Annotated in this window: 56 protein-coding genes and 1 pseudogene (2 of these 57 only partly in view); 30 read left to right on the top strand and 27 right to left on the bottom strand. The window is 73.8% G+C overall.

The window, feature by feature from the left end; all coding sequences use genetic code 11:
* Positions 1–1569 carry the 3' portion of a glycerol-3-phosphate dehydrogenase/oxidase gene (locus ACU436_RS29030; RefSeq protein WP_459030152.1) on the top strand. Its footprint begins 105 nt before the window's first position, so only the last 1569 of its 1674 coding nucleotides appear in the window; its start codon lies off the left edge, out of view; its stop codon occupies positions 1567–1569.
* A gap of 8 nt (positions 1570–1577) precedes the next feature.
* Here the strand turns inward: ACU436_RS29030 and ACU436_RS29025 are convergent, their stop codons facing one another.
* Together ACU436_RS29025 and ACU436_RS29020 are read right to left on the bottom strand one after the other, a co-directional pair.
* Positions 1578–2450, bottom strand: coding sequence for a hypothetical protein (locus tag ACU436_RS29025; protein WP_459030151.1), 873 nt, complete (start codon positions 2448–2450; stop codon positions 1578–1580).
* Positions 2451–2475: 25 nt separating this feature from the next.
* Entirely contained in the window at positions 2476–3462 is a 987-nt protein-coding gene (locus tag ACU436_RS29020; protein WP_459030150.1) for a hypothetical protein, read from the bottom strand.
* Between the two features lie 412 nt (positions 3463–3874).
* On the opposite strand from ACU436_RS29020, the gene ACU436_RS29015 reads away from it, so the two are divergent.
* Both ACU436_RS29015 and ACU436_RS29010 read left to right on the top strand, forming a co-directional pair.
* On the top strand, positions 3875–4297 hold the full coding sequence (locus ACU436_RS29015) for a DUF6069 family protein (protein ID WP_459030149.1): 423 nt from the start codon (positions 3875–3877) through the stop codon (positions 4295–4297).
* Between the two features lie 153 nt (positions 4298–4450).
* Positions 4451–4726: pseudogene (locus ACU436_RS29010) on the top strand (GNAT family N-acetyltransferase); the annotation flags it as partial.
* Between the two features lie 16 nt (positions 4727–4742).
* Here the strand turns inward: ACU436_RS29010 and ligD are convergent.
* Positions 4743–5783 (bottom strand): non-homologous end-joining DNA ligase, encoded by a 1041-nt coding sequence (ligD, locus tag ACU436_RS29005; RefSeq protein WP_459030148.1) that lies wholly within the window; start codon positions 5781–5783, stop codon positions 4743–4745.
* A gap of 32 nt (positions 5784–5815) precedes the next feature.
* On the opposite strand from ligD, the gene ACU436_RS29000 reads away from it, so the two are divergent.
* Positions 5816–6121 (top strand): hypothetical protein, encoded by a 306-nt coding sequence (locus tag ACU436_RS29000; RefSeq protein WP_459030147.1) that lies wholly within the window; start codon positions 5816–5818, stop codon positions 6119–6121.
* Positions 6122–6175: 54 nt separating this feature from the next.
* Complete coding sequence (gene msrB, locus ACU436_RS28995) at positions 6176–6598, top strand: peptide-methionine (R)-S-oxide reductase MsrB (protein WP_459030146.1); 423 nt, start codon at positions 6176–6178, stop codon at positions 6596–6598.
* Here the strand turns inward: msrB and ACU436_RS28990 are convergent.
* The 3 genes from ACU436_RS28990 to hemQ are packed head-to-tail and all read right to left on the bottom strand — an operon-like array spanning position 6591 to position 7966.
* The gene (locus ACU436_RS28990) at positions 6591–6989 is read right to left on the bottom strand and encodes a type II toxin-antitoxin system VapC family toxin (RefSeq protein WP_459030145.1); all 399 of its coding nucleotides are present in this window, start codon (positions 6987–6989) and stop codon (positions 6591–6593) included. The genes msrB and ACU436_RS28990 overlap by 8 nt on opposite strands.
* Positions 6986–7228 carry a FitA-like ribbon-helix-helix domain-containing protein gene (locus tag ACU436_RS28985; protein WP_459030144.1) on the bottom strand — a complete coding sequence of 81 codons (243 nt, stop codon included), beginning with the start codon at positions 7226–7228 and terminating at the stop codon, positions 6986–6988. The genes ACU436_RS28990 and ACU436_RS28985 overlap by 4 nt, the downstream gene beginning before the upstream one ends.
* Before the next feature lie 42 nt (positions 7229–7270).
* Complete coding sequence (hemQ, locus tag ACU436_RS28980) at positions 7271–7966, bottom strand: hydrogen peroxide-dependent heme synthase (protein ID WP_459030143.1); 696 nt, start codon at positions 7964–7966, stop codon at positions 7271–7273.
* Positions 7967–8094: 128 nt separating this feature from the next.
* On the opposite strand from hemQ, the gene ACU436_RS28975 reads away from it, so the two are divergent.
* From ACU436_RS28975 to ACU436_RS28965, 3 genes are all read left to right on the top strand, one after another.
* On the top strand, positions 8095–8307 hold the full coding sequence (locus ACU436_RS28975) for an NAD(P)H-binding protein (protein ID WP_459030142.1): 213 nt from the start codon (positions 8095–8097) through the stop codon (positions 8305–8307).
* Between the two features lie 71 nt (positions 8308–8378).
* The gene (locus tag ACU436_RS28970) at positions 8379–9620 is read left to right on the top strand and encodes a S8 family serine peptidase (RefSeq protein ID WP_459030141.1); all 1242 of its coding nucleotides are present in this window, start codon (positions 8379–8381) and stop codon (positions 9618–9620) included.
* Positions 9621–9631: 11 nt separating this feature from the next.
* Positions 9632–9868: a hypothetical protein gene (locus tag ACU436_RS28965; protein ID WP_459030140.1), complete on the top strand. Its 237-nt coding sequence runs from the start codon at positions 9632–9634 to the stop codon at positions 9866–9868.
* A gap of 72 nt (positions 9869–9940) precedes the next feature.
* Here the strand turns inward: ACU436_RS28965 and ACU436_RS28960 are convergent, their stop codons facing one another.
* Together ACU436_RS28960 and hemE are read right to left on the bottom strand one after the other, a co-directional pair.
* Complete coding sequence (locus tag ACU436_RS28960) at positions 9941–11350, bottom strand: protoporphyrinogen oxidase (RefSeq protein ID WP_459030139.1); 1410 nt, start codon at positions 11348–11350, stop codon at positions 9941–9943.
* The gene (gene hemE / locus ACU436_RS28955) at positions 11347–12411 is read right to left on the bottom strand and encodes a uroporphyrinogen decarboxylase (RefSeq protein WP_459030138.1); all 1065 of its coding nucleotides are present in this window, start codon (positions 12409–12411) and stop codon (positions 11347–11349) included. The genes ACU436_RS28960 and hemE overlap by 4 nt, the downstream gene beginning before the upstream one ends.
* Before the next feature lie 127 nt (positions 12412–12538).
* Here hemE and ACU436_RS28950 point away from each other — a divergent pair, with 127 nt between their 5' ends.
* From ACU436_RS28950 to ACU436_RS28940, 3 genes are all read left to right on the top strand, one after another.
* Positions 12539–13111: a DUF3000 domain-containing protein gene (locus ACU436_RS28950; protein WP_459030137.1), complete on the top strand. Its 573-nt coding sequence runs from the start codon at positions 12539–12541 to the stop codon at positions 13109–13111.
* Between the two features lie 270 nt (positions 13112–13381).
* Positions 13382–14113, top strand: a complete 732-nt coding sequence (locus tag ACU436_RS28945; RefSeq protein WP_379590190.1) for a LuxR C-terminal-related transcriptional regulator — start codon at positions 13382–13384, stop codon at positions 14111–14113.
* Positions 14110–15339 carry an HRDC domain-containing protein gene (locus ACU436_RS28940; protein WP_459030357.1) on the top strand — a complete coding sequence of 410 codons (1230 nt, stop codon included), beginning with the start codon at positions 14110–14112 and terminating at the stop codon, positions 15337–15339. Before ACU436_RS28945 ends, ACU436_RS28940 begins: the two co-directional genes overlap by 4 nt.
* A 6-nt stretch (positions 15340–15345) precedes the next feature.
* Here the strand turns inward: ACU436_RS28940 and ACU436_RS28935 are convergent, their stop codons facing one another.
* The 10 genes from ACU436_RS28935 to ACU436_RS28890 form a co-directional block, all read right to left on the bottom strand.
* Positions 15346–16473, bottom strand: a complete 1128-nt coding sequence (locus tag ACU436_RS28935) for a sensor histidine kinase (protein WP_459030356.1) — start codon at positions 16471–16473, stop codon at positions 15346–15348.
* 103 nt (positions 16474–16576) lie between these two features.
* Positions 16577–17242 carry a response regulator transcription factor gene (locus ACU436_RS28930; RefSeq protein ID WP_459030136.1) on the bottom strand — a complete coding sequence of 222 codons (666 nt, stop codon included), beginning with the start codon at positions 17240–17242 and terminating at the stop codon, positions 16577–16579.
* Entirely contained in the window at positions 17242–19170 is a 1929-nt protein-coding gene (gene dxs / locus ACU436_RS28925) for a 1-deoxy-D-xylulose-5-phosphate synthase (RefSeq protein WP_459030135.1), read from the bottom strand. The genes ACU436_RS28930 and dxs overlap by 1 nt, the downstream gene beginning before the upstream one ends.
* A gap of 226 nt (positions 19171–19396) precedes the next feature.
* Positions 19397–20731 (bottom strand): sensor domain-containing diguanylate cyclase, encoded by a 1335-nt coding sequence (locus ACU436_RS28920; RefSeq protein WP_459030134.1) that lies wholly within the window; start codon positions 20729–20731, stop codon positions 19397–19399.
* A 118-nt stretch (positions 20732–20849) separates the two neighbouring features.
* The gene (locus ACU436_RS28915; RefSeq protein ID WP_459030133.1) at positions 20850–22214 is read right to left on the bottom strand and encodes a GGDEF domain-containing protein; all 1365 of its coding nucleotides are present in this window, start codon (positions 22212–22214) and stop codon (positions 20850–20852) included.
* Between the two features lie 369 nt (positions 22215–22583).
* Entirely contained in the window at positions 22584–23942 is a 1359-nt protein-coding gene (locus tag ACU436_RS28910) for a GGDEF domain-containing protein (protein WP_459030132.1), read from the bottom strand.
* A gap of 52 nt (positions 23943–23994) precedes the next feature.
* The gene (locus ACU436_RS28905) at positions 23995–25395 is read right to left on the bottom strand and encodes a GGDEF domain-containing protein (RefSeq protein WP_459030131.1); all 1401 of its coding nucleotides are present in this window, start codon (positions 25393–25395) and stop codon (positions 23995–23997) included.
* A gap of 458 nt (positions 25396–25853) precedes the next feature.
* The gene (locus tag ACU436_RS28900; protein WP_459030130.1) at positions 25854–27101 is read right to left on the bottom strand and encodes an MFS transporter; all 1248 of its coding nucleotides are present in this window, start codon (positions 27099–27101) and stop codon (positions 25854–25856) included.
* A 202-nt stretch (positions 27102–27303) separates the two neighbouring features.
* A complete protein-coding gene (locus tag ACU436_RS28895; RefSeq protein WP_459030129.1) occupies positions 27304–27975 on the bottom strand; it encodes a histidine phosphatase family protein in 672 nt (223 codons plus the stop codon).
* 19 nt (positions 27976–27994) lie between these two features.
* Positions 27995–28420, bottom strand: coding sequence for an HIT family protein (locus ACU436_RS28890; protein ID WP_459030128.1), 426 nt, complete (start codon positions 28418–28420; stop codon positions 27995–27997).
* A gap of 41 nt (positions 28421–28461) precedes the next feature.
* Between ACU436_RS28890 and ACU436_RS28885 the strand changes: the two genes are divergently transcribed.
* The 3 genes from ACU436_RS28885 to treY all read left to right on the top strand — a co-directional run bounded on the left by ACU436_RS28885 (position 28462) and on the right by treY (position 33550).
* On the top strand, positions 28462–28923 hold the full coding sequence (locus ACU436_RS28885; protein ID WP_459030127.1) for a PPOX class F420-dependent oxidoreductase: 462 nt from the start codon (positions 28462–28464) through the stop codon (positions 28921–28923).
* Between the two features lie 89 nt (positions 28924–29012).
* On the top strand, positions 29013–31172 hold the full coding sequence (glgX, locus tag ACU436_RS28880) for a glycogen debranching protein GlgX (protein ID WP_459030126.1): 2160 nt from the start codon (positions 29013–29015) through the stop codon (positions 31170–31172).
* Positions 31169–33550, top strand: a complete 2382-nt coding sequence (gene treY / locus ACU436_RS28875; RefSeq protein ID WP_459030125.1) for a malto-oligosyltrehalose synthase — start codon at positions 31169–31171, stop codon at positions 33548–33550. Before glgX ends, treY begins: the two co-directional genes overlap by 4 nt.
* A gap of 109 nt (positions 33551–33659) precedes the next feature.
* On the opposite strand, the gene ACU436_RS28870 is transcribed toward treY, so the two are convergent.
* Positions 33660–34223 carry a DJ-1/PfpI family protein gene (locus tag ACU436_RS28870; protein ID WP_459030124.1) on the bottom strand — a complete coding sequence of 188 codons (564 nt, stop codon included), beginning with the start codon at positions 34221–34223 and terminating at the stop codon, positions 33660–33662.
* Between the two features lie 130 nt (positions 34224–34353).
* Between ACU436_RS28870 and treZ the strand changes: the two genes are divergently transcribed.
* Both treZ and ACU436_RS28860 read left to right on the top strand, forming a co-directional pair.
* Positions 34354–36093 carry a malto-oligosyltrehalose trehalohydrolase gene (gene treZ, locus ACU436_RS28865; protein WP_459030123.1) on the top strand — a complete coding sequence of 580 codons (1740 nt, stop codon included), beginning with the start codon at positions 34354–34356 and terminating at the stop codon, positions 36091–36093.
* Between the two features lie 60 nt (positions 36094–36153).
* Positions 36154–36789, top strand: coding sequence for a LysE family translocator (locus ACU436_RS28860; RefSeq protein WP_459030122.1), 636 nt, complete (start codon positions 36154–36156; stop codon positions 36787–36789).
* A 12-nt stretch (positions 36790–36801) separates the two neighbouring features.
* Here ACU436_RS28860 and ACU436_RS28855 read toward each other — a convergent pair whose 3' ends face one another.
* Entirely contained in the window at positions 36802–37704 is a 903-nt protein-coding gene (locus tag ACU436_RS28855) for a helix-turn-helix domain-containing protein (protein ID WP_459030121.1), read from the bottom strand.
* 71 nt (positions 37705–37775) lie between these two features.
* Between ACU436_RS28855 and ACU436_RS28850 the strand changes: the two genes are divergently transcribed.
* From ACU436_RS28850 to pyk, 4 genes are all read left to right on the top strand, one after another.
* Positions 37776–38492 carry a M50 family metallopeptidase gene (locus tag ACU436_RS28850; protein ID WP_459030120.1) on the top strand — a complete coding sequence of 239 codons (717 nt, stop codon included), beginning with the start codon at positions 37776–37778 and terminating at the stop codon, positions 38490–38492.
* Positions 38489–38899 (top strand): nitroreductase family deazaflavin-dependent oxidoreductase, encoded by a 411-nt coding sequence (locus ACU436_RS28845; protein ID WP_459030119.1) that lies wholly within the window; start codon positions 38489–38491, stop codon positions 38897–38899. Before ACU436_RS28850 ends, ACU436_RS28845 begins: the two co-directional genes overlap by 4 nt.
* Before the next feature lie 14 nt (positions 38900–38913).
* Complete coding sequence (locus tag ACU436_RS28840; RefSeq protein WP_459030118.1) at positions 38914–39351, top strand: GlcG/HbpS family heme-binding protein; 438 nt, start codon at positions 38914–38916, stop codon at positions 39349–39351.
* A 76-nt stretch (positions 39352–39427) separates the two neighbouring features.
* Positions 39428–40849: a pyruvate kinase gene (gene pyk / locus ACU436_RS28835; protein ID WP_459030117.1), complete on the top strand. Its 1422-nt coding sequence runs from the start codon at positions 39428–39430 to the stop codon at positions 40847–40849.
* A gap of 3 nt (positions 40850–40852) precedes the next feature.
* Here pyk and ACU436_RS28830 read toward each other — a convergent pair whose 3' ends face one another.
* The gene (locus tag ACU436_RS28830; protein ID WP_459030366.1) at positions 40853–41314 is read right to left on the bottom strand and encodes a hypothetical protein; all 462 of its coding nucleotides are present in this window, start codon (positions 41312–41314) and stop codon (positions 40853–40855) included.
* Between ACU436_RS28830 and ACU436_RS28825 the strand changes: the two genes are divergently transcribed.
* Positions 41225–41506, top strand: a complete 282-nt coding sequence (locus tag ACU436_RS28825) for a MarR family transcriptional regulator (protein WP_459030355.1) — start codon at positions 41225–41227, stop codon at positions 41504–41506. The two genes, ACU436_RS28830 and ACU436_RS28825, sit on opposite strands and share 90 nt — an antisense overlap.
* Before the next feature lie 379 nt (positions 41507–41885).
* Here the strand turns inward: ACU436_RS28825 and ACU436_RS28820 are convergent, their stop codons facing one another.
* The gene (locus tag ACU436_RS28820; protein WP_459030116.1) at positions 41886–42524 is read right to left on the bottom strand and encodes a hypothetical protein; all 639 of its coding nucleotides are present in this window, start codon (positions 42522–42524) and stop codon (positions 41886–41888) included.
* A gap of 30 nt (positions 42525–42554) precedes the next feature.
* Between ACU436_RS28820 and ACU436_RS28815 the strand changes: the two genes are divergently transcribed.
* The 6 genes from ACU436_RS28815 to ACU436_RS28790 all read left to right on the top strand — a co-directional run bounded on the left by ACU436_RS28815 (position 42555) and on the right by ACU436_RS28790 (position 47726).
* Entirely contained in the window at positions 42555–43475 is a 921-nt protein-coding gene (locus tag ACU436_RS28815) for an acyl-CoA thioesterase (protein WP_459030115.1), read from the top strand.
* Positions 43476–43496: 21 nt separating this feature from the next.
* Positions 43497–44066 carry a DUF3558 domain-containing protein gene (locus tag ACU436_RS28810; RefSeq protein WP_459030114.1) on the top strand — a complete coding sequence of 190 codons (570 nt, stop codon included), beginning with the start codon at positions 43497–43499 and terminating at the stop codon, positions 44064–44066.
* Positions 44067–44174: 108 nt separating this feature from the next.
* A complete protein-coding gene (locus tag ACU436_RS28805; RefSeq protein WP_459030113.1) occupies positions 44175–44513 on the top strand; it encodes a hypothetical protein in 339 nt (112 codons plus the stop codon).
* On the top strand, positions 44510–45835 hold the full coding sequence (locus ACU436_RS28800; RefSeq protein ID WP_459030112.1) for a PPE domain-containing protein: 1326 nt from the start codon (positions 44510–44512) through the stop codon (positions 45833–45835). Before ACU436_RS28805 ends, ACU436_RS28800 begins: the two co-directional genes overlap by 4 nt.
* Positions 45836–45945: 110 nt before the next feature.
* Positions 45946–47247, top strand: a complete 1302-nt coding sequence (locus ACU436_RS28795; RefSeq protein ID WP_459030111.1) for an O-acetylhomoserine aminocarboxypropyltransferase/cysteine synthase family protein — start codon at positions 45946–45948, stop codon at positions 47245–47247.
* Positions 47244–47726 carry a CoA-binding protein gene (locus ACU436_RS28790; protein WP_459030110.1) on the top strand — a complete coding sequence of 161 codons (483 nt, stop codon included), beginning with the start codon at positions 47244–47246 and terminating at the stop codon, positions 47724–47726. Before ACU436_RS28795 ends, ACU436_RS28790 begins: the two co-directional genes overlap by 4 nt.
* On the opposite strand, the gene ACU436_RS28785 is transcribed toward ACU436_RS28790, so the two are convergent.
* On the bottom strand, positions 47698–48549 hold the full coding sequence (locus ACU436_RS28785; protein WP_459030109.1) for an alpha/beta fold hydrolase: 852 nt from the start codon (positions 48547–48549) through the stop codon (positions 47698–47700). The genes ACU436_RS28790 and ACU436_RS28785 overlap by 29 nt on opposite strands.
* 79 nt (positions 48550–48628) lie before the next feature.
* Here ACU436_RS28785 and ACU436_RS28780 point away from each other — a divergent pair, with 79 nt between their 5' ends.
* The gene (locus tag ACU436_RS28780; RefSeq protein ID WP_459030108.1) at positions 48629–49222 is read left to right on the top strand and encodes a TetR/AcrR family transcriptional regulator; all 594 of its coding nucleotides are present in this window, start codon (positions 48629–48631) and stop codon (positions 49220–49222) included.
* Here the strand turns inward: ACU436_RS28780 and ACU436_RS28775 are convergent.
* Positions 49200–49634, bottom strand: coding sequence for a hypothetical protein (locus ACU436_RS28775; RefSeq protein WP_459030107.1), 435 nt, complete (start codon positions 49632–49634; stop codon positions 49200–49202). The genes ACU436_RS28780 and ACU436_RS28775 overlap by 23 nt on opposite strands.
* Before the next feature lie 35 nt (positions 49635–49669).
* The gene (locus ACU436_RS28770) at positions 49670–50872 is read right to left on the bottom strand and encodes a DUF418 domain-containing protein (protein WP_459030106.1); all 1203 of its coding nucleotides are present in this window, start codon (positions 50870–50872) and stop codon (positions 49670–49672) included.
* A 107-nt stretch (positions 50873–50979) separates the two neighbouring features.
* Here ACU436_RS28770 and ACU436_RS28765 point away from each other — a divergent pair, with 107 nt between their 5' ends.
* On the top strand, positions 50980–51975 hold the full coding sequence (locus ACU436_RS28765) for a malate dehydrogenase (protein ID WP_459030105.1): 996 nt from the start codon (positions 50980–50982) through the stop codon (positions 51973–51975).
* Between the two features lies 1 nt (position 51976).
* On the opposite strand, the gene ACU436_RS28760 is transcribed toward ACU436_RS28765, so the two are convergent.
* Both ACU436_RS28760 and ACU436_RS28755 read right to left on the bottom strand, forming a co-directional pair.
* Positions 51977–54934, bottom strand: a complete 2958-nt coding sequence (locus tag ACU436_RS28760) for a bifunctional [glutamine synthetase] adenylyltransferase/[glutamine synthetase]-adenylyl-L-tyrosine phosphorylase (protein WP_459030104.1) — start codon at positions 54932–54934, stop codon at positions 51977–51979.
* A 141-nt stretch (positions 54935–55075) separates the two neighbouring features.
* Positions 55076–56506, bottom strand: a complete 1431-nt coding sequence (locus tag ACU436_RS28755; RefSeq protein ID WP_459030103.1) for an FAD-dependent monooxygenase — start codon at positions 56504–56506, stop codon at positions 55076–55078.
* A 90-nt stretch (positions 56507–56596) separates the two neighbouring features.
* Between ACU436_RS28755 and ACU436_RS28750 the strand changes: the two genes are divergently transcribed.
* On the top strand, positions 56597–56779 hold the 5' portion of the coding sequence (locus ACU436_RS28750) for a TetR/AcrR family transcriptional regulator (RefSeq protein ID WP_459030102.1). 375 nt of this gene lie beyond the right edge of the window; only the first 183 of its 558 coding nucleotides appear in the window; it begins with the start codon at positions 56597–56599; the stop codon falls past the right edge of the window.

Raw genomic sequence — 56779 nt, 5'->3', positions numbered from 1 at the left:
GGTGTGGCGCTCGACGCCGCGGCCCGCGGCCTGTCCGTCGTGCTGGTCGAGGCCGGTGACCTGGCGTCCGGCACGTCGTCCCGCTCCGGCAAGACGGTGCACGGCGGGCTGCGCTACCTCGAGCAGCTGAACTTCACGCTCGTCGCCGAGGCGCTGCACGAACGCGACCTGATGGTCCGCACGCTCGCCCCGCACCTCGTCACGCCCGAGCCGTTCCTGTTCCCGCTGACGAGGCGCTGGCAGCGGCCCTACATCGGCGCCGGTGTGCTGCTCTACGACCTGATGGCCGCGGCCGGGCGCACCGGCGGGCGCGGCGGCGTGCCACACCACCGCCACCTGAGCCGCCGCGGCACGATCCGCGAGGCGCCCGGCCTCGACCTGCGCGTCGTCACCGGGGCGCTCCAGTACTACGACGGGCGCATGGACGACGCCCGGCACACGCTCGCCGTCGCCCGCACGGCCGCCGCGAACGGGGCCGTCGTGCTCGGCCACGCCCCCGTGGTGGAGGTGCTCCGCGACGGCCCGCGGGTCACCGGCGTCACCGTCGAGGACACGGCGTCCGGCAGCCGGTTCGACGTCACCGCGTCGGTCGTGGTCAACGCGGCCGGGGTGTGGGCTGCCGACATCCAGGCGATGGCCGGCCCGGCCACGTTCGCGGTGCGCCCCGCCAAGGGGGTGCACCTGCTCGTCGACCAGGGAGCGTTCGACTCGCGGACCGGCATCCTCGCCCGCGCCGAGGACTCGGTGATCATCCTGCGGAAGTGGTTCGGGCACTGGCTGCTCGGCACCACCGACACCGCCTACGACGGCGACCGCCGCGCACCCACCGTCGAGCGGGAGGACGTCGACTACCTGCTGCGCAACGTCAACCGCTACCTCGCCCGCCCGCTGACCCGCGACGACGTGCTCGGCACGTTCGCCGGGCTGCGCCCGCTGCTCGCACCGGTCGCGCGGGATGCCGCCACCACGTCGGCGCTGTCCCGCGACCACACCGTGGTCGAGGAGCCCGCCGGGATGGTCACGGTCGTCGGGGGCAAGTACACGACCTACCGGCGGATGGCGCGCGACGCCGTCGACGCCGCCGGCCGCGCCCTGGGCGCCGATCTCCCACCGTCCCCGACCGCGGGCCTCCCGCTCGTCGGGGCCGCCGGGTGGCAGGCCGTCGGCAACCGGGTGGCGCGGCTCGCCGAGGAGCACGGGGTGCCCGTGGAGCACGTCCGCCGGATGCTGCACCGCTACGGCGACGAGCTGCCCGACGTCCTCGCGCCGATCCGGGCCGACCCCGCCCTGGGCCGCCCGCTTCCCGGAGCCGATGGCTACCTGCCGGTCGAGCTCCGGCGGGCCGTCACGCACGAGGGCGCGCTCACGCTCTCCGACGTGCTGCACCGCCGCACCCACCTCGCGATCGAGCGCACGGACGCCGGGCTGCCGGCGGCCCCGGCCGTCGCCGCCCTGCTCGCCCCGCTGCTCGGGTGGGACGCCGATCGGCAGGCGCGGGAGGTGGCGGGGTACCGGAACGAGGTCGAGCGCGACCGGGCCGGCCTCGCCGTCGCGTCCGGAGCGCGGTGACCACACCGCTACCGGGGCACGCCCGGCAGGTCCCGGGTCTGCAGCGCCTCGAGCAGCATCCCGATCGACGTCCCTGGCGCGTTGCCGGCGACGAGCCGGACGACGCCCCCGTCCAGCTCCTCGACCTGCGGCTCCCGCAGGTAGTCGACCCACGGCCGGTCCGCGCCCCGCGGCGAGGTGGTCTCGACGGCCTCGGTGACCTGCGCCGCGGTGGTCCCGGTGACGCAGAGGGTGCTCGTCGCCGCGGCCTCGTCCCCCGGCACGCGGCGCAGGCCTACCGCACGGAGTGGCCCGAGCTCGCCGCCCGCGACCACCGCCACCGCGACGTCCCCGAGGCAGCCGCCGATCTGCTGGACTGCAGGGTCCTCGGCGAGGCCGGGATCTGGTCCGTCGACGCGCGCAAGCGGTGCCGCCGGGCCGCCGAACGCGACGTCCTCGCCGAGCGGGCGCACCGTCGCGGCGCTGATGCTCAGCGGTAGGGCCGGCGTGAGGTCGGTCTGCAGCTCCTCCTCGCCCGTCCAGCCTGCGGCCGTGGCGCTCGAGCGGATCCGCGCCTCGTCCTGGCCACCCACGACGAGCGTGACCCGCTGGGACGGCTGCCCCGCAACGAGGAGCGCCTCGGCGGCGTCGGGGTCGACGCCGAGCACCGTGGCGAGCTCGCCCGGGAGCGAGCCGGACGCCAGCGCGGTCCAGGCCTGCGGTGCACCCTCGAGCGCGGTGCGGTCCACGAACTCCAGGTAGCCGCCGAACGGCCCGTCGATCCGGGCCAGCGTCTGCTCGAACACGGCTCCGCCCGCGTCCGACACTCCGGCCGAGCAGGCCGCCGTCAGCGAGACGACCGAGCCGACGACCAGGGCGCGCCACGATGTGGCTGCGAACATGCGGTTCTCCCGTCCATCAAGGGGATCACGGGGCAGGCACCGGCTCGGCGATGCCGTCGCGCACGAGGTAGGCGAACGACGGGACGGCCGGGCGGGGGGAGCCGTACGCGACGGTCACCTCCACCCGGGCACCGTCGGCCGCGGTGGTGACGAGCAACGTCGTGGGCTGCACGGAGCGGTCGAGGGCGGCGAGGAACCGGGGGTCGTCCGGCAGCAGGGGCAGCACCGGCGCGATGCGGCGCAGGATCGCGTCGTCGACCGCGGCCTCGCCGTCGACGGCCAGCGCGATCGTCGGACGGTGTACCGGCCCGCCGGCCGGCGCAGGCACGACCGGCACCATCGCGGCCCGCGGGTCCTGCGACCCGCCCCGATCCAGCACGACGACGGCCGGGACGTCCTCGCCCTGGGTCGCAGGGGCGAGCGTGCGGTCGGTGACGGCGCCGAGGTTGAACACGCCGTCGGCGATCGCACCTGCGGTGGCCCACGTGCGGAACCCGTCCCGACCGGTCGCCACCCGCGCCGCCACGACGTCCGCGTCCCCGGCCAGGAAGTAGCCGCTGAGCGGGAGGACGACCCCCCGTTTCAGCTCCGACCCGAGCAGCCGGGCGTGCGCCGCCGTCGCGCGCAGATCCGGACCGTCGTCCCGCAGCTGCACCTCGGCGATCCGGAACAGGGTGCGATACCCGGTGACGGTGGCCTCGGCGACGACGACGTGCGGGTCACCCACCCCACCGAACCGTCCCGCGAACAGGACGCAGGACCGGGGCAGCACGAACCGCGAGCCTGCGAGCTCCCCGATCGTCTCCACGTCCGGGTCGGTCAGGGCCGCCCACGCGCGCGAGAGGACGTCGCCGTCGTCGCGCAGCTCACCGCGCGGCTCGGCGAGCAGGGAACCGCAGGGCTGCGGACGTGCGACGCCGGCCCGCCATGCATCGGCCCCGGCCACCGCCGCGACCGCCACGACGGCGACACCGGCCAGCACGGCCACGACCCGGAGCACGATCCTGCGCACGCACTGATCCTGCTGACTCCGGCCCCCGCCCGCATCCGTGGTTCTACCGAGCCGGACGGCCATGCGACCGTGGACGCCGCTGGTGCCCGATGGCCGGGCATGGTCACACGGAGGCCAGATCGCACTATGGAGCCACAACGCTGTTCCTTGGGCGTCCAGAACAGCAGTCTGGCTCCATGACGCTCAGACGACCGTCCGGCGATCGGCCACCAGGAGTCACCGGGCGGGCCCTGAGATACACGAGGGCCCGCACTGGACGTCGCCGCCCGTGTGCGCCGTGTTACCGGAGGGCACCGAACCCGATCTGCACCACCGGCAAGTCCGACGGGCTGCGATGAGTTCCGGCCGGGTCGCGGGTCTCAGTTGGCAAGAGACCGGCACGGAGCCGGTCGGCCCAGCACCGGAGGTCACCATGTCCGCCACCATCACCGCCACCGCCACCACCACCTCGTCCGCCCCGACCGCCGCAGCGCTCCTGCGGGACGGGGTCGCTGCCACCGTCGTCGCCGGTGTCGCCACCACGGCCGTCGCCGCCGCCGGTCAGGCGGTCGGGATCAGCGTCGAGCTCGCCGGCGCGCCGATCCCGGCGTCCGGGTTCGCGACCCTGACCGTCATGTTCTCGGTCATCGGCCTGCTCATCGCCCTGGGCCTGCGCCGGTTCGCCCGGCACCCGCGCACCACCTGGGTCCGCACCACCGTGGCGCTCACCGTGCTCTCCCTGGTGCCGGACGTGCTCGTCGACGCCGCCACGACCACCAAGCTGCTCCTGATGGCGACGCACCTGGTGGCCGCCGCGATCGTGATCCCCGTGGTCGCCCGCCGGCTGCCCGCCTGACTCGGCAGTAACGTTCGCCGGCGATGAGCTGCATGCACCTCGCCCGCGCCGAGCGGGTCGACCTCCTCGCGTTCCTCGCCGACCTGGGGCCGCACCAGTGGGACGTCCCCACGCTGTGCACGGGCTGGCGCGGTCGTCGGCGACGAGGTCGAGCAGGTCTACGTGGCCACGGAACACCGGGGAACGGCGGTGGCCGGCGCACTGCTCGCGGAGGCTGAGCGCCTCGTCCGGGCGGCCGGGCACGAGCGGGCGTGGCTCGCCGTCGTCGGCGGCAACGCGCGGGCGCGCCGGTTCTACGAGCGGAACGGCTGGGTCGACGAGGGCCCGTTCGCCCACGTCGCCGAGGGCCCGCACGGCCCCATCCACGTGCCCGCACACCGATACGTGAAGCGGTTCCCGCACGATGTCCCCGGTCCGATCCGAGGCTGATCGCGCGGTCTGCCGGTCACCCGGGTTCCGGCTGCGACCGGGCCCGGCTGGGCTGCACCCGCATCGGCTCGCCCGGCATCTTGGGGTACTCCGGCGGGTACGGCAGGTCACCCAGCCCGCGGTCGCGCTCGTCGGCGGCGTACCAGCCGAGAACGGTCTCCAGCCCGCCCACCGCCTCGTCCATGCCCGCGTGCGGGTCGCCGTGCTCGGCGTAGAGCCCGGGCACGGTGCGCACGTCGAAGTCCTCCGGCTCGACGTCGGGCAGGGTCTCCCACGTCACCGGCATGGACACCGTGGCCCGCGGACGTCCCCGCACCGACCACGCCGAGGCGACGGTCCGGTCGCGGGCGGCCTGGTTGTAGTCGAGGAACACGCGCTCGCCGCGCTCCTCCTTCCACCACGCGACGGTGGCCTCATCCGGTGACCGCTCGGCGACCCGCCGGGCGATCGCGATCACGGCGTGCCGGACGGCCACGAAGTCCCACTCCGGGCGGATGCGGCAGAACACGTGCACGCCGCGCCCGCCGGACGTCTTGGGCCGGCCGACGAGCCCCGCCTCGTCGAGCACCTCGTGCAGGACCGCCGCGACGGCCACGGCGTCGGCGAAGTCGGTGCCCGGCTGCGGGTCGAGGTCGATGCGCAGCTCGTCGGGGCGGTCGGTGTCGGCACGCCGGACGGGCCACGGGTGGAAGTCGAGCGTGCCCATGTTGGCCGCCCAGAGCAGCACCGCCTGTTCCGTGGGGCACAGCGAGTCGGCGGTGCGTCCGCTCGGGAACGTCACGCGGGCCGTCTCGACGTACGGCGGGGCGCCCTTCGGCAGCCGTTTGGCGAAGAACGACTCGCCGTCGACGCCGTCCGGGTACCGCTTGAGGTTCGTCGGCCGCTCGCGCAGCACGCCCAGCAGCGGCTCCGCCACCGCCCGGTAGTACTCGACGACCTCGCCCTTGGTGATCCCCCGCTCCGGGAAGTACACCTTGTCCGGGCTGGTGAGGCGCACCTCGCGGTCGCCGTCCGGGCCGGGGACCGACAGCAGCACCGCCGCGCTCTTGCTCGCCACGAGTGCGGACGCTACCCGTTACCCTGCACGAGATGCCCGATCTCCACGAACCGGACCGTCCGGGCCGATCCCGACAGTTCGACGACGAGCTGCTCGGGTTGGACCCCGACGATCCGGAGGCCCAGGCCTTCGCCGACCACCTGGACCGCATGCAGAGCCAGCGCCCCGCCTTCACGGTGGAGGGCTACCTCGACGGCGTCCGCGACTTCGCCGACTCCGCCAACCGCGCCCAGGGCGGGCGGCGGTGGGCCGCGGTGCTGGTGGTCGTGCTGATGCTCCTCGGCGTGGCGTTCGTGGTGTGGGAGGCGCTGGCCTTCATGCTGACGACGCTGCTCTAGGACGCGGCCGCCGGTTCGGTGCACCGCCCGCGCCGCGGACATAGTCTGGGAAGCATGGATCCCGCCACCGAGCCCGCCCCGAAGGTCGTCAAGTCCGATGCCGAGTGGCGTGCCGAGCTCACCCCCGCCGAGTACCAGGTCCTGCGCCAGGCCGGCACCGAGCGGCCGTTCACCGGCGAGTACACCGACACGAAGACCGATGGCGTCTACTCCTGCCGCGCGTGCGGTGCCGAGCTGTTCCGCTCGGACACCAAGTTCGAGTCGCACTGCGGCTGGCCGTCGTTCTTCACCCCGCTCGCGGGCGACGCCGTGATCGAGCACGTGGACACCAGCCTCGGCATGCGCCGGGTCGAGGTGGTGTGCGCCAGCTGCCACAGCCACCTGGGCCACGTTTTCGAGGGCGAGGGTTACGCCACGCCCACCGACCTCCGGTACTGCATCAACTCCATCTCGCTGCGGCTGGAGCCGTCTAGCTGATCACCTCGACCTCGCACGGCAGGCCGGGGGCGTTCGCGAGCCGCTTGTCCGCGGTGAGCAGCGGTGCGCGGAGCCGAGCGGCCAGAGCCGCGTACAGGGCGTCGTAGTAGGAGAAGTTGCGGCGCAGGCCCCATGCCGCTCTCGCCAACGCGCCGTGCGGGTAGCGCTCCACGACCAGCGCAGTCAGCGAGATCAGCGCAGCCTCGGCATTGGGTGCTTCGATGGCCCCGGCCGCGACACGCCTGCGCAGGACGTGGCCGACCTCCGCGTCGATGAGGTGCGGAGCGACGCATCGCTCCCCCAGCAGGCGGGCCTGGAGCGCGAACTCGGCGTCATCGGCCGGCGCCAACACGCGCACCGCGGCCGACGCGTCCAGCACGACCTCCCTCAAGACCGACGCGTCTCGTCGAGGTCAGCGAGGATGTCCTCCGTGCGGATACCGGATCCCCGGTCCTTCGCCAGCGCCGAGTTCAACTCTGCGAAGATCTCGGCACGGCGGGCCTGCATCCAGGCCATGTCGACCACGCGTTCCCGCATGTACGCCTGAAGCGACTGACCCGCGGCCCGCGCCTGCTCGCGAAGCGCCTCGTAGGCGTCGTTCGGAACATCGCGGATCTGGATCGTCGCCATGCTCACAGCGTACCGAGTAGCGCTGATTCAGCGCTACTCGCTTCACGGCAGCGTGGCGACCAGGTCCCCCGGCTGCACCCGCGGCCCGGTGTAGAACGGCGTCTCCTCGCGGACGTGCCGGCGGGCGTCGGTGGCCCGCAGGTGGCGCATCAGGTCGACGATCCGGTCGAGGTCGTCGGCCTCGAACGCGAGGATCCACTCGTAGTCGCCGAGTGCGAACGCCGGCACGGTGTTGGCGCGGACGTCCGGGTAGTCGCGGGCCTCCATGCCGTGCTCGGCGAGCATCCGGCGCCGCTCCTCGTCGGGCAGCAGGTACCACTCGTAGGAGCGGACGAACGGGTACACGCAGATGTAGCGCCGCGGCTCCTCCCCCGCGATGAACGCCGGGAGGTGGCTCTTGTTGAACTCGGCGGGCCGGTGCAGGGCCACCTGGCTCCACACCGGGGTGCTCGCCCGGCCGAGCGCGGTGGTGCGGCGCAGGTCGGCGTAGGCGGCCTGGAGGGCCTCGATGTTGTCGGCGTGCCACCAGATCATGTAGTCGGCGTCGGCGCGCAGGCCCGCGAGGTCGTACACGCCGCGTACGGTGACGCCCTTGCCGTCCAGCGCGTCGAGGAAGTCGCCGAGCTGGCTCGCCACGGCGGCGCGGTCGTCGCCCAGCCGGCCGGGTTCGACCCGGAAGACCGACCACATCGCGTAGCGGATGGCGCTGTTCAGCTCTGCGTAGTCCAGGCGTGCCACGCGTCCATCCTGCCACGCACGGCCTCAGCCGCCCGCGCCGCCGAGGGTGGCGCCGAGCACGGTCCCGACGAGCCGGCGAGCCAGCTCCGCGAGCCCGCGAGCAGGACCTCCGGGGTGTGCGGTCGGCGATGGAGGACGTCGTCCGCGCGAGCGGCCTGGACTGGACGATCGTGCTGCCCCCGCGGCTCACCGACCGGCCGGCCACCGGCCGGATCCGCCGCCGGGTCGGGGGCAACGTGCGCGGCTCCTACTCGATGACCCGCGCGGACCTCGCGACGGCCGTGCTGGGAGCGGTCACCGACGACGGGGTGCGCAGCGCGTCGCTCTCCGTCGCAGGGTGATCGGCCCCGAGGTGCCCGGAACGCGGGACCCGGGCACCATGTGACCCCTACGAGCGATCGGGAGGGTACGAGTGCGGCAAAACCTCGGGTCCGAACTGACCGGGCGCTACCTGCTGGTGCTGCACGAGGACCTGCTGGGTGACGACGACGACCGCGCCCGCGCGGCGGTGCGGGAGCTCTGCGGCGAGGAGGTCGCGAGCACCCGCGACGAGGACCACCTCGACGGGCCGGTCCGTCCGACGTTCTTCGCCGAGCTCGGCGTCGCCGTCGTGGACCTCTCCGGGGAGCAGCTGGCCACCGCGCGCACCGACCGCCGGCTCCTGGGCGTCGAGCCGGAGCGCGTGCGGCACGCGATCGGCGGGTCCCTCTCCGAGGAGTACCTGCGCGGCTTCCGCGACGCCGCGCAGTTCCTGCACTCCCGGGTCGCCGAGGCGGGCGCCGTGACGGCCGCGCAGTTCGGTGACACCGACAAGCTGACCTGGGGCCTGCAGGCCACCGGCGTCGCCGAGTCCCCGGAGACCGGCGCGGGCGTCACCGTCGCCGTGCTCGACACCGGGCTGGACCTCGAGCACCCCGACTTCGCCGGGCGCGACATCGAGTCCAGGTCGTTCGTCGAGGGCCAGGCCGCCCAGGACGTGCAGGGGCACGGCACCCACGTCACCGGGACGGCCTGCGGGGCGCTCGCCCCGGGCACCGGGCGGCGCTACGGGATCGCGCACGAGGCGCGGATCCTCGTCGGCAAGGTGCTGGGCGACGACGGGTCCGGCACCGACGCCGACATCCTCGCCGGCATCAACTGGGCGATCTCCGCGGGTGCCCGCGTGATCTCGATGTCGCTCGGCGCCGACGTCCGGGAGGTCTCCACGGCCTACGAGACGGCAGGCCGTCGCGCCCTCGCCGCGGGCGCCCTCGTCGTGGCCGCCGCCGGCAACAACGCCCGCCGCGGCGCGGGCGACCCGGGCTTCGTGGGGGTGCCGGCCAACAGCCCGTCGATCATGGCCGTCGCCGCGGTGGACAGCGCGTTGGCGATCGCCGACTTCTCCGCCGCGAGCTCCACCGTCGAAGGCGGGCAGGTCGACATCGCGGCCCCCGGAGTCGACGTGTACTCGTCCTGGCCGCAGCCCGAGGGGACGAACACGATCTCCGGCACCAGCATGGCCACCCCGCACGTCGCGGGTATCGCCGCACTGTGGTCACAGCGGACGGGAGCCACCGGCCAGGAGCTGTGGGCCCAGCTCGTGCAGGCCGCGCAGCGGCTGCCGCTGCCGGCGAGCGACGTCGGGTCCGGGCTGGTCCGGGCCCCCGGAGCCTGAGGGGATCCGCCGTGCCCGAGAAGGTCACGATCTCCGTCGCGGACGATGCGATCGACCGGATCGACGAGGTCGTCGCCGCCCTGGAGAGCGGCGGCCTGCACGTCGAGCAGGTGCTGCGCCCGATCGGCGTGATCACCGGCTCGGTGGAGGCCCAGCACGTCCACGTGCTCGGCGGCGTGGCCGGTGTCGCCGCGGTCGAGCCACAACGGACGGTCCAGCTACCGCCGCCGGACGCGGATGTGCAGTAGACAGCCGCACACACCGCCACAGTGCGGCACACATGCCCCGACATGTGTGCGGAGACCAGACGGTATGTGCGGTCAGGGCGAAAGGATGCCTACCACTCGCTCCGCCGCCGCCCGGGCCGTGGCCACGCACGCCGGGACGCCGACGCCGTGCAGGGCCGAGCCGGCGACCGCGAGGCCCGCGGGCAGGCCCTCCTCGATCGCCCGGACCCGGTCCAGGTGGCCCACCCCGTACTGCGGCAGCCCACCACCCCACCGCTGGACGTGCGTGGCCACCGGCGCCGCGGTGACCCCGCCGAGCGCACCCAGGTCGGCCCGGGCGCGGGCGACGAGCTCGGCGTCCTCCACCTGGAGGGTGGCGGCCTCCCCGAAGCGCCCCAACGACGCCCGCAGCCGCACGAGCCCGCCCTCGGCGAGGTGGGCCCACTTGTTCGAGGAGTGGGTGAACGCCTTGACGGCCAGCGGCTCGTCCGCCGCCACGAGCACGCCCGACGTCGGCGGCAGCGGCGCGGCGTCCTCGGCCCGGAAGGCCAGCGCGACCACCACCGACGACGCGAGCTCGATCTCCCCCGCCGCGCGCGCCGCCACCGGGGCCACTCCGGCCAGCAGCCGGGCTGCCGCCGGGGCCGGGACGGCGAGGACGACCGCGTCGACGTCGAGCGCTTCGGGGGCGGTGGTGGGCCCGAGCACGAGCCGCCAGCCGCCGTCGGTGCGCTGCAGCTCCCGCACGGTGGTGCGCAGCCGCACCTGCGCGCCGGAGGCGGCGGCGAGGGCGTCGAGCAGCACCCGGTAGCCGCCGCGCACGGCCCCGAACACGGGCTGCCCGCGCCGCGGCTCGCCCCCGCCCACGTCGCGGCTCGCGGCCGGCGGGGCGGCCCGGTCAGCGGCGGCGGTCAGGGACGGCGCACCGGCGTCGAGAGCGGCGGCGAGCGTGGGCACGGTGGCCCGCAGGCCGAGCGCGTCGACGCGGCCCGCGTAGACGCCGCCGAGGAGCGGGTCGGCGAGGCGGTCGGCGATCTCGTCACCGAAGCGGTCGCGGAGCAGCCCGCCCAGCGCCACATCGTCGCCCGGCTCCCAGGAGAGCGGGCGGTCCGGCTCGGCGGCGACCGCGGCGAGCCCGGCGGCCGACAGCAGCCCGTCGAGCCGGGCAGCGCTGGTGGGGACGCCCAGCAGGGTGCCGGGCGGCAACGGCCCCGTGCGACCGGCGGCCCGGACCGACGCCGCGGCCGCGGTCGGGTGCACCAACGTGCCGCTCAGCCCGAGCTCGGCGAGCAGCGCGGGCACCTCCGGCCTGCGGGCGAGGAAGGCTTCGGCCCCGACGTCGAACGGCACCCCGGCGACATCCACGGTGTGCAGCACGCCGCCGACGCGGTCACGCTGCTCGAGCACCACGATCCCGGCGTCCGGGCCGAGGAGGGCGCGCAGCCGGTGTGCCGCGGCGAAGCCCGAGATCCCGCCGCCGACCACGGCAACGCGACAGGTCACGGTTGCAGCGTGTGCACCAGCTCGACGAGCCGGGTGAGGGCGTCGGGGTCGGTGTCCGGCAGCACCCCGTGCCCGAGGTTGAACACGTGCCCGGGGGCGAGGCGGCCCTCGGTGGCGATCCGGCGGGCCTCGGATTCGACGGACGCGCGGTCCGCGAACAGGACCGCCGGGTCGAGGTTGCCCTGCACCGCGACGCGGCCGCCGGTGCGGCGCGCGGCCTCGTCCAGCGGCACCCGCCAGTCGACGCCCACGACGTCGGCGCCCGCCTCGGCCATCGCGCCGAGCAGCTCGCCGGTGCCCACCCCGAAGTGGATGCGCGGCACGCCGGTGCCGGCCACACCCTCCAGCACCCGCGTGGAGTACGGCAGGACGTACTCGCGGTAGTCGCGCTCGGACAGCGCCCCCGCCCACGAGTCGAACAGCTGCACCGCGTCGACGCCGGCCGCCACCTGCGCGCGCAAGAACGTGCCGGTGATCTCGGCGAGCCGGCCCATCAGCGCGTGCCACACGTCCGGCGCCGAGCGCATCAGGGCCTTGGTGCGCTCGTGGTTGCGACTCGGCCCGCCCTCGACGAGGTAGGAGGCGAGCGTGAAGGGGGCACCCGCGAAGCCGATCAACGGGGTGTCACCCAGCTCGGGGATCAGCAGGCCGATCGTGTCGGTGACCGGAGCGACCTGCTCCGCCGAGAGCCGCGGGATCCGCTCGACGTCGGCCGTCGCCCGCACCGGGTGGGCGACGACGGGCCCGGTGCCCGCGACGATGTCCACCGCGACCCCCGCCGCGTACAGCGGCACGACGATGTCGCTGAACAGGACCGCGGCGTCCACGCCGTGCCTGCGCACCGGCTGGAGCGTGATCTCGCAGGCGAGGTCGGGGGTGAAGCAGGCCTGGAGTATCCCGGTGCCGGCCCGCAGGGCCCGGTACTCCGGCAGCGAACGCCCGGCCTGGCGCATGAACCACACCGGCAGGCGGGACGGCCGGTCCCCGCGCGCGGCCGCGAGGAGCGGGGCCTCGGGGAGCTGTCGCCGCGGACGGACGTCGGAGACGGGCACAACAGTCATGGTCCCGCCATCCTCCCACGCCCCACCACCGCGTCACCGTCGGGCGTCCGTCGTCCCACGTCCGGGTTGTCTGATGTGCGGCGCGCCTAGGCTGCGGATCACCGAGAGCGACCTAGAGTCCTCGCTCGTGTCCGACGCGCCCGCCCCACCACCGGAGTTCCAGCAGGCCGTCGCCTCGCTGCGCGCCGTGCGCCCGCGCCCCGAACTCCTGCTCTCGCCGCTCGATGCGCCGCCCCGCCTCGCCCCGTGGACCTGGGCGTTCAGCGTGGAGACGGTGACCGACGACCCGGACACGACGGAGCCGGACACGAGCGGCCGGCTCATCCTGCTGCACGACCCCGCCGGCCAGGACGCCTGGGAGGGCACCTTCCGGCTCGTGTGCTTCGTGCAGGCCCGGCTGGAACCCGAACAGCTCGGCGACGAGATGCTGCCGGTCGTCGGCTGGTCCTGGTTGACCGAGGCGCTGGAGCAGACCGGCGCCGAGCACGTCGCGCTCGGCGGCACCGTCACGCAGACGTCCTCGGTGCGGTTCGGTGACATCGCCGGGCCGCGCCGCGACGACGACGTGGAGCTGCGCGCCTCCTGGACGCCGGTCGGCGCCGACCTGTCGCGACACGCCGAAGCGTTCTGCGCATTGGTGGCCTCCGCGGCCGGCCTGCCACCCGTCGGTGTGCTTCCTCTGGCAACTCGTCGAGTCTGAAACCGGACGCCTCCACGATGGGGTGATCCGCGGGTTCACCAGCACTTTCGATGCTCCCAGTGATCAAAATCCTCACCCGGACGAGTGGATGGGCTTCGACAACGCTGTAACTTTCACCCAGAGAAGTTCGATCCGATACACGACGTTAGACCGCTTGGGGGGCTAGGCTTCCTCCACGACACCTCCTCGGGCGGTCGGGCGAGTAGTTCCATCCGACCGGGGGTCTGGTGCCGGTCGGGGGGCAACGACCGACTCCAGGGAGGTAGTGACGTGGCCGTTGTGGGCCAGGGCGCGCCAGTGCGCGGCGCTGCGGGACACCCACCCGCGCATGCCGTGCTGTCGCCCGCGATGGTCCCGCACCCGCGGGAAGAGCTGTTCTCAGTGTTGGTGGTCGATGACCACCCACTGCTGCGCGAGGCGATCGCCGCCCGGCTGCGCTCGATGGGTGCGGGCACGGTGTACGAGGCCGCATCGGTTGCGGAGGCGCGCGCACGTGCGCACGCCAACGGGCCGTGCGACCTGGCGATCCTCGATCTGGGCTTGCCCGACGGCAGTGGGCTCGACCTCGTCACCGAGCTGCGATCGCTGGGCTGGAACCGTCTTGTGGTGCTCGCCTCGTCGGACGACCCGTACGCGGTGCGTTCGGCGTTCCAGGCGGGTGCGCAGGCGTACCTGCTGAAGTCGGCGTCGGCGGCGATCGTCACCGACGGCGTCAAGCGGGTGCTGGACGGCGGCGTGTACGCCGACCCGACGGTCGCCCCGCTGCTTGCCACCGGCACCCGGGTTCCGGGCACCGACAACACCCCGCGCGAGCTGTCGGCGCGCGAGGTGGAGGTCCTGCAGCTCGTCGCGGACGGGCAGTCCAACAAGGAGATCGGCGAGGCCTTGAGCCTGTCCGCGCTCACCGTGAAGAGCCATCTCTCGCGCATCGGGCGCAAGCTCGGCACCGGTGACCGCGCCCAGATGGTCGCGCTGGCGATGCGTGCCGGGGTCATCCGCTGACAGAAGAAGCACTCGAGAACGAAGACCCGGACACCCCGGCGCCGGTTCCGCTGCTGCAACCGGCCGACGGGTTGCCTCCGGTCGTCGCCGACCGCTCTGCGCTCGACCACACCGCCGCCACATTCGCCGGCGGCAGTGGGCCCATCGCCGTCGACGCCGAACGGGCGTCCGGGTTCCGGTACTCGCAGCGCGCCTACCTCGTCCAGTTGCGGCGGGGTGGCGCGGGCACTGCCCTGATCGACCCGATCCCCCTCGGCAGCGACCTCTCGCCGCTCGGGCCCGCCCTCACCGGGCCCGAGTGGGTGCTGCACGCGGCCAGCCAGGACCTGCCGTGCCTCGCCGAGGTGGGGCTCGCACCGACCCGGCTGTTCGACACGGAGCTGGCCGCGCGGCTCGCCGGATTCCCCCGCGTCGGACTCGGGCCGCTGGTCGAGCAGCTGCTGGGGCTGTCGCTGGAGAAGGGGCACGGCGCGGCCGACTGGTCCCGACGCCCGCTGCCCGCGGACTGGCTGGTCTACGCCGCGCTCGACGTCGAGGTGCTCGTCGAGCTGCGCGACGTCCTCGCCGAGGAGCTGGCCGAGCAGGGCAAGCTCGAATGGGCGTTGCAGGAGTTCGAGGCCGTCCGCACCGCCCCGCCGCACCCGCCCCGCGCCGAGCCGTGGCGGCGGCTGTCGGGGGTCCACAAGCTGCGCAAGCCGCGGCTGCTGGCCGCCGCCCGTGCGCTGTGGGAGGCCCGCGACCGGCTCGCCGCCGAGCGCGACATCGCTCCCGGTCGGGTGCTGCCGGACAGCGCGATCGTCGCGGCGGCCGCCGCGGAGCCGGCCACCCCGCAGGCCCTCGCCGGCATGCCGACCTTCCGCGGCCGCGCCCAGCGCCGCCTCACGTCGTACTGGTTCGGGGCCCTGGAGAAGGCGTACGCGCTCGACCCGTCCGGGTACCCGCGCTCCGCCCCGCCCGCCGACGGTCCGCCCCCGGTCTCGCGGTGGACCGACCGGGACCCGGACGCGGCCACCCGGCTCGCGACCGCCCGCGCCGCCGTCGCCGAGATGGGCGAGCAGTGGCGCGTCCCGGTGGAGAACCTCTTGCAGCCCGACCTGCTGCGGCGACTCTGCTGGAGCCCACCCGCCGACGGGGACGTCCGCGCGGCCCTGCGCGCCGGAGGCGCGAGGGAGTGGCAGATCGACCTACTGGCGGACGACCTGGGGAAGGCACTGACCTGCCACTGACGAGCTTCAGCGGGCCGGCAGCTCCACCGTCACGGTCAGGCCTCCGCCCCGCACCGGCTCGGCCCGCACGCGGCCGCCGTGGGCCTGCACGACGGCACGGACGATCGAGAGGCCCAGCCCGGACCCGGGGGTGTCGGCGGTGCGGGCCACGGGGCCGCGCCGGAAGGGCTCGAACAGCTCGGCCACCCGGTCGCCCGGGATCTCCGCCCCGCTGGAGGAGACCTGCAGCCGGGCCGTGCCGTCGACCGCGCCGGTGGACACCTCCAGCCATCCGCCCGCCACGTTGTGCCGCACCGCGTTCTCGACGAGGTTGCCGGCCACGCGTTCCAGCAGCACCGGGTCGCCGCGCGTCGGGGCCGCAGCGGTCTGGACCTGGATGCGCAGCCCGCGCCGACCCGCCTCCGTCCGCACTGCGGCGAGCGCCGGCACCGTGACGTCGGCCAGGTCGACCGGGCGCACCTCGGTGAGCTCGGCGCCCTCGGTGCGGGCGAGCAGCAGCAGGCCGGCGATGAGGTCGTCGGCGCGGCGGGTGGCCGCGCGCACGACGGCCGCCATCCGGCGCAGCTCCGCCTCGTCGGCGTCGGGATCGGAGAGGGTGACGTCCACCTCGGTGCGCAGCACCGACAGCGGCGTGCGCAGCTCGTGGCTCGCGTTCGCGACGAACCGGCGCTGGGCGTCGAACGCCGCCTGCAGCCGGTCGAGCATCGCGTCGAAGCCCGCGGCCAGCTCGGCGACCTCGCCGTGGGCGTCCTGCAGGCCGGTGCGCGTGTCCAGGGACTCGACGGTGAGGCGCCGCGCCGTGGCCGTGACGGCGTGCAACGGGCCGAGCACCCGCCCGACGAGCACCCAGGACACAACGGCCGCGGCGGCGACGACGAGCGGGAACGCGATCAGCCCGGCCCGGAGGACGTCGAGGCGCGCGGCGGCGCCGATGGCCTCGTTGAGCCGCTCGGCCGGCACGCTGACCCCGCCCACGCGGACCGTGGTGCCCGCCGGCAACGACGGCACGCTCCGCGCCACCCCGCCGACCAGCAGCCACCCGAGCCACAGCAGCAGCGCGCTGACGAGCGCGACCACAGCCGTGCAGACGAGCGTGAGCCGCGGCCGCAGCCCCACCCCGCGCCGCCGCGGCACCCGTTCGGCCTCGGGCGGCGGCGCGACCGGGACCGCCGGTTGCGGTGGCCGGCCCGCGGTGCGGGTCGGGGCCGGCGCGGGCTCGGCCACGGTTGCCCCCTCGTCAGCCTGCGGCGGGCACCCGGTAGCCGGCGCCGACCACGGTCTCGATGACGCCGGGATCGCCGAGCTTCTTGCGCAGGGTCATCACGGTGACCCGGACGGTGGTGGTGAACGGGTCGGCGTTCTCGTCCCAGACCCGCTCGAGGAGCTCCTCGCTGCTCACCACGGCACCACCCGCCGCCAGCAGCACCTCCAGCACCCCGAACTCCTTGCGGGTGAGCTCGACGGGCCGGTCGGCGCGGCGCACCGTGCGCCGGGCCGGGTCGAGCGCGACGTCACCCGCCATCAGCATCGGCGGCACGGCCGGGGTGGCCCGGCGGCCGAGCGCCCGGCAGCGCGCCACGAGCTCGGGGAAGTCGAACGGCTTGGCCAGGTAGTCGTCGGCGCCGCGGGACAGCCCGTCGACCTTGTCGGCGAGGGTGCCGCTCGCCGTCAGCATCAGCACCCGGGTGGTGGACCCGGCGGAGACGATCTCGGTGCACAGGCGGTCGCCGGACATCCCCGGCAGGTCCCGGTCCAGCACCACCACGTCGTAGCGCGTGATCACCGACTTCTCGTGGCCGGTGTCGCCGTCGTAGGCGACGTCCACGGCCATGCCCTCCCGGCGCAGGCCGCGCGCCACGGCGTCGGCCAGCGCCCGCTCGTCCTCGACGACCAGCACCCGCATCAGCGTGCCTCCTCCGACGGTGCGCGCTCCGCCGCGATCGGACCGGCCCCGACCGGCAGCGCGGAGGCCCACTCGGTGACGCGGCGGGCCACGCCCTGCACGGTGAGCCCGGCGGCATGGAGCACGTCGGCCCGGCTGCCGTGGTCGAGGAAGCGTTGCGGGAGCGCGAGGTCGCGCAGCGGGACGTCGCACTCGGCGTCGCGCAGCACCGCGGCCAGCGCGGAGCCGAAGCCGCCGTGGCCGCCGCAGTCGCTGACGGTGACGACGAGGCGGTGGGTGCGGGCGAGGTCGACGAGCGCGCCGGGGACCGGCAGCACCCACCTCGGGTCGACGACGGTGACCGAGACGCCCTGCTGCTCCAGCCGCCGTGCCGCCGCGACGCCGAGCTCCCCGAACGCTCCGGCGCAGACCAGCAGCACCGACGACTCGTCCGCCGGGGGCTCGTACAGCACGTCGACGCCGTCCACGCGGCGCAGGGCGGGCACCGACTCGATGACCGCGCCCTTGGGGAAGCGGATCGCGGTGGGCCCGTCCTCGACCGCGACGGCCTCGGCCAGCTCCTCACGCAGCGTGCCGATGTCCCGCGGGGCGGCCACGCGCATGCCGGGCACGATGCCGAGCAGCGACAGGTCCCACATCCCGTTGTGCGACGGGCCGTCGTTGCCGGTGACACCCGCGCGGTCCAGCACCAGCGTGACGCCCTTGCCGTGCAGGGACACGTCCATCAGGAGCTGGTCGAACGCCCGGTTGAGGAACGTCGAGTAGAGGGCGACGACCGGGTGCATCCCGCTCGTCGCGAGGCCCGCGGCGGATGTCAGCGCGTGCTGCTCGGCGATGCCGACGTCGACGCAGCGCTCCGGGAACGCCCGCGCGAACGGCGCGAGGCCGGTGGGGCCGAGCATCGCCGCCGTGATCGCGACGATGTCGGGCCTGCGGGCCCCGAGGGCCACCAGCTCCTGCGAGAACACGCTCGTCCAGCCGACGGACGGCGGCGCCGTGGGCTGCCCGGTCTCCGGGTCGAACGCGGCCGGGCTGTGCATCTGCTCGGCCTCGTCGTTCTCGGCGGGCGGGTAACCGCGCCCCTTCTGCGTGACGGCGTGCACGATCACCGGGCCGCCGAAGTGCCGGGCCCGGCGCAGCGCCGACTCCATGGAGGCGATGTCGTGCCCGTCGACCGGGCCGAAGTACTTCAGGCCCAGGTCGGAGAACAGCTCCTGCGGGCTCAGCGCGTCCTTGACCCCCGCTTTGAGCGCGTGCAGCCCGGCGTAGATCGGCCCGCCCACCACCGGGGTGCGGGACAGCGCCTGCTTGCCGGCCTCCAGCACCCGCTCGTAGCCGGGTTGCAGCCGCAGCGAGGCCAGCCGGTCGGCGAGGCCGCCGATCGTCGGTGAGTAGGAGCGGCCGTTGTCGTTGACGACGATGACGACGTTGCGGTCCTTGCCCGCCGCGATGTTGTTCAGCGCCTCCCACGCCATCCCACCCGTGAGGGCGCCGTCGCCGATCACCGCGACGACGCGGCGGTCCTGGCCGGTGAGCGCGTAGCCGCGCGCGATGCCGTCGGCCCAGGACAGCGACGTGGAGGCGTGGCTGTTCTCGACGTGGTCGTGCTCGCTCTCCTCGCGGCTCGGGTAGCCCGACAGCCCCCCGGTCTTCTTGAGCGACTCCCAGCCGTCGTGGCGGCCGGTGAGCATCTTGTGGACGTACGCCTGGTGGCCGGTGTCCCAGATCAGCGTGTCGCGGGGTGAGTCGAACACCCGGTGCAGCGCGATCGTGAGCTCGACCACGCCCAGGTTGGGGCCGAGGTGCCCGCCGGTGCGCGACACCGCCGCCACCAGCTCCTCACGGATCTCGGTGGCCAGAGCCGGGAGATCGTCGGGCCGGAGCCGTTTCAGGTCGCCCGGGCCACGGACGGATCGCAACACGGTCACCGGGCCAGCTTACGGAAGCTCGAGGATCGCGCGCGCCCGCACGGCTCGCGAGCGGCGATCGTTGCGATGTCACGCCCGACGCCCCCGGCCGGGCGATCCGGCAGGTCTCGAACGGATTGTCGCGCATTGACCGTTCCGAAATCCGGGTTGGCGCCCGACCGAGGGCTCTCGGGCCAACCTCGGACCGATCAACCGGCGCGTGGCGACTGCGCCACACCCGCCTCCGCTAACCCGCCGCCGTCCGCGGAGCCGGGATCTGCACCGGGCCCGCGATCCGCACGAGGTTGCGCCCCCCGCGCTTGGCCGCGTAGAGCGACGCGTCGGCGACCTTGAGCACCTGGTCGAGCGTGGTGCCGTCGGTGGGGACCGAGGCGCCACCGACCGAGACGGTCAGGCCGCTGATGGTGAGGTTGCCGTCGGGGGTGCAGACCGGGATCTCGAGCTCGGCCACGAGCCGCCGCAGCCGTTCGGCCGCCGCCCGCACCTCGGCGCGGCCGAGCGCCCCGGCCGGCAGGTCCGCCAGCAGCACCACGAACTCCTCGCCGCCGAACCGGCCGACGGGGTCGTTCTCGCGCACGCCGCCGCGCAGCTGCGCGGCGACGGCGGCCAGGACCTCGTCGCCCGCGAGGTGCCCGTGCGCGTCGTTGACCAGCTTGAAGTGGTCGAGGTCGAGGATGAGCACGGCGGCCACGCCGTTGGCCCGCTGGGCCCGGCGCACGGCGCGGGCCGCCTCGGCCTGCCATGCGGCCGAGTTGAGGAGGCCGGTCTTCGCGTCGGTGCTCGCGACCTCCTCGAGCTGGCGCACCAGCACCGCGCGGTGCAGCACGAGGATCGGTGGCAGCACCAGCGCCACCAGCCACGGCGTCGACCCGATCGCGACGGCGGCGAGCCCGCCCATGCAGAGCGTGGCCACCTCGAGGGCGTTGTCGTCGAGGCGACCGACGAGCGCGCGCAGGCCGGGCCACTCACTGGTGAGCGCGATGACACCCGCGACGAGGAGCGTGTTGACGACGACGTAGAGCAGCACGGCCACCGCGATGCCGGCGACGCCCGCGACGTCGTCCGGGGTGGCCGGCAGCCCACCGGCCTGCTCCACGGCGGCGTGCGCCGCGCCTGCGGCGAGGACGACGGTGGCGGTCGTGTAGAGGTGCCGGTGCAGGGGCACCTTCGCGGGCCGCCACACGCGCTGCCACAGGTGCAGGTAGACGGCGGCGATCACGGCCGCCGCGAGCGCGGGTGGCAGCAGGAGCGCCGCGGCGAACGTCCAGACCGAGCTGAGATCGAAGTACGAGGTCTCGGCCGCCCGGCGGCGGATCCGTTCGATGCCGGTGGCAAGCTCGGTGTGCACCACGCTGAGCAACGTCAGGAACGCCGCCAGCGCCAGTGCCTCACCGGTGAACGCGGCGCCCGCCGGCGTCCCGAGGTGCGTGCCGACGGACACCACGGCCGCGGCCTCCACGGCGAGGATCAGGGCCACCGCCCTGCTCGGCAACCGCCACAACTCCCATCCGGCGGGGTCGGGGTGGCCCGCCGGGCTGTGCGCGTGCAACGGCTCCACCACGCCCGCCCCCTCCCCTTGCCGCGACCGCCAGGTGCCTGACGGCGAGGTTAGTGAGGCGGGATCGGCATGTCAGGAGGACTGAGATCGCACATGGGGGTGGTCCTCCGCGACCAGTCCGTCACTCTCCGTGCACAATCCATCCGTCGCCCGGAGGGCGCTCACCACCGTGGCGGGACGCGACCGGGGACGCCGACCCGGGCGGTGCCCCGGCGCGCACGATGTTGCGGCCTGCCCGCTTGGCGGCGTACAGCGCGGTGTCCGCGACCTGAAGCAGGGTGCGCAGATCGGCACCCTCGGCGGGCGCGACGGACACCCCGATCGAGACGGTGAGCCCGGAGACCGTGAGCGGGCCGTCCGGCGTGGGGACCTCCACCCGGAGGGCCGCCACCCGGCTGCGGATGCGCTCGGCCACCGCCTCCAGCTCGCCGGTCGCGCCGGCAGCCGGCCCGGCGAGCAGCACCACGAACTCCTCACCGCCGAACCGGCCCACGAGGTCGTGCTCGCGGACCTCGGCACGCAGCGCCCCGGCCACGGCGGCGAGCACCCGGTCACCCACGAGGTGGCCGTGCGTGTCGTTGACCGCCTTGAAGTGGTCCAGGTCCAGCACGAGGACCCCGCGTGGACCGGCGGAGCGACTGCTCCGCTGCAGCAGCCGCTCCGCCTGGGCGTTCCACGCCACGGCGTTCAGCAGGCCGGTCTTGCCGTCGATGCTCGCGGCCTCCTCCAGGTGGCGCACGAGCACGGCCCGGTGCAGCACGACGAGCGGCGGAAGGGCGAGCAGCACGAGCCACGGGTTGACCGCCAGCGCCACCGCCGTGAGGGCGCCGAGCGAGAGCGTGGCGAACTCGAGGAGGTTGTCGTCCCAGCGGCCGAGGACCCGGGCCAGATCGGGCTGCGGGGCGCTCATCGCGACGGCGCCGGCGACGAGCCCGGTGTTGATCGTCGTGTAGGCGAACAACGCGAGCACGATGCCCGGGAGCCCTGCGGTCGTCAGCGGCTGTGCCCCGGACCCGAGGTAGCCGATGACGGCGGCGGCACCGAAACAGGCCAGCACGATCGTGGCGGCGCTGTAGACGCTGCGGTAGAGCGGCACCCGGGGTCGTCCGGTGCGCACCCACACGTGCAGGTGGATCACGACGGCCACGGCCGCCGCGCAGGCGGGCGGCAGCACGAGCGCACCCGCGAACGTCCACACCGAGCTGAGGTTGGCGTGGTTGCCGACCATCACCCGCCTGCGGAGCCGCTCGACGCCGACCGCGGCCTCCGTGTGCAGGATTCCGAGGCCCGCGAGGATCCCCGACTGCAGCATCTGGAGCGCGTCCGGCACCGGCGTCCGCACGGCGACCGCAACCACCAGCCCGATCGTCGTGGCCTCCACGACGAGCACCGAACCCGCGAGCCAGTGCGGCAACTCCCAGAGCGACCACCGCCGGACCGACCACGCGCCGACCGCAGGACGAGCTCCCTCGGGATGTGCGGACATCAGCGCTCTCGGTCGATCCTGGGCGTCAGCACCGAGCGTAGTGGAGGACCCTCGTCGTGTCACCCACACGGGCTGTCGATCGGCCCGGACCGTGACACTGTGAGATGAGGTAGCGGTGCGATCGCACCATTCCGCCATCTCGCGGCGTAACTGCACACCTGAATGCAGTATCCGCCCGCATCGCCCGGGTCGACACCTCCGACCGGGACCGCGAAAAGCGCGGGCGCCGTCATTCACCCATGCATTCATTGGAGATCGAATCGGGGAAGGAGGGCACGCGATGCGCAACCGGGATTGGACCTGATCGACGCCCGCACACCGGCGAGGTCGCCGGGTGCGGTCCCGGCGCCCCGCCACCGCACCCGGCGATCAGTCCTTCGCCCGCGCCCCGTCCTGCACCGAGAAGGACCGCGTGGACGGAACCGCCGAGGACGTCACCGCGATCCGCACCGTGTTGCGGCCGGCCCGCTTGGCCGCGTAGAGGGCGGTGTCCGCGGTCTGCAGCAGCGCGGGGAGATCGCTGCCCTGCGCGCACGCCACCGCTCCGCCGACCGAGACGGTCAGACCGGCGATCACCAGGTGACCCCGCAGCGTCGGCACCTCGAGCCGCAGGTCCGCCACGTGGGCCCGGATCCGCTCGGCCACCACCTCCAGCTCCACCGAGTCGAGCTCCACCGACCGGGACCCGAACGCCGCACGCCTCGGCAGCACCACGAACTCCTCGCCGCCCATGCGGCCCACGAGGTCGCTCGCGCGCACCACCCGGCGCAACGCGTCCGCCACCGCCGTCAGCACGTGGTCGCCCATGGCGTGACCGTGCGTGTCGTTGACCGCCTTGAAGTGGTCCAGATCGAGGATCAGCACGCCGCCCGCGCGCTCGGCGCCGTCCCTGCCGGCCAGGACCCGTTCCGCCTCGGCGACCCAGGTGGCTGCGTTGAGGAGCCCGGTCTTGCCGTCCGTGCTGGCCGCGGCCTCCAACGGCCGGATCAGCGCCGCCCTCAGCACGGCGTACAGCGGGAGCACCATCATCACGAGCAGCAGGGGGTTCAGCGCGAGCACGATCGCGGTCAGCGCGCCGAGGCACAGCATGCCGAGCTCGAGGAGGTTCTCGTCCGTCGGGCCGAACAACATCGCCGGACCCGCGCGGGGCGTGCCGACGGCCACGACGGCGGCGATGAGCCCGGAGTTGACGGCCATGAACAGGACGATCGCGGCGAGCACCGACCACAACGGCCTCTGACCAGGGCCCACGGAGTCCAGGAGGGCAGCGGCGGCGATGCAGGCGAGCACCACGGTGGCGACGCTGAACAGCTGGCGGTGCAGCGGCACCCACTGGCGCCACGCCCGCGCCCACAGGTGCAGGAGGATGACCGCCGCCACCACCGCGGCGTGCGCACCCGGCAGGATCAGCGCCGCCGCGAACGTCCACACCGAGCTGAGGTCGATGTGGGAGGCACCGCCGAGCCGCCTGCGTTCCTGCTCCACGCCGACGGCGAACTCGTTGTAGGCGATACCGAGCACGCAGAGGACGGCCCCGGCCCACAGCTCCGGAACGGTCGGAACGGGCCTGTTCAGGAGCCCGACGGCGAGCAACGCGGCCGCGGCGGCCTCGACGAGCAGCACGGTGCCGAGCAGCGGCCGTGGCAGCCGCCACAGCGGCCAGCGGTGCGGGGCACGGCCGTACGCGCGCGCCGACCCACCGGAGAATGACCCTCGCTCCGGCACCATCCCGCTCCCCAGTGTGTCGGTGACAGTACGGAGCGTAATGCAGGTTGGCGCGTCAGTCGCCTGCGTTGCTGCGAAGGCCGGGGGGTTCCACCGGGGCCGGCTGGGACGTGCTCACGTTCACCGGCAGGAGCGCCGGACGGCTCGACGCCGGGGTGCCCACCCGAACCGCGTTGCGCCCGGCCCCCTTGGCCGCGTACAGCGCACGGTCGGCGACCTCGAGGAGGTCCCGCAGCTCGGCGCCGCCGTCCGGCATGACCGCGCACCCGACGGACACGCTCAGCCCGCGCACGGTGAGCGGCCCGTCCGGGGTGGGGATCTCGACGCGCAGGTCCGAGACCCGCCGCCGGATCCGCTCCGCCACCGCCTCGAGCTCGGACGAACCCCTTCCGCCGAGCCCGGCCAGCATCACCACGAACTCCTCGCCGCCGAAGCGCCCGACGAGATCGCGCTCCCTGACCTCGTCCCGCAGGACGTCGGCGACCGCGGTCAGCACGTGGTCGCCCGCCAGGTGGCCGTGGGTGTCGTTGACGATCTTGAAGTGGTCCAGATCCAGGACCAGGACGCCGGGCGGGCCGTCGCGGCGCTTCGTCCGGTGCAGCGCACGCTCGGCCTGCACGTGCCAGGCGGCGGCGTTGAGCAGGCCCGTCTTGCCGTCGAGGCTGGCGGCCTCCTCCAGCTGCCGGACGAGGACCGCCCGGTGCAGCACCAGGAGCGGCGGCAGGCAGAAGAGCGCGAGCCACGGGTTGGTCAGGTACGCCATCGCGACGAGCGCGCCGAGGGAGAGCGTGGCGATCTCCAGCATGTTCTCGCTCCACACGCCGACCATCTGCGAGAGCCGGGCGTGCGGGGTGCTGACGGCGATGGCGCCCGCCACCAGCGCACTGTTGATGGTCAGGAAGGCGAGCATCCCGAAGCAGAGCACCAGCAACGCGCGCGGGTCCAGGAGGTCGATCGCCTGCTGGGCGAAGACGTAGGACATCAGCGACGACGCCGCGAACGCCGAGATCATCATCGTGGCGCTGTTGAACACCTGGCGGTACAACGGCGCACGCCGGTATCCGGCCCGGTACCAGATGTGGGAATGGACGAGGACCGTGACCAGGGCCGCATACCCGGGCGGCAGGAGGACGGCCGCCATGAAGAACCACACCGAACCGAGGTCGACGTGCAGTTCCTCACCCGTGATGCGGCGGCGTATCCGCTCGACGTCCCGCGCGATCTCGGTGTGGACCACGCCGAGCACGCCGATGAGCACCGCCGTGCGGACGTCGTGCGATTCCGGCACGGTGACGAGGACGCCGAAGACCAGCAGGGCGAGCGCCGTGAGCTCCACCGTGAACACCGGCACGACCAGCCGGCGGGGTACCTCCCAGAGGTCCCAGCCGGCCACCCAGCGTCGGATCCGCGCGCTGGGCCCGCGCCCGCCCGGGCGCGCTCCGGGTTCTGCTGACATCCGTACTTCCACTCGACGCTGGAGGCATGAACCTAGTACAGCCTCGTGCCGGTGTCAGCCTTCCTGTCCGCTCCGTCACCAGGGGATCGCGCTGTGCTGCATTCGACCGCCGGATGGCGGAACGGGGTGCGCCGTTCGGCGCTACCGGGTGGAGCAGAACGCCCAAGCTGAGCGATCCCGAGCACCATCCCTCGTCAGACATGCGACCGTGATTGACGCCGACCCGGCCGGGTGTATGGATGCTGACCACCCCACCCCCACTCCACCGCACTGAAGGGAGCCCCCGTGCGCGGCAAGAACTGGTGACCCCACCACCCACCACACACCACCCACAGAAAGGAACCCCCATGCGCGGCAAGAACTGGTGACCCCACCACCCACCACACACCACCCACAGAAAGGAACCCCCATGCGCGGCAAGAACTGGTGACGCAGGAGCGTCATCCGCAGCCGGCGAGTCAGCCGCGGTTCAGGACCGCGGGTTCGGCCACGGCGTCGACGCCACGATCGGCTCGATGCCAGGCCACGCCGCCGCCGGCGGACAACACCGCCCCGAGCACGCCGGCCCCGGCGACGGCGGTGGCGGGATCGGTCGCATCGGAGAGCAGGCCTCCGAGGAGCACCGCGACACCTTGCGCCGCGATGATCCCGGACGCCGCGACCCCGATCGCGCGGCCCCGACCCCCGTCCGGCGTGGCACGGACGAAGCTCGCCTGTGTCTGCAGCAGGTACGCGGTGGAGAACATCCCGGACACCGCCCACAGGAGAAGGGTGAGCGGGACGCCCGGGCGCAGGATGCAGAGCGCGAGTGGCACCCCGGCCGCAACGGCCAGGATGCCGACGAGGCGCGCCCTCGTCGCGGAGGGTACGAAGCGCACGAACAGCCAGGCCCCGAGCACGCTGCCGAGCGGGTCAGCCGCCATGAGCAGCCCGACGACGGCCGGTCCCGCGCCGAGCGCGTCGGCGTACGGGGCGGCGAGCGCCTCGGGCACCACGTACCAGCCGACGAGCCACGCGAGCACGACGAGCGCGCGGCGCCGCCGGTCGGTGGCGATCTCGACGAGTCCCGCGACGATGCCGCGGAGCCCGCCGACGGGGTGGTCGGCCCCGCCCTCGGGGACGGGCGCCGGGCGATCGGCCACCCCGATCCGGACGACCACGGCCGACAGCGCGAACGACACGGCGTTGCCCAGCAGCGCGACAGCGGGGCTCACCGCGGCGACGAGCAGGCCACCTGTGGCGAAGCCGAGCAGCTGCGCCGCCTGGCTGGTGATCTGCCGGACGGCGAGGCCGCGCTCGTAGTGCTCGCCGCGGAGCACCTCGGGGTAGAGCGCGAGCTGGGCCGCGGTGTGGGGCGAGCCGAGCAGCACGACGGCGACGAGGAGGGCGCAGAGCGCCCACAGGGGCAGGCCCGGGATCGCCATCGCGGCGACGAGCACCGCGCGTGCGACGTCCGCGACGATCATGACCTCGCGGCGGCGGTAGCGGTCGGCGAGCCCGGACAGCAGCACGCCGCCGAGCAACGCCGGGAGAAACGTCAGTGCGTAGGCGATGGCGGCCCACAGGGCGGAGCCGGTGCGGCCGTAGACGAGCACCGCCAGCGCGACCCGGGCGAGCTGGTCGCCCGCGATCGAGAACAGCTCGGCGGCCCACAGCACCCGGAACTCGGGGACGCGGAACACCGCGCCGAGTCCGGTACCCGCCATGCGGCCGTGCTCCCCTCGACCTGTGCCGGCTGGTTCGATCGGTCTACCGACGGTAAATGATCATGCGCGGTGGGTGTCGCCCGATCGGCATGCTGCCTGGTGTCTCCCGCCCGTCGCAACAATGCCTCCGCTCCGTCACCCGCTGCGCCACCCGGGGGCGGGAACGGGCCCGCTCCCGTCACGGAGAGCGACGAGCCGGGTCCTACGCGTCGATGCCACGGGATGCCGGCTCGTTCCCCGATCGCGGGGCGGGCGTCGTGAGCAGGTCCGCCACGTGGGTGATCTCGTTGACCGTGCGCACGACCCGGCGGCCGTCACGCCCGGCGAGGACCCGGGTGACGCCGGTGTAGTCGAGCGGGAACACCAGCGGCCGCGCCAACCCGAGTAGCTGCGCGAGCCAGGTGTTCACGACGCCGGCATGGGCGACCACCACCGCGGTCTCCCGCCCGGGGTGCGCGGCGACGACCGCCTCGAACGCGGCGGCGACGCGGCTCGTGAACGCGCCGACGTCGACCGAGCCGGGCAGGAGACCGGCGCGCATCCGCTCCCACGCGGCCGGATCCAGGCGCTGCATCTCGTGGACCGGCACGTAGTGCGTGGCGTCGGCGTCGTACTCGCGCAGGTCGTCGACGACGACCGGCTCGAGCCCGAGCGCCGCGGCGACCGGCGCCGCCGTTGCCCGCGCCCTGGCCAGCGGGCTGGTGTAGAGCGCGGTGACCGAGTCCCCCGCCAGCGCGCCCACGAGCCGCTGCGCCTGCTCCTCACCGCGTGCGGTCAGCGGCGGATCGGCCGGGCCGCCCGGCCGGTCCGCGGCCGGGACGTCGGCGGGACGGATCCGCTGCGGCAACGCGTGCCGTACGAGAACCAGCTGCACGATGGCACCTTCCGCGACGTCAGTCGGGCACGTGCTCCCCGTGCCCGGCCGCCCGCAGCGCCGTGCGCAGCTTCTCCGCCTGCCCCTCCTGCTCGAGCGCCTCCACCGACGGGGCCGCGTTGGCGAAGTCGAAGGCCGCCATGTCCCACGCCGGGAACACGTGCACGTGCAGGTGCGGGACCTCGAAGCCGGCCACGATCAGGCCGACGCGGGGCGGCTGCCAGACGTCGCGCACGGCCGCGCCCACCGCGTGGGCCACGGACGTGAGGTGCGCCAGCAGGTCCGGCTCGGCGTCGACCCAGTGGTCGACCTCGGCGCGGGGCACCACGAGCGTGTGGCCGGGCCCGAGCGGGTTGATCGAGAGGAATCCGGCGGCCCGGTCGTCGGACCAGACGAACCGTCCGGGCAGTTCCCCGTCGATGATCCGGGTGAAGAGAGTGCTCATCGGGATGGAGGGTATCGACTGCCGCACTACCCTCGTAGGTCATGGCCCGGAGCATTGCCACCAACACACCCGTCGACCGCGTCGCGTTGGTCGACTTCATGCGCTGCCGGCACAAGATGGTGCTGCTCACGCCCCGCAAGGACGGTGGCTGGCAGGGCTCGCCGGTCACCGCGGGCGTCGACGCCGAAGGACGCATCGTGGTCGCCACCTACCCGGAGCGCGCGAAGGCGATGAACGTCGCGCGGCACGGGAAGGCCTCGGTCATCGTGCTGTCCGACGACTTCGGCGGCGCGTGGGTGCAGGTCGACGGCGACGCCGAACTGCTGACGCTGCCCGATGCCGTGGACCCGCTCGTCGACTACTTCCGCAGCATCTCCGGCGAGCACCCGGACTGGGACGAGTACCGGCGCGCGATGCGGGAGCAGGGCAAAGCGCTGATCAGGATCACGCCCGAGCGGTGGAGCCCGGTGGCCACCGGGGGCTTCCCCGCGCGGCTCGCCTGACCGTTCTTCAGAGTCGCACTGCGACCCGGCACCGGATCGGGTGACCCGGGTAGCCTCTGGCGGTCATCCCCGAGACGCCGGAGGAACCGATGCGGCCGTGGCCGGGCCACGCCTACCCCCTGGGTGCCACCTACGACGGGTCCGGCACCAACTTCGCGATCTTCTCCGAGGTCGCCGAGAAGGTGGAGCTCTGCCTCTTCACGGCACGGGGCAAGGAGACCCGCGTCCCGCTGGGCGAGGTCGACGGCTTCGTCCACCACGGGTACCTGCCCGGCGTCGAGCCCGGCCAGCGCTACGGCTACCGGGTGCACGGACCCTACGACCCCGCGCAGGGCCTTCGGTGCAACCCGAACAAGCTGCTCATCGACCCGTACACGAAGGCGGTCGACGGACCGGTCCAGTGGGACGAGGCGGTGTTCGGCTATCCCTTCGGGCAGCAGGAGGGGCGCAGCGACACCGACTCCGCCTCCTTCGTGCCGAAGTCGGTGGTGGTCAACCCGTTCTTCGACTGGGGCACCGACCGCGCGCCGCGCACCCCGTACCACGAGTCGGTGATCTACGAGGCGCACGTCCGCGGCCTCACGATCAACCACCCGGAGATCCCGCCGGAGCAGCGCGGCACGTACACCGGGCTCGCGCACCCGGTGATGATCGAGCACCTGAGGACGCTGGGCGTCACGGCCGTGGAGCTCATGCCGGTGCACGAGTTCCTGAACGACCACCACCTGCAGGAGAAGGGCCTCTCCAACTACTGGGGCTACAACACCATCGCCTACCTGGCCCCGTACCACGCCTACGCGACGTCGTCCGGGCGCACGGGCAACCAGGTGCAGGAGTTCAAGGGGATGGTCCGCGACCTGCACGACGCGGGCATCGAGGTCATCCTCGACGTCGTCTACAACCACACCGCGGAGGGCAACCACCTCGGCCCGACGCTCTCGCTGCGCGGCATCGACAACGGCGCCTACTACCGGCTCGTCGAGGACGACCCGCGCTATTACATGGACTACACCGGCACCGGCAACTCGCTGAACGTGCGCAACCCGCACACGTTGCAGCTGATCATGGACTCGCTGCGGTACTGGGTCACCGAGATGCACGTCGACGGGTTCCGGTTCGACCTGGCGTCCACCCTCGCCCGCGAGTTCTACGACGTCGACCGCCTGTCGGTGTTCTTCGACCTCGTGCAGCAGGACCCGGTGATCAGCCAGGTGAAGCTGATCGCGGAGCCATGGGACGTCGGGCCCGGCGGGTACCAGGTCGGCAACTTCCCACCCCTGTGGACGGAGTGGAACGGCAAGTACCGCGACACCGTCCGCGACTTCTGGCGCGGCGAGCCGGGCACGCTCGGCGAGTTCGCCTCCCGCATCACCGGCAGCTCCGACCTCTACCAGGACGACGGCCGCCGCCCGTACGCGTCGATCAACTTCGTCACGGCGCACGACGGCTTCACCCTCGCCGACCTGGTCTCGTACAACGACAAGCACAACGAGGCCAATCAGGAGGGCGGCGGCGACGGGGAGAGCCACAACCGCTCCTGGAACTGCGGGGTGGAGGGGCCCACCGACGACGAGTCCGTGCTCGCGCTGCGGGCCCGCCAGCAGCGCAACTTCGTCACGACGCTCATGCTGTCCCAGGGCGTGCCGATGCTGCTGCACGGCGACGAGCTCGGCCGCACGCAGGGCGGCAACAACAACGTCTACTGCCAGGACAACGAGACGTCCTGGGTCGACTGGTCGCTCGCCACGAAGAACGCGCCGCTGGTGCACTTCACGGCGGGCGTCACGGCGCTGCGCAACACGCACCCGGTGTTCCGGAGACGGAAGTTCTTCGAGGGCCGCCCGAAGGGCAGGCGCAAGGCGGGGACGCTCGCCGACATCGCCTGGTTCACGCCGTCGGGCGTGGAGATGACCGAGCAGGACTGGGACTCCGGATTCGGCAAGTGCGTCACCGTGTTCCTCAACGGCCAGGGCATCGCCGAGTCCGACAACCGCGGCGAGCCCGTCGTCGACGACTCGTTCCTGCTCTGCCTCAACGCGCACTACGAGGACATCGACGTCACGCTCCCCGGGCCGGAGTACGGCAGGGAATGGGCGGTGGTGGTGGACACCGCCTCGGGCGAGGTGCTCACCCTCGCCACCGCACCCGGCGTCGCGGCCGCCGAGCCGCACACGGTGGCGAGCGGCGGGGTGCACCGCGTGCCGGCCCGTTCGGTGGTCGTCCTGCAGCACCAGGGGGCGGGCTCGTGAGCCCGCCCCACGCCCCCGCACCGAGCTCGACCTACCGGCTGCAGCTGTCGAAGGACACCACGTTCGGCGACGCCGTCGAGCTGGTGCCCTACCTCGAGGCCCTCGGCGTGGGCGCGCTGTACGCGTCGCCGCTGCTCGAGTCGGGCGCCGGGTCGAACCACGGGTACGACGTCGTCGACCCGACCCGGGTCTCGGCCGAGCGGGGAGGCGAGGAGGGCCGCACCGCGCTCGTCGCGGCGGTGCGCGACCACGGCCTGGGGTTCGTGCTGGACATCGTGCCCAACCACCTGGGCGTCGACGACGCCGCGGCCAACCCCTGGTGGTGGGACGTGCTCGCGCACGGAAAGGCGTCGGAGCACGCCGCCACCTTCGACATCGACTGGGCCGCGGGCCCACTGCTGCTGCCTGTCCTCGACGCGGACGAGGAGAAGGCCCTCTCCGAGCTCGCCCTCTCCGACGACCGCACGCGGCTGCAGTACTACGAGCGCGCGTTCCCGGTGGCACCCGGCACCGGCGACACCGGCACCGCGCAGGAGGTGCACGAGCGGCAGCACTACCGGCTCGTCTCCTGGAAGCGCGGCGCCGCCGAGCTGACCTACCGCCGGTTCTTCGACGTGTCCACGCTCGCGGCCGTGCGCGTGGAGCTGCCCGAGATCTTCGAGAAGACCCACCGCGAGATCCTGCGCTGGGTCGCGGCGGGCGAGGTCGACGGCATCCGGGTCGACCACCCCGACGGCCTGTCCGACCCCGGCGGTTACGTGCGCCGGCTGCGGGCCGCGATCGGCCCGGACCGCTGGCTGCTGGTCGAGAAGATCCTCGGCGCCGGGGAGGATCTGCCGGCGTCGTGGCCGGTGAGCGGCACGTCCGGCTACGAGGCGCTGCGCGAGATCCAGGGCGTGTTCGTCGACCCGGACGGCGCCGGCCTGCTCACCCAGCTCGCCGCGGAGCACACGGGCCGCAAGGAGTCGGCGCACGCCGCCGAGCACGCGGCCCGCCGCGAGGTGGCCGACACGATCCTGGCCGCCGAGGTCCGCCGCATCGCGGCGCTCGTCCCGGCCTCCGAACCGCAGCAAGGTGGCTTTGCTCCGGTTGAACCGGAGCAAATCCACCTTGCTGCAGGGCGGGGGCGGGTGGAGGCTGCCGTCGCGGAGCTGCTGTGCGGCTTCCCCGTCTACCGCAGCTACCTGCCCGAGGGCCGGGAGGCGCTCGAGACCGCCGTCACCGTGGCGCGCACCCACCGGCCCGACCTCGCCGACGTCCTGGGCGCGATCCGCACCGCGATGCTCGCCGACCCGGCGGGCGAGCTCGCCACCCGCGTGCAGCAGACGTCCGGGATGGTGATGGCCAAGGGCGTCGAGGACACCGCGTTCTACCGGTGGAACCGCTTCGTGGCGCTCAACGAGGTGGGCGGCGACCCGTCCCGGTTCGGCATGGCCCCGGCGGAGTTCCACCGGTCGCTCGCCGCGCGCGAGGCGTCCTGGCCCGCCACGATGACCACGCTCTCCACCCACGACACGAAGCGCTCCGAGGACGTCCGTGCGCGACTCGCCGTCCTCGCCGAGATCCCGGGCGAGTGGGCGCGGCGCGTGCGCCGGTGGGCGGCCGCGCACCCGCTGCCCGACCGGTCGCTGGAGCTGCTGGCCTGGCAGAACCTGGTGGGCGCGTGGCCGATCCCGGCCGAGCGGATGTCCGGCTACCTGGCGAAGGCGGCCAAGGAGGCCAAGCTGGTCACGAGCCACGTCGAGCCCGTGCCCGAGGTCGACGAGGCCATCGCGGCGTGGCCGGCGCAGGTGCTCGCGGACGCCGACCTCGTCGCGGAGATCGAGGAGTTCGTCGCCCGCATCGCCGGGCCGGGCCGGGCCAACTCGCTGGGGCAGAAGCTCCTGCAGCTCGCCGGGCCCGGGGTCCCCGACGTCTACCAGGGCACCGAGCTCTTCGAGTACTCCCTCGTCGACCCGGACAACCGCCGGCCCGTCGACTGGGCGGCCCGCCGCGAGCTCCTCGCCCGGCTCGACGACGGCTGGCTGCCCGACGTCGACGCCGATGGTGGCGCCAAACTGCTGGTCACCGCCAGCGCGCTGCGGCTGCGCCGCTACCGGCCCGAGGTGTTCACCGGCTACCGCCCCGTGCCCGCGCAGGGCACCGCCGCCCGGCACGCCGTGGCGTTCGCGCGCTCGGCCTCGCTCGTGGCGGTGGCCACGCGCCTGCCGGTGGGCCTCGCGGGGCGGGGCGGCTGGGGCGACACGGTCCTCCCCCTGCCCGAGGGCACCGCGGACTGGCACGACGTCATCACCGACACCGCGGTGCAAGGCGCCGCCCCGAAGGTGGCGGACGTCCTGTCGCGCTACCCGGTCGCGCTCCTGGTCCGCCCGGCGTAGCAGCCCCCGGACGCAGGGCCCCACACACCAACGATGGCGCCCACACACCAACTGCAGTTCATGTGCCAGCACCACAGTCCGTGTGCCACCACCAGAGTTGTAGCGGCGGTCAGGCCGGAACGCTCGCCTTCTCCAGCACCTGCATGAACGCGCGCGACCACTCGGGCAGATCGGGCCAGCCGCGGCAGGACACCATCGCGCCGTCGACGACGTCGGGCCCGTCGACGAACGTGGCGCCGGCCTGCTCCATGTCGGCCTGCAGCGGCGGGAACGCGGCCGTGGTGCGCCCGCGCAGGAGCCCGAGCGCCGCCGGTACCTGCGCGCCGTGGCAGATCGTGCCGACCGGGAGCCCGCGCTCGAAGAAGTGCGTGACGATGCGGGCCACGTCCGGGTCCGCGCGGATGTACTCCGGGGCCCGCCCACCGGGGATCACGAGCGCGTCGTACTGCTCGGGCCGCACGTCGGCGAACGCCACGTCCACCGGCAGCAGGTGGCCGGGCTTCTCGGTGTAGGCATCGCAGTCGGGCTCGAAGTCGTGGACCACCAGCTTCACGGCCCGGGTCGTGCGGGCCGCCACGACCGCCTCGTGGCCACCCTCGCGCAGGCGGAACACGGGGTACATCGAGTCGAGCTCCTCGGCGGCGTCACCCGTCAGGACCAGCACCCGAGCCATTCTCGCTCCCCCTTCTCCGGATGCACCTCACCCTATGGAGCGACCACCGGCCGGGACAGGGCGTTGCGATGGGCGGCATCACACGGGGCCGCCGGGCGTGTTGCCGGCGCGCCGGGCAATATCGGCGGACGTGACCGATTTCGCCGTGTGGGCGCCGCAGCGCCAACGCGTCCGGGTGCTGGTGGACGGCACCCCGCACGACATGTCTCCCGATCCCGCGGGTTGGTGGCAGGCCGCCGTCGAGGACGCGGCGCCCGGCACCGCGTACGCGTTCCTGCTCGACGACGACGAGGAGCCGCTGCCGGACCCGCGCTCGCGCTGGCAGCCCACCGGTGTGCACGGCGCGTCCCGGGTGTACGACGACCGGGCCTTCTTCTGGACCGACCGCGCCTGGACCGGCCGCCAGCTGCCGGGCAGCGTGCTCTACGAGCTGCACATCGGCACGTTCACACCCGAGGGCACCTTCGACGCGGCGGTCGAGCGCCTCGACCACCTCGTCGGGCTGGGCGTCGACATGGTGGAGGTGCTGCCGGTCAACGCGGTCGACGGGCCGCGCAACTGGGGCTACGACGGCGTCGGCTGGTACGCCGTCACGGAGAACTACGGCGGGCCGGACGCGTTCAAGCGCTTCGTCGACGCCTGCCACGCGCGCGGGCTCGGCGTGGTGCTCGACGTCGTCCACAACCACCTCGGTCCGTCGGGGGCCTACCTGGACCGCTTCGGCCCCTACTTCGCGGGCAGCAACATCTGGGGACCGTCGCTCAACCTGGACGGGCCGCACTCCGACGAGGTGCGCCGGTACACGATCGACAACGCGCTCATGTGGCTGCGCGACTTCCACGTCGACGCGCTGCGGCTCGACGCCGTGCACGCGCTGCACGACAGCCGCGCCACGCACCTGCTGGAGCAGATGGCGGTCGAGGTGGAGGCGCTGTCCGCGCACGCGGGCCGCCCGCTGTCGCTCATCGCGGAGTCCGACCTCAACGACCCGCGGCTGGTCACCGCGCGCGAGGGCGGCGGCTACGGGCTGCACGCGCAGTGGTGCGACGACATCCACCACAGCCTGCACGCGGTGCTGACCGGGGAGTCCCAGGGCTACTACGCCGACTTCGCGAACGCCGGCATCACCGGCCTCGCGCACGTGTTCACCCGCGCGTTCTTCCACGAGGGCACGTGGTCGAGCTTCCGGGAGCGGGCGCACGGCGCGCCGGTGGACACCCGTCGCATCCCCGGCCACCGCTTCCTCGCCTACCTGCAGAACCACGACCAGATCGGGAACCGGGCCACCGGCGACCGGCTCAGCCAGACCGTCTCCCCCGGCCTGCTGGCCTGCGGCGCCGCGCTCGTGTTCTGCTCCCCCTTCACGCCGATGCTGTTCATGGGCGAGGAGTGGGGGGCCCGCACCCCGTGGCAGTTCTTCTCCCACTTCCCCGACGAGGGGCTGCGCGACGCCGTGCGGGAGGGACGGCGGCGGGAGTTCGCCGAGCACGGCTGGGGGGATGCCGAGGTCCCCGACCCGAACGCCGATGCCACGTTCCTCGACTCGAAGCTCGACTGGGACGAGCCCGCGCAGGAACCGCACGCCACCCTGCTGCGCATGCACCGGGAGCTGATCGCCCTGCGCAAGGAGTGGCCGGAGCTGTCCGACCCGTGGCTCGACGACGTGGGCGTCGGGGGCGACGACGCCGCGCGCACCGTGGTGCTGCACCGCGGCGCGCTGCGGGTGGCCTGCAACCTCGGCCCCGACGCAGTCACCCTCGACCTGGAGGCGCCGATCGACCGGATCCTCCTGGCGTCCGAACCTGCGAAGGGGGACGGGGCGGTCCTCACGCTCCCGCCGGAGTCGTTCGTGGTGGCGAAGCTGTCCTGAGGTTTCGCACGGAAGCGGAATCCGGGCGACGCGCCCGGTCCGCGCCGCTACCGTCGCCTGGTGCCCTCCGTCGAGACCCTGCTGGCGTTCACGGTCGCCGGCGTCATCCTCGTGATCATCCCCGGGCCCAGCGTGCTGTTCATCGTCGGTCGCGCCCTCGCGCACGGCAGGCGGGCGGCGCTGGCGAGCGTCGCGGGCAACACCACCGGCGCCTCGCTCGTGGTGCTCGTCGTGGCGCTGGGCTTCGGCGCCATCGCCGCGCAGTCGATCGCGATCTTCACGACGCTCAAGCTGGTCGGCGCGGCCTACCTCGTCTACCTCGGCGTGCAGACGATCCGCAGGCGCGGCGACCTGATCGCCCGGCTCGGCGAGCCCACCACGGCCGCCGACCGGCGGCTGTACCTGCAGGGCGTCATCGTCGGGGCCACCAACCCCAAGGTGCTGGTGTTCTTCGCGGCCGTGCTGCCGCAGTTCGTCGACACCGCCGCGGGCAGCCCGACCACCCAGATGCTCGTGCTCGGGCTGCTCTTCGCGATGATCGCCGCCACCCTGGACAGCGCATGGGGCCTCGCGGCCGGCACGGCGCGCACCTGGTTCGCCACCTCGCCGGGCCGCCTGCGCTGGATGGGCGGCATCGGCGGCGTGTCCCTGATCGTGATGGGCGCCGGCCTGGCGCTCACGGGCCGCAAGGACTGAGCGGGATTGCAGCTAGCGCGCCCGGAGCGCCTCCGCGAACCACTCGAACGGCTCGACCTGTGACGGAGCGCGGCCCCAGCCGTTCAGGATCCCGAGCAGGTCCCAGTAGCGGTGGACGCGGCGGTCGGTGAAGGTCTCGATCGTGTCGGCCAGCCGGTCGCGGGCCGCCCCGTCCATGCCGGGCTCGATGATCCGGGCGAGGACGGCCTGGCCCTCGGGTGAGCCGGGCGCGGTGCCGGCGGCGACCGCGGCGCCGGCGTGCTCGACGATCGGTGCCGGGTCGAACTGCGGCTGGTCACCGCCGGCCTCCGAACCGGCGACGGCCATCTCCCGGGCCCGCGCGCGGAACGCCGGGTCGTTCACGAGCTCGGCGAGCTCCACCCACGCCTCCACCTGCTCGGTGGTCGGCTCGTCGGGGAGTGCGGTCGGGAGGGTCCGCATGTTGTCCGCGATCCCGGCGCCGGGGGCGTCGGGGTCGGTGCCGGCGAACGTGGCGTCCACGAACTCGTCGATCATCTGCTGGCGCTCGGCGGCGGAGAGCCGGGCGAGGTCGTTCATGAGAGCTGCCTTCCGTGCGGAGGGGGCGCCCCGCGAGAGCAGCGTGCACACGGCGCGCTGGGTCCGCAGGACGCGGATCTGGTGGTCGATGGCCTGCACGTGCGCGGCGGCCACGTCCTCGACGCTGCGCCTGCGCTCGAGCACGAGCCGGATGTCGTCCAGGCCCATGCCGAGCTCGCGCAGCGTGCGGACGAGGTCGAGCCGCGCCACCGCCCGGCCGTCGTACCGGCGGTAGTTGCCGGACGACCGGTCCGTCTCGGGCAGCACGCCCTCGTCGGACCAGAACCGGATGGTGCGCACCGGCACGCCGGTGCGGCGGGCGAGCTGCCCGATCGTCAGCAGGGGTTCCTCGGCCATGAACCCGATCCTGGAGTCTCCAGCGGCTGGAAGGTCAAGGCCGATTCCGCACCCGTGCCAGACTTGCTCGTGTGGGTGACGGCACGGCGACGCTTCAACGCGCCCTCGACTCCGTCACCGTGCTCCTCGACGAGCGGCCCACCGTGCTGCTGGCCGCGGCGCTCGCGCTGGTGGCCGTGAGCTGGACGGCGTCGTGGCGGTGGACGCGCACCGTCGTGACGATCGCCCACGAGGGCGGACACGCGCTCGTGGCGGTGGTCGCCGGGCGCGGCCTCACCGGGATCCGGCTGCACGCCGACACGTCCGGGCTCACCGTCTCCACCGGGGCGCGCCGCGGCCCCGGGTTGGTGTTCACGTTCCTCGGCGGCTACCCGGCGCCCTCGCTGCTCGGGATCGGGGGCGCCCTGCTGGTGGCGGCCGACCGGGCCGCGCTGATGCTGTGGATCGCCATCGCGCTGCTCGTCGCCACGCTGCTCCACGTCCGCAACGCGTACGGCGTCTTCGCCGTGCTGGCCACGGGAGCGCTCGTCGGAGCGGTCGCCTGGTGGGGACAGCCCCGGCTGCAGGACGGGTTCGCTGCGGCGCTGTGCTGGTTCCTGCTGTTCGGGAGCCTGCGGGCCGTGCACGAGTTGCAACGCAGCCGGCGCCGCGGCGCGTCGGACGCGGACATGCTCGGCTCCCTCACGGGGGCTCCCCGGGGAATGTGGGTGCTGGTGTTCTGGTTGCTCGCAGCGGCGGCCGTGATCGTCGCGGCCGGTATCCTGCTCTTCACGGGAGGCGTCGCGTGAGCGACTGGAACCAGCAGATCATCGACGAGTTCCGCGCCAACTCCGGGCGCGTCGGCGGCATGTTCGAGGGCGCGCCGATGATCCTCATCCACCACCTCGGGGCGAAGTCGGGCGCCGAGCGCGTCACCCCGCTGGTCCACTTCCCCGAGGAGGACGGGCGCACGGTCATCGTTGCCTCCGCGGGCGGAGCCCCGAAGCACCCGGCGTGGTTCCACAACCTGAAGGCGAACCCGAAGATCGACGTCGAGGTCGGCACCGAGACCTACCCCGTCCTCGCCGAGGAGATCACCGGCACCGAGCGGAACGAGCTGTGGGAGCGGGTCGTCGCGACGAACCCCGGCTTCGGCGACTACCAGCGCAAGACCGACCGCATCATCCCTCTCCTGCGGCTCACGCGAGCGGCCTGAGGCATCATCGGCCCATGCCGATCACCCTCGACCAGGCCCAGACCATCGTCGCCGCCGCGCTGCGGCACGGCACCGACCAGGGCTTCCAGCCCCTGACGGTCGTCGTGCTCGACCCGGGCGGCGCGCCCGTCGCACTCGGCCGGCAGGACGGCTCCGGCTACCTGCGACCGGACCTCGCCACGGCGAAGGCCTGGGGTCTGCTCGGCATGGGAATGAACAACCGCACGCTCGCCGCACGCGCCGAGGCCGCACCCGACCTCTACACCACGCTCGTCGCGCTCTCCGGCGGCAAGCTCGTCTCCGTGCCCGGCGGTGTCTTCGTCCGGGACGGGGACGGGCAGTTGCTCGGCGCCGTCGGCATCAGCGGGGACACCTCGTTGAACGACGAGGCCGCGGCGCTCGCCGGGATCGCGGCGGCCGGGCTCGTCGCGGAGACGGGCGCCGAGGGCTGAACGACGAGGTCTCGCTTCTGAATCGAAGCGCAACCTCAACCCTTATCGTTTCAGTTCCCGCGATAGACTCCTCCGCGTGAGCCGACGTACCAAGATCGTCTGCACTATCGGTCCCGCCACGGCGACACCGGACCGGATCCGCGAGCTCGTGCAGGCCGGCATGGACGTCGCCCGCATGAACTTCAGCCACGGCAACCGCGACGACCACAAGCGGGTCTACGACATGGTCCGCGCCGCGGCCGACGCCGAGGGCCATGCGGTCGGCATCATGGGCGACCTGCAGGGCCCCAAGATCCGGCTCGGCCGCTTCGCCAGCGGGCCCGTCGAGTGGCACACGGGCGAGGAGGTGCGGATCACCGTCGCCGACGTGGCCGGCACCCACGACCGCGTCTCCACCACATACGCGGGCCTGGCCAACGACGCCCGCCCCGAGGACCGGCTGCTCGTCGACGACGGCAAGGTCGGGCTGCGCGTGGTCAAGGTCGAGGGCGACGACGTCGTCTGCCGCGTCACCGAGGGCGGCCCGGTGAGCGACAACAAGGGCATCTCGCTGCCCGGGATGAACGTCTCGGTGCCGGCCCTGACCGACAAGGACTGCTCCGACCTGGAGTTCGCGCTCGACCTGCGGGTCGACAACATCGCGCTCTCGTTCGTGCGCAGCCCGGCCGACATCGACCACGTCCACAAGATCATGGACAGCAAGGGCTCCCGGCTGCCGGTGATCGCCAAGCTGGAGAAGCCGGAGGCGGTCGACAACCTCGAGGCCATCGTCCTCGCCTTCGACGGCGTCATGGTGGCGCGCGGCGACCTCGGCGTGGAACTGCCACTCGAGCACGTGCCGCTGGTGCAGAAGCGCGCCATCCAGATCGCGCGCGAGAACGCCAAGCCGGTGATCGTCGCCACGCAGATGCTCGACTCGATGATCACGAACTCCCGGCCGACCCGCGCGGAGACCTCCGACGTCGCCAACGCGGTGCTCGACGGCGCCGACTGCGTGATGCTCTCCGGCGAGACCAGCGTCGGCCGGTACCCGATCAAGTCCGTCCAGACGATGGCGACGATCATCGAGGCCGTCGAGGACGGGCCGGTCCACGTCCCGCCGCTCAACCACGTGCCCCGCACCAAGCGCGGCGTCCTGTCGTACGCGGCCCGCGACATCGGCGAGCGGCTCTCGGCCCGCGCGCTGGTGGCGTTCACGCAGTCCGGCGACACCGTCCGCAGGCTCGCCCGGCTGCACACGCGGCTGCCGCTGCTCGCGTTCACCCCGGCCCCCGAGGTGCGCAGCCAGCTGTCGATGAGCTGGGGTGTCGAGACCTTCCTCGTCGACTACGTCGAGTCCACGGACGCCATGGTCCGCCAGGTCGACCACGCGATGCTGTCGATCGCGCGGTTCCAGCCCGGCGACCTCGTCGTGATCGTGGCCGGGTCACCGCCCGGCACCATCGGCTCCACCAACCTCATCCGCGTCCACCGCCTCGGCGAGGAGGACCACGCCTGACGCTCAGGCGCGGAGCACCACCGGCAGCTCCACCAGGCGGCTGCCGTGCATCCCACGGTCGACCCGGCGCAGCTCCGGGTACGGCACGGCGAGGCGGGCGTCCGGGAAGTCGGCCGCCAGCACATCGGCCACGGCCTGCAGCTCCAACTGCGCGAGCTGGGCGCCGATGCAGTAGTGCGGGCCGGCGCCGAACGTCAGGTCCGGCCCCTCTCCCGACGCGTTGATCCCGGCGATGTCGACGAGGACCGGTGCTCGTTCCGGCAGCTGCACGCCGCCCAGCTCGACCTCGGTGCTGGTGAACCGCCACAGCGTGAACGGGGCGGGCGCGCGCTCGGCATCCTCGCCGAATCCGCCGACCCCCTCGGACCGGTCGAGCTGGGCAACCGGCTCGGCATGCGCTCGGCGTCGGCCACCGAGCTCGTCGACCGGCTCGAGGGCACCGGGCACGTCCGGCGCGTCCGGCACCCGCGCGACCGCAGACGCGTGATCCTCGAGATCAGCGAGACCGGCCGGACCGCCGTCATGGCCGAGCTGGGCCCGCTGCTCGCCCGGTTCGACCGGGTGGCGGACGACCTCGGCCCGGACAGCAGCACCACCGTGGTGAGGTACCTGCGCGCGATCGCGGTGGAGCAGCGCGAGTACCGAGGAGCCACCTGAGGGTCAACCCGCTTCAGGGGTTGCCGGGGTGGTGGGGCCTCCGGTGGCGTTCGCGGGCACGGCAGGCCCGCGCGGGTGCGCGCGGCGCCAAGCAGGCGGCTTCTCCATGATCACCTGGGCGTGGCTGCCCTCGGGTGGGCGCCGTGGCGGATGTCGGTCCGATCATGATGCGTTGATCGTTGCGAGATCCCGCTCAGCGCCCTCCGGGCGGCGGCCGCACGCAGCTCACAGATCGATCAACACGGACACGGATGCCACGGAGGGCGTTGCCGAACAGCGCCCCCGCCGGCCGCCCGCTTCGAGGTGGACGGACGGCACTCTCGTCCCGTCCTATCGGCCGAACGTGCCGCTCGTCCAGCAGACGAGGGGCGTTCGATGATCAGAGTCCGAAGTGGTCGGCGACCAGGTCGGCGATGCCCTCGGCCGGCACCGTCCCGTCGACCTCGACCACCCGGATACCGAGCGCCGTGGCCGACCGGACGGCGTCGGCGCCGACCAGCCGGTCGCGCTGCACGCGGTTGCGCTGCGCCCGCTCCGGGTCGCGCACGCCCTCGCGCGGGTGCGCGGCCCGCTCCAGCGTCGCGAGCTGGTGGCGGCGGAACTCCTCGGTGGGCACCATGACGACCACCTGCCGCGGCGATGGCACGATCGGCGCCACGAGTTCCGGGCGCAACCCCCAGCCCTCGGCGAGCACGGGCCGCCCGGACACGAGGCCGCGCAGGTCGTCGAGCGCCCATTCGAAGCGCCGGGGGAAGCCGGCGAGGGTGGTCGCGGCCATCGCCTCCGGCGTCGGGTCGACCCACACCGCGTCCAGGCCCGGTCCCTCCGGCAGCTCGCCGCGACGCACCCGGTCGGCGATGCGGCGGTCGTCGTGGCCGCGGGCGTCGTGGTAGTCGTAGTGGTAGGCGGTGAGGCCGTGCCGGTGGGCGAGGATCCGGGCCACGGTGGACTTGCCGGCCCACTGGGCACCGGTGATCCAGAGCGTCGTCGCGAGCGTGCCGAAGGGATCCCAGACCACGCGCCGAGTCTGCCCTGAGAGGATGCCGCGGTGACGCGTTCGCCCGCCGTTCCCGATTCCGACGCCGACGGCGTGCCTCGCGGCCAGGCCGTGCTCGACGGGCTCGTCCGCCTGCTCGACCTGGAGCAGCTGGAGGTCAACCTGTTCCGCGGGGTCAGCCCGCCGGAGCGCCCCACCCGCGTCTTCGGCGGCCAGGTGGCGGGGCAGGCCCTGGTCGCGGCCGGCCGCACCGTGCCGGACGACCGCAGCGTCCACTCCCTGCAGGCCTACTTCATCCGCCCCGGCGACCCGCGCGTGCCGATCGTCTACGAGACCGAACGCGTGCGCGACGGCCGGTCCTTCACGACCCGCCGCGTCCTCGCGATCCAGCACGGGGAGGCGATCTTCTCGCTGTCGGCGTCGTTCCAGCTGCACGAGGACGGGCTGGAGCACAGCGAGCCGGCGCCGACCGGTGTGCCGGCACCCGACACCCTCCCCACCGTCGGCGAGCGGGTCAGCCGCGGCGACGACGCCGGCTGGCCGGCCCGCACCCCGCGCCCGATCGACATGCGGTTCGTCGACGAGCCGGCCTGGTCCGCCGCCCGGAACGGCGGCACCGACGACCCGGTGCGGGTGTGGATGCGCGCCGACGGCACCCTGCCAGCCGACCGCCTGCTCCACGTCTGCCTCCTCACGTACGCGAGCGACATGACCCTCCTCGGCTCGGTGGTCGCCCGCCACGACGTCCCCGGCGACGGGCTGCAGATGGCGAGCCTCGACCACGCGATGTGGTTCCACCGCCCCTTCCGCGCCGACGAGTGGCTGCTCTACACCTGCTACTCCCCCACAGCCTCCGGCTCCCGCGGGCTCGCCACGGGCCGGTTCACCAGCCAGGACGGCGTTCTCGTCGCCACCACCGTCCAGGAAGGCCTGGTGCGGCTGCGCCGAAAGCGATCCACCACCGGAGGGTGACCGGGCCGCTACGGTGCACGGGTGGCCGGGGCGCGGGGTGCGGTGGTGGTCGTGGCCCTGCTACTCCTCGCCGGGTGCACCACGATCAGCGGGCGGCCCGAACCGGCGGCACCCTCGGCCTCCGCGCCGGCACGGCCGCGGGAGGTCCGGATAGATGGGGTGGATCCCTGCTCCCTGCTCACCGAGCAGCAGCGGGGGGAGCTGGGGTTGGATGGGCGGCCGAGGTTCGACCGCAGCCCATCGCTCTTGTTTCCTGGCGACGTCTCCATGTGTGTGACCAGGGGCTTCACTACCCGGGCTGTCGTCGTGTCGGTCGGGCTGGTCACGACTGCAGGAATCGAGTTCATCTCCGATCAACAGCTCGCAGTAGACATCGGACCGACCGGCGTCGCGGGCTTCCCAGCCGCTGTGGGCCGTCCGACGCAGTACACGCAGTTCTGCAACGTCTTCGTGGACGTGGCACCCGGACAGCTCGTCGACGTCCAAGCCCTGGACGGCGGGCGTCAGCCACCGATCTCGCAGGAGGAGCTCTGCCACGATGCGGAGCGCGCTGCAGCAGCGGTCATGGAGACGCTTCTGTCACTTCGTTGAACGGGCCACCGGATTCACGATCGCAAACGATTCGCATCGAAACTCAGGCGACCCAGCCACGATCAACGTACCGTCCTGCCAGGCACAGGCTCGCGAGGAGGGATACGCATGCCTGGTTCACCACCGTCCGTCACATTGCACCTTCAACCGCACGCCCTGCCTTCGGTCAGAACAGCGTTCGAAGAGGCGCTCGACGACCTCGGTATCCAGCTGGCGAAACTCACCAGAGCTGGATTCATTCTCGAACCGTGGATGGGAGACCGGGTAAGTGAGGACGTACGGGCTTTCTACAACACGACCGTGATGGAGTCACAGGATGGCCAGCTGGCCGCGCTGCTCGCGTACCAAAGCGAGCTGACCAGGATCCGCGACAGCCTCCAGGCGATGGAGGACAACTACCGCCGCACCGAGGGTGACAACGCCGCGCTGTGGGGTCGGCAAGCGTGAGCGAAATTCGCTGGGAGGGCCTTACCCACGACGAGATCTACGCCACCGTGCACACGGGGCCCGGCGCGGCGGTCTCGACACCGGCCGAGGACGCCTGGAAGGAGACGGAGGCGCTGATCCTCCGGATCGACGAGCGGATCGCGTCGGCGATGGCCGCGTCGCAGGCCTCGTGGGAGGGCAACGCGGCGGACGCGACCCGGTCGGCGATGACCCCGCTCGGCCAGTGGGCGCTGGATGCCGCGCGGAGCGCGAAGCTCACCGCGGGCGCGGTGACGGGGCAGGGCCTGCAGGCGAACTACGTCCGGGAGAACATGCCGGAACCGGTCACCGAGCAGCGGAACGCGATGATCGGGGACGCCCTGACCGACCCCACGTACATCTTCCACGGCCTCGACGATCTGCAGGCCGTGGAGGAGGACGGCGCCAACCGGGCCGCCCGCGCCGTCGAGCTGATGAACGGCTACACGGACAACTCCGCGGTGAACCGCCAGTTCTGGGTGGCCGCGCCCTTCCCGCCGCAGGTCACGGTCGTGACCGAGGTCGCCGCTGCGGGCGCGGCCGGGCCGGGGGCGCCGGGCGCCACCGGCGTGCCGACACCACCGGCCGACGTCGCGCCGCCCCCTCCGCCCGGCGTCCCGCCGGTTCCGCCGGCCGTGGTCCCGCCCGTACCGCCGGCCGGCGCGCCACCGGCAGCCCCTCCGACCGCCCAGGTGCCGATCGCGCCCGCCCCACCTTCGCTCGTTCCCCAGGCGCAGCCGCCGCGCGGAGATCGTCCGGGCGCGGGTCCGCCCGCTGCGCCCACGGTGCCGGCCGGCCCGGGCCGCGAGCCACCCGCGAGCATCACACAGCCACCCGTTCCCCCGTCGGGGCCCAGGACGGGCGCGCCCGGGGGCGGTCCTCGCCCCGTCGTCCCCCGGCCGGCTCCCCCACCCAGCTGGCGCGACGTGCTCCCCGCCCGCCCACCCGCGCCGGGCACCCGCTTCCCCGGACCCGCAGGGTCCGTCCCGGACCAGCCGCTGCCCCCCGGCGCCCGCCCCGCCACTCCGGAACCGCCGGGTGCGCGCCCCGCCGGCGAGCCGGCCGCCCGAGCCGGCGCCACCGGGCCGCCCGCCACGACCCGGCCGGGCGCCATCGGCGGCCTCTACCCACCGCTGGGTGCCGGGATGGCCGGCGCGCAGGACCGGGAGCGCCGCAGGCCCGACTACCTGCTCGACGACTCCGACGCCTTCGTCGACGACCGCTGGTTCACCCCGGCCGTCATCACGCCCGACGACGGCCCACCGGCAAGGCACCGAGTACCCGACGCGCACCCCGACCGGTGACCAAGGGCGGCCCCGCGACGGACCTGCTTCCGCGCCCACGTTGTGATCACTAGCGTCGTCGCCGGATCCTCGCCTTCTTCCGCGAGCACCTCTGACGCAGGATGGACAGCATGAGCAAGCAGGATCGCAGTTGGGGCTTCCGAACCCGCGCGGTGCACGCCGGGCACGTCCCCGACATCGCCACCGGCGCCCGCGCGGTGCCGATCTACCAGTCCACGAGCTTCGTGTTCGAGGACACCACCGACGCCGCGAGCCTGTTCGCGCTGCAGAAGTACGGGCTGATCTACAGCCGGATCGCCAACCCGACCGTCGCCGCGCTCGAGGAGCGACTCGCGAGCCTCGAAGGTGGGCTGGGCGCGGTCGCGACGGCCACCGGGCAGGCCGCGGAGTTCCTCACGTTCGCCTGCCTCGCGGGCGCCGGGGACCACATCGTCGCGGCGGCCGGGCTGTACGGCGGCACGATCACCCAGCTCGACGTGACGCTGCGCCGGTTCGGCGTGGACACCACGTTCGTAGCCGGCGGCGACGCCGAGGCCTACGCCGCGGCGATCACCGACCGCACGAAGCTGCTGTTCACCGAGGTCGTGTCCAACCCGGGCGGCGAGGTCGCCGACATCGCCGCGCTGGCCGACGTCGCCCACGCCGCGGGCGTCCCGCTGGTCGTCGACGCCACGGTCGCCACCCCGTACCTGTGCCGGCCGATCGAGCACGGCGCCGACATCGTGATCCACTCGGCCACGAAGTTCCTCGGCGGGCACGGCACGACGCTGGGCGGGGTCGTGATCGAGTCGGGCCGCTTCCCGTGGGGCAACGGGAGGTTCCCGCAGATGACGGAGCCGGTGCCGTCCTACGGCGGGCTCACCTGGTGGGGCAACTTCCAGGAGTTCGGCTTCCTCACGAAACTGCGGGCCGAGCAGCTGCGCGACATCGGCGCCACACTGTCGCCGCACAGCGCGTTCCTGCTGATCCAGGGCGTGGAGACGCTGCCGCAGCGGATGGAGGCGCACATCGCGAACGCGCGTGCCGTCGCGGAATGGCTGGACGCCGACCCGCGCGTCTCCTACGTCCGCTGGGCCGGGCTGCCCGACCACCCCCACCACGACCGCGCCGAGCGGTACCTGCCGCTCGGGCCGGGCGCCGTGTTCTCGTTCGGGGTGGTCGGCGGGCGCGAGGCGGGGTCCCGGTTCATCGAGTCCGTGCAGCTGTGCAGCCACCTCGCCAACATCGGCGACGCGCGCACGCTCGTGATCCACCCGGGCTCCACCACGCACCAGCAGCTCACCGACGACCAGCTCCGCGCTGCGAACGTCCCACCGGATCTGATCCGGATCAGTGTGGGGCTCGAAGACCCCGAGGACATCCTGTGGGACCTCGACCAGGCGCTCGCCGCCGCATCGAAGGAGGACTCGTGACCTGGGAGAACCCGCCGGCCATCCGCCGGCAGCAGATCCTGCGCGCCACCCGCACCGTCGCGATGGTCGGTGCATCGCCGAACCCGGCGCGGGCGAGCAACTTCGTCGCCACCTACCTGCTGTCCAGCACCGACTACGACGTGTACTTCGTCAACCCGAACGCCACCGAGATCCTCGGCAGGCCGGTCTACAAGCGCCTCGCCGACCTGCCCGTGGTGCCCGACCTCGTCGACGTCTTCCGCCGCCGCGAGGATCTGCCGTCCGTGCTGGACGACGTGCTGGCCGTCGAGGGTGTGCGGACGTTCTGGCTGCAGTTCGGCCTGTTCGACGAGGACGTGGCGCGCCGCGCGGAGGCCGGCGGGCTCGAGGTCGTGATGGACCGCTGCCTCAAGGTGGAGCACGCACGCTTCCACGGCGGGCTGCACATCGCCGGCTTCGACACCGGTGTGATCAGCTCGCGACGGCGCGTGTCTCGCTGAGGAACGCGCGGATCGCGGCGGTGAGCGCCGCCGGCTGGTCCTCGGGCACGAGCGTGTAGCTGTCCGGGATCGTCACGAGCCTGCCTCGCGGGTAGATCGCCGCGAGGCGGGCGCCGTGCTCGACGGGCATCAGCCGGTCCTCCGCCGCCCACACGACGAGGACCGGCCCGGCGAACGACCGGTTGCGTTCCGCCCAGGCCAGCAACACCTCGCGCGCGGGTCTGCTGCGGCCGTACGTCGCGAGGTCCCGCCGCACCGCGGCCTGCGTCCGGACCGGCCGGAACCACTCGTCCATGACGTCGTCGGGCACGGGACGCTTGCTCATCCAGCCCCAGCCGCCGGGCGCCCGCCGGACCGCTCGGAAGCGCAGCAGCTGCGCGAGCAGCGCGAGGCCGCCCGGTATGCGGGCGGTCAGGACGAGCAGGCGCCCGGCGATGCCCGGCGGGTAGTTGTCGAACGCCTCGCAGGCGACGAGCACCATCCGTGCCACCCGCTCGGCACCGCCGTGGGCGACCAGGACCTGCGCGCCACCCCAGTCGTTCTGGACGAGCGTGACGTCGCGCAGGTCGAGCTCCTCCAGGAACTCGCCGATGAGCATCGCCATCCCGGGCAGCGACAGGTCCGCGTCCGGCCGCATCGGGCGGCGGTGCGAGCCGAGCGGCAGGTGCGGGAGCACGCACCGGTACTCGCCGCGCAGCTCGGCGACCACGTGGCGCCACTGCGAGGGCGCCACCGTGACGCCGTGCAGGAACACGAGGACGGGGCCGTCCCCACCGGTGTCGGTGTACTCGATGGTGCCGGCCGACAGCTCGATCTCCGGCATCGCTCCTCCAGCACTAGATAGATCGCTCTACTGATTCGAGGCTAGGGTGTGGGAGACCAGGTCGCAAGGAGGAGGCGCGGTGGCGGGAACCAGGGAGCGGATCGTCGGAACGACGAGCGAGCTGTTCCGCCGGCAGGGGTACCCGGGCACCGGGCTCAAGCAGATCGTCGCGGAGGCGGGAGCGCCGTTCGGGTCGATCTACCACTTCTTCCCGGGCGGGAAGCAACAGCTGGCCGCCGAGGTGATCCGGACGTCCGGGCGGGCCTACCAGCAGCTCGTCGAGGCGATCCTCGACCAGGCGCCGGACGCGGTCACCGCCGTGGAGACCGGGTTCGCGGCGGCCGGCGAGACGCTCGTCGCCACCGGCTACGCCGACGCGTGCCCGATCGCCACGGTGGCGCTGGAGGTCGCGAACACCGACGAGACGTTGCGCACCGCCACGGCGGAGGTCTTCGCCGCGTGGGTGGACTCCGGCGCCACCCGGTTCGAGCGCTGGGGGTTCGCGCCGGCCGACGCCCGCCGGCTGGCGATCGTGCTCATCACGAGCCTGGAGGGCGCGTTCGTCCTGTGCCGGGCGGCGCGGAACACGGAGGCGATGAGCGCCGCCGCGAGCGCCGTGACGGCCGCCGTCCGGGCGGCCGGGGAGGGGGTCAGCTCCCCGGAAGGGCGCTGAACACCGCCCGCAGCACCCAGAAGACCGGTGCCGCCAGGAGAACGAGCAGCCAGAACGCCCACGCGCGCCGGCGGGCGACCGCCCAGACCACCAGCGCGGCCGCCACGGTGGGAACGAGCAGCGCCACGACGAAGCGCCCGACGGCGGCCGGCACGCCGGTGACGGCGACCACCAGCACGACGTTCACCACCGCCCAGACGGCCGCCGACCCCAGCGCCGTCCCGAACCGGGTCCGCCGCGCCGGGCGCCCGACCGGCGGCGGGTCGTGCTCCGGTGCCGCCGGGTACGGCGGCGCGCCGGGCATCGGGGCGTGCGGCGGAAGATCGTCGACGCCGGGGGTGAACCCCGGAGCGCCCGCCCACGACGGTGGGCGCTCGTCGCCGGACCGCGGGTCGGAGGGCGGGACGGTCACCCGCCCGACGCTAGTCGCCTCCGCGGCCCGTGGGCCTACCCGGCCGGGGTCGACGTGGTGCGGCGGGGGCCGTAGGTGAGGCGGCGCAGGAGCAGCTCCGCCGGGCCACGGTAGCCGGCGCGGGCGGACCCGGCGGCCACCAGCAGGATCACCAGCCAGGCGGCGAACCCGTACAGCGCCGTCTGCCAGACGTGCGCACCGTTGCCGAGACCGACGGTCCAGGCCGGCAGCAGCGCCGCGAACGCGACGGACTGCGCGAGGTAGCTCGACAGCGACCGTTGCCCGCACGCCTGCAGGGCGGAGGTGACGGGGCCCGTGCCGTGCGCCGGCCGGATCGCGAGCAGCCCGAACAGCGCCGCGTAACCGAGGCCGCCCGCGTACCCGGCCATCCCGTGCAGGAACCCGCCGAGCACCAGCATCCCCGTCGAGGGCGCGGTCCACATCTGGGCCGCCATCAGGGCGAAGGGCAGCCCACCGGCGACCGCGAGTGCGATCCCGGCGACCGCGACCCGGACCAGCAGCCGCCGATGGCGCCCCGGGTCGTCGAGCAGGCCGCGGCGGGCCGCCCACGCGCCGATGGCGACCGCGGCGAACACCGAGAGCGCCTGGAGCGTGAGGCCGATGCCGAGCCATTCCGGGATCCGCACGCCGGCGGCGGCCAGCGGGCCGGCCACCGTCATGGAGGGGAGGAGCGATTCGGCCGGCGGTCCGGGTGGGGTCAGACCCGAGCCGGAGTAGAACAGCCCGGCCAGCAGGACGCCCCCGACGGCCGTGCCGAGCAGGGCCCGGTCGGTGCCGCGCACGAGCACCGCCGCCAGTGCCACGGCGATCAGGCCGTAGGCGCCGACGATGTCGCCGGACCACAGCAGCAGCCCGTGCCCGAGCCCGATGAGGACCATCCACCACCCGCGGCGCCGGACCAGCCGGGTGACGGCCTCGGCCGGCATCCCGACGGCGGCGCGACGGCGGGCGAGCTGCACGATCCCGTACCCGAACAGGAACCCGAAGAGCGGGTAGGCGCGGCCGTCCACGAGCAGCATCTGGAGCAGGGTGACCGCCTGGTCGACGACCGTGAGGTCCCTCGGGTAGCCGCGGGGCCCGAGCGGGTGGCCGTACGCCCAGAGGTGGACGTTGGCCAGCGCGATGAGCAGCAGCATGAAGCCGCGTGCGAGGTCCGGGGCGAGTGCGCGGGAGGCCGTCGGGACGGCGCCCGGGTCGACGGGCGGCGAGGCGGTCATACCGGACAACTTAGGCCGGGAGCGGTGTGACGCGGGTCCATCGATCGGAGGGCCCGCATGTGGTCCCCGTCGCGGCGCGGAACGCGCGAGAGGGCTAGCCTGCCCGCGTGCCTTCGTCGACCTCCTCCCCCGTCACCGTCACCGTCACCGGGGCCGCCGGCCAGATCGGCTACGCGCTGCTGTTCCGGATCGCGTCCGGTCAGCTGCTCGGGCCCGACACGCCGGTCCGGTTGCGCCTGCTGGAGATCCCGCAGGCGGTCAAGGCCGCCGAGGGCACGGCGATGGAGCTCGACGACTGCGCGTTCCCGCTCCTTTCCGGCATCGACATCAGCGACGACGCGAACGTCGCGTTCGACGGCACGAACGTCGCCCTGCTCGTCGGCGCCCGGCCGCGCACGAAGGGGATGGAGCGCGGCGACCTGCTGGAGGCCAACGGCGGCATCTTCGCCCCGCAGGGCAAGGCGATCAACGACCACGCGGCCGACGACGTGCGCGTCCTCGTGGTGGGCAACCCGGCCAACACGAACGCGCTGATCGCGCGGTCCGCGGCGCCGGACGTGCCGGCCGAGCGGTTCACGGCCATGACCCGCCTCGACCACAACCGCGCGGTCGCCCAGCTGGCGAAGAAGCTCGACGTGCCGCTCACCGAGATCCGCAGGATGACGATCTGGGGCAACCACTCGGCCACCCAGTACCCCGACCTCTTCCACGCCGAGGTCGGCGGCAAGGTCGCCGCCGCGCAGGTCGAGGAGACCTGGCTGCGTGACGAGTTCATCCCCACGGTCGCCAAGCGCGGCGCCGCGATCATCGAGGCGCGGGGCGCGTCCTCGGCGGCGTCGGCGGCCAACGCGGCGATCGACCACGTCCACGACTGGGTGCACGGCATCGCGGACGGCGACTGGACCTCGGCCGCCGTCCCGTCCGACGGCTCCTACGGCATCGCCGAGGGCATCGTCTCCGGCTTCCCCGTGACGTCGAAGAACGGGAAGTGGGAGATCGTCCAGGGACTGGACATCGACGAGTTCTCCCGCGGCAGGATCGACGCCTCCGTCGCCGAGCTGGTCGAGGAGCGCGAGGCGGTCAAGGGCCTCGGCCTGCTCTGACCTACCAGCCGTAGAAGACCTTCTCCACCACCGCGCGGGCCCGGCGGGTGGTGCGCCGGTAGTCGTCCAGGAAGACGCCGGGGTCACCGCCCGGCGGGTAGCCGAGGGCGGAGGCCACCGCGGCCAGCTCCCGGCCCGAACGGGGCAGCTGGTCACCGGGCTTCCCCTTCACGAGCATCACGCCGTTGCGGGCGCGGGTGGCCATCCGCCAGCCGGCGGCCAGCTCGTCGGCGTCCTCCGGCTGCAGGTGACCGGCCTCCGCGGCCCACCGCAGCCCCTCGAGGGTGGAGGTCGTGCGCAGGCCCGGCACGTCGCCCGCGTGCTGCATCTGCATCAGCTGCACCGTCCACTCGACGTCGGCGAGCCCGCCGTGGCCGAGCTTGGTGTGCGTGCCGCGGTCGGCGCCGCGGGGCAGCCGCTCCTCGTCGACGCGGGCCTTGATCCGCCGGATCTCGGTGACGGTCGCGGCGTCGATGCCGCCCGCCGGGTAGCGGATCGGGTCGATCATGTGCAGGAAACGCGTCCCGAGGTCCGCGTCGCCCGCCACGGCGCTCGCCCGCAGCAGCGCCTGCGCCTCCCATGGCTCCGACCAGCGCGCGTAGTAGGCGCGGTACGACTCCATCGTGCGGACCAGCGGGCCGGACCGGCCCTCCGGCCGCAGGTCGGCGTCGACGACGAGCGCGGGGTCCGGCGTCGGAGCGGCGAGCCTGCGCCGCACCGTCTCGGCGATGCCGGTCGCCCACCTGACGGCGTCGTGGTCGGTCGCGCCGCCCACCGGCTCGCAGACGAACAGCACGTCGGCGTCGCTGCCGTACCCCAGCTCCGCCCCGCCGAGCCGGCCCATCCCGATCACGGCGAGCCGCGCCTGCGCCGGCCCGGCGGCCGACCGCAGCACGGAGTCCAGGGTGGCCTGGAGCACCGCCACCCACACCGCGCTGAGCGCCGCGCACACCTGCTCGACGTCCAGGCACCCGAGCAGGTCGGCGCACGCGACCCGCAGCAGCTCGTGCCGGCGGAGCGTTCGCGCGGTGGCCGCGGCACCGTCCGGGTCGTGCTGGCGGGCCACGGTGGTGCGCAGCGCCGAGGCGAAGTCGGCGGGGTCGCGCTGCAGCTCGTCGGCCTGCCCCGCCGGCGGGGCGGCGAGCAGCCGCAGCACCTCCGGTGCGCGCACCAGCAGGTCCGGCACCAGCGCCGACGTCCCGAGCAGCCGCATCAACCGCTCCGCGACGAGCCCCTCGTCGCGCAGCAGCCGCAGGTACCACGGGGTCTGCGCGAGTGCCTCCGACACGCGCCGGTACGCGAGCAGACCGCGGTCCGGGTCGGGGCTGTCCGCGAGCTCGTCGAGCAGCACCGGCAGCAGCGTCTGCTGGATCGACGCCGCCCGCGAGACGCCCGACGTGAGCGCCCGCAGGTGGCCGAGCGCCCCCTCGGGCGAGGCCCAACCCAGCGCGGCGAGCCGGGCGGCCGCAGCCTTCTCCGACAGCCGCGCGGTGTCGGCGGGCAGCCGCGACACCGCCGTCAGGAGCGGCCGGTAGAACAGCTTCTCGTGCAGCCGCCGCACCCGCAGCACGGTGCGTGACCACTCCGCGTCCAGCACGCCCACCACGTCGCGACGCTTGTCGGGACGCAGCCCGGCCGCGCGGGCGAGCCAGCGCTGCGTCTCGGTGTCGTCGTCGGCCGGCATGAGGTGGGTGCGCCGCATCCGCTGCAGCTGCAACCGGTGCTCGAGGAGACGCAGGAACCGGTAGGACGCGGCCAGGTCGGCCCCGTCCTCGCGCCCGACGTACCCGCCGCGGGCGAGCGCGGCCAGCGCCTCGAGCGTGGACGCGGAGTGCAGGGCCTCGTCGGTGCGGCCGTGCACGAGCTGCAGCAGCTGCACCGCGAACTCGACGTCCCGCAGCCCGCCCGCCCCGAGCTTGAGCTCGCGCTCGGCGTGGTCGGGCCGGATGTGCTCCTCCACGCGGCGGCGCATCGCCTGCACGTCGGCGACGAAGTCGTCGCGGCTCGCGGCGCTCCACACCAGCGGGGCGACGGCGTCGGCGTAGGCGGCGCCCAGCTCGCGGTCGCCCGCCACCGGCCGCGCCTTGAGCAGCGCCTGGAACTCCCAGGTCTTCGCCCACCGCTCGTAGTAGGCGACGTGCCCGTCGAGCGTGCGGACCAGCGCGCCCTGCCGGCCCTCCGGCCGCAGGTTCGCATCCACCTCGAAGCAGGCATCGCCCGCGACGCGCATGAGCCGGGTGGCCAGCCGCGTGGTCTGCTGGTCGGCCGGTTCGGCGACGAACACGACGTCGACGTCGCTCACGTAGTTCAGCTCGCGCCCACCGCACTTTCCCATCCCGATGACGGCGAGCCTGCCGTCCGTCGGGTTCTCCGCCAGCGCGACGGCGTGCGCCGCCTGCAGCGCCGCGTCGGCGAGGGCGGCGAGCTGGGCGGCCACGTCGGCGATGTCGAGCACCGGCAGGTCCGGCTCCACGACCGCGGCGAGATCGGCGGCCGCCAGCACCAGCACCTCGTCGCGGTACGCCGCGCGCAGTGCGGCGACGGCCTCGTCGCCGGTGAGCACGTCCGCACCGGCCCCGACCGCCTCCAGCAGCGCCTCGCGCGCACCCTCCCCCGGCGGCGGCGCCGCCCCGGTGAGCCGCTGCCACCGGTCGGGGTGGGTCACCAGGTGGTCGACCAGCGAGGTGGAGCTCCCGAGCAGCGCGAGCAACCGCCCCCGCAGGACGTGGTCGACGCGCAGCGCCGCATCCAGGTCCGCCCGGTCCGGCGCGGCCTGCAGCAGGCGTTCCGCGGAACGCAGCGCGAGGTCCGGGTCGGGGCTGCGGGCGAGCGCCCACATGATCACCTCGGCGCCGGCGGCCGGCTTGTCCCCGGCCCACCAGCCGAGGTCGGTGGCCGTGGCCTCCGCCCACGACTCCGTGAGCCCGAGCCGTGCGAGCGAGGTACCGGTGCGTGTCACGGTTCGATCCTGCCCGGCGGCGGTCGCACGCGCACGGAGGGCGCGACTCGCGTGCACCCAGAGCGCGACTCGCGGATGTAGGTGGCCCCCACATCCGCGAGTCGCGGTCTCGGTGCACGCGAGTCGCGGTCCGCGGCGTCGTCAGGCCGCGACCGCCGGCGCCGCGCCCCAGTGGCTCAGCGCAGCCTGCAGGCCGTCCGCCGTGCGCGCGGCCCAGGCGACGTAGCCGTCCGGGCGCACGAGCAGCGCCGTCTTCGTGCCGGGCACCACGTGTGCGACCACACCGTCGGGCACGGCGAACCCGGCCGGCGCGACGAGCACGAACCGGCCGCGGCGCAGCGCCTCGTACAGCCTCGTCCCGTCGGCGGCGGTGACGTCGGCGGCGCGGGTCCCGACCTGCCGCTGCGCCCCGCGCGGCCGGCCGTACGAGATGCCGATACCGCTCTGCTTCATCCGGACCAGCGCGCCGACCGGCGGCACGGCGAACGCGGCCGGGATGACCACGTTGCGGATCGCCCGGGCGAGCCGGGTGCGCAGCAGCGCCGCCCGGAGCAGCCCACCGCTCATGCGCAGCACCATCCGGCCGACCGGGTGGCGCTCGTCCTGGTAGGTGTCGAGCAGCCGGTCCCCGCCGCGGCCCTGCACGGCGGCCGCGAGCTTCCAGCCGAGGTCGGCGGCGTCCTGCAGCCCGGTGTTCATCCCCATGCCACCGGCGGGTGAGTGCACGTGGGCGGCGTCGCCGACGAGGAACACCCGGCCCACCCGGTAGCGCTCTGCCTGCCGCTCGTCGCTGTGGAACCGCGACATCCACCGCGGGTCGTGGATGCCGAAGTCGGTGCCGAACACCTGCTGCACCACCCATTCGATCTCCCCGGGCTCGACGGGAGCGTCGTCGGGGAGCTCCTTGCGGCGGTCCCGCACGATGATCCGGTACCACCCGTCGCCGAAGGGGACGACGAAGCAGAACCCGGCCGCGTTCCCGTCGACGGTGAGCTGCTCGGTGGGCGGGTTGGTCATCCGCACGTCGGCGAGCACCAGGGACTGCGCCACGGACTTGCCGGGGAACGCGAGCCCCAGCTGCCCGCGGACGACGCTGCGGTGCCCGTCCGCTCCGACGAGGTAGGCCGCGCGCACGGTCCGCTCGGCGCCGTCGGGGTCGGTGTAGGTCACCTCGACGTGGTCGGCCGTCTGGTGCACGGTCCGGACGTCCGCGCCACGCACCGTCGTCACCCCGGCCTGCTGCGCGCGCTCCGCGAGCACCTTCTCGACCTCGTACTGGGGGGTGACCAGCATGAACGGGAACCGGCTCGGCAGCGGGGAGAGGTCGACCGAGACCCGGCCGAAGAGCCGGAAGTGGTCGACCCTCGTCCCGGTCCCGAGGAGCTGGTCGGCGACGCCCCGGGCGTCGAGCTGTTCGAGCGTGCGGGCGTGCACGACGAACGCCCGGGTGAGGTTCGACTCGTGCAGCCGCCGCTCCAGCACGGTGACCCGCACCCCGGCCGCGGCGAGGTCGCCTGCGAGCAGCAGCCCGGCCGGTCCTGCACCGACCACGACGACGTCCACCTGTGACATGATCACTCCCCTTGTTTGCCAACCTCTGTTTGCAAACAACTGTAGGCGTACTTGCCGCGTTTGCCAACACTCGTTGGCTAGAATCTGGTCATGGCCTTCACCCACCGCTCGCTCCCGGCCCGCGAGGCGATCCTCGACGCGGCCCGCACCCGCTTCGCCGCCGACGGGTTCGACCGGGCCACCGTCCGCGCGATCGCCGCCGACGCCGGGGTCGACCCGTCGATGGTGATGCGCTACTTCGGCAGCAAGCGGCAGCTGTTCACCCAGACCGCG

This window comes from Pseudonocardia wallangbongensis (assembly GCF_054486945.1).
This window is presented reverse-complemented; position numbering and strand designations above follow the sequence as displayed.

What these genes read in the sequence shown, in the direction of transcription:
- ACU436_RS28785 (WP_459030109.1), bottom strand. Translation starts at nt 48,549, where the DNA reads ATGCCGGAGATCGAGCTGTCGGCCGGCACCATCGAGTACACCGACACC.
- ACU436_RS29015 (WP_459030149.1), top strand. Translation starts at nt 3,875, where the DNA reads ATGTCCGCCACCATCACCGCCACCGCCACCACCACCTCGTCCGCCCCG.
- ACU436_RS28910 (WP_459030132.1), bottom strand. Translation starts at nt 23,942, where the DNA reads ATGGTGCCGGAGCGAGGGTCATTCTCCGGTGGGTCGGCGCGCGCGTAC.
- ACU436_RS28905 (WP_459030131.1), bottom strand. Translation starts at nt 25,395, where the DNA reads ATGTCAGCAGAACCCGGAGCGCGCCCGGGCGGGCGCGGGCCCAGCGCG.
- ACU436_RS28755 (WP_459030103.1), bottom strand. Translation starts at nt 56,506, where the DNA reads ATGTCACAGGTGGACGTCGTCGTGGTCGGTGCAGGACCGGCCGGGCTG.
- ACU436_RS28975 (WP_459030142.1), top strand. Translation starts at nt 8,095, where the DNA reads ATGGAGGACGTCGTCCGCGCGAGCGGCCTGGACTGGACGATCGTGCTG.
- ACU436_RS29025 (WP_459030151.1), bottom strand. Translation starts at nt 2,450, where the DNA reads ATGTTCGCAGCCACATCGTGGCGCGCCCTGGTCGTCGGCTCGGTCGTC.
- msrB (WP_459030146.1), top strand. Translation starts at nt 6,176, where the DNA reads ATGGATCCCGCCACCGAGCCCGCCCCGAAGGTCGTCAAGTCCGATGCC.
- ACU436_RS28870 (WP_459030124.1), bottom strand. Translation starts at nt 34,223, where the DNA reads ATGGCTCGGGTGCTGGTCCTGACGGGTGACGCCGCCGAGGAGCTCGAC.
- ACU436_RS28840 (WP_459030118.1), top strand. Translation starts at nt 38,914, where the DNA reads ATGCCGATCACCCTCGACCAGGCCCAGACCATCGTCGCCGCCGCGCTG.
- ACU436_RS28890 (WP_459030128.1), bottom strand. Translation starts at nt 28,420, where the DNA reads ATGAGCACTCTCTTCACCCGGATCATCGACGGGGAACTGCCCGGACGG.
- hemE (WP_459030138.1), bottom strand. Translation starts at nt 12,411, where the DNA reads ATGACTGTTGTGCCCGTCTCCGACGTCCGTCCGCGGCGACAGCTCCCC.
- ACU436_RS28915 (WP_459030133.1), bottom strand. Translation starts at nt 22,214, where the DNA reads ATGTCCGCACATCCCGAGGGAGCTCGTCCTGCGGTCGGCGCGTGGTCG.
- glgX (WP_459030126.1), top strand. Translation starts at nt 29,013, where the DNA reads ATGCGGCCGTGGCCGGGCCACGCCTACCCCCTGGGTGCCACCTACGAC.
- ACU436_RS29000 (WP_459030147.1), top strand. Translation starts at nt 5,816, where the DNA reads ATGCCCGATCTCCACGAACCGGACCGTCCGGGCCGATCCCGACAGTTC.
- ACU436_RS28805 (WP_459030113.1), top strand. Translation starts at nt 44,175, where the DNA reads ATGCCTGGTTCACCACCGTCCGTCACATTGCACCTTCAACCGCACGCC.
- ACU436_RS28930 (WP_459030136.1), bottom strand. Translation starts at nt 17,242, where the DNA reads ATGCGGGTGCTGGTCGTCGAGGACGAGCGGGCGCTGGCCGACGCCGTG.
- ACU436_RS28900 (WP_459030130.1), bottom strand. Translation starts at nt 27,101, where the DNA reads ATGGCGGGTACCGGACTCGGCGCGGTGTTCCGCGTCCCCGAGTTCCGG.
- ACU436_RS28770 (WP_459030106.1), bottom strand. Translation starts at nt 50,872, where the DNA reads ATGACCGCCTCGCCGCCCGTCGACCCGGGCGCCGTCCCGACGGCCTCC.
- ACU436_RS28795 (WP_459030111.1), top strand. Translation starts at nt 45,946, where the DNA reads ATGAGCAAGCAGGATCGCAGTTGGGGCTTCCGAACCCGCGCGGTGCAC.
- ACU436_RS28985 (WP_459030144.1), bottom strand. Translation starts at nt 7,228, where the DNA reads ATGGCGACGATCCAGATCCGCGATGTTCCGAACGACGCCTACGAGGCG.
- ACU436_RS28855 (WP_459030121.1), bottom strand. Translation starts at nt 37,704, where the DNA reads ATGGCCGAGGAACCCCTGCTGACGATCGGGCAGCTCGCCCGCCGCACC.
- ACU436_RS28885 (WP_459030127.1), top strand. Translation starts at nt 28,462, where the DNA reads ATGGCCCGGAGCATTGCCACCAACACACCCGTCGACCGCGTCGCGTTG.